The organism is Arthrobacter sp. NicSoilC5 (assembly GCF_019977395.1).
Lineage (GTDB): Bacteria > Actinomycetota > Actinomycetes > Actinomycetales > Micrococcaceae > Arthrobacter.
In genome coordinates, this window is sequence record NZ_AP024660.1 from 4266723 (window position 1) to 4324393 (window position 57671).

The 57671-nt window shown below is 66.2% G+C and carries 54 protein-coding genes, 1 tRNA gene and 2 pseudogenes (2 of these 57 cut by a window edge); 41 read left to right on the forward strand and 16 right to left on the reverse strand.

Features of this window, described 5'->3' with window-relative positions:
- Positions 1-301, forward strand: the 3' portion of a protein-coding gene (locus tag LDO22_RS19885) for a 2'-5' RNA ligase family protein (RefSeq protein WP_224027288.1). Its footprint begins 287 nt before the window's first position; only the last 301 of its 588 coding nucleotides appear in the window; the start codon falls outside the window, past its left edge; the stop codon is at positions 299-301.
- A 58-nt stretch (positions 302-359) separates the two neighbouring features.
- Positions 360-1334 carry a YihY/virulence factor BrkB family protein gene (locus tag LDO22_RS19890; protein WP_224025429.1) on the forward strand — a complete coding sequence of 325 codons (975 nt, stop codon included), beginning with the start codon at positions 360-362 and terminating at the stop codon, positions 1332-1334.
- A 51-nt stretch (positions 1335-1385) separates the two neighbouring features.
- On the opposite strand, the pseudogene LDO22_RS19895 reads toward LDO22_RS19890, so the two are convergent.
- Positions 1386-3494, reverse strand: a pseudogene (locus tag LDO22_RS19895) (hypothetical protein).
- A gap of 461 nt (positions 3495-3955) precedes the next feature.
- Here LDO22_RS19895 and LDO22_RS19900 point away from each other — a divergent pair.
- Positions 3956-5139 (forward strand): annotated as a pseudogene (locus LDO22_RS19900) (extracellular solute-binding protein).
- Between the two features lie 28 nt (positions 5140-5167).
- On the opposite strand, the gene LDO22_RS19905 reads toward LDO22_RS19900, so the two are convergent.
- The 5 genes from LDO22_RS19905 to sdhC form a co-directional block, all read right to left on the reverse strand.
- Positions 5168-5941, reverse strand: coding sequence for an alpha/beta hydrolase (locus tag LDO22_RS19905; protein WP_224025430.1), 774 nt, complete (start codon positions 5939-5941; stop codon positions 5168-5170).
- A gap of 105 nt (positions 5942-6046) precedes the next feature.
- Complete coding sequence (locus LDO22_RS19910) at positions 6047-6829, reverse strand: succinate dehydrogenase iron-sulfur subunit (protein WP_159632570.1); 783 nt, start codon at positions 6827-6829, stop codon at positions 6047-6049.
- A gap of 1 nt (position 6830) precedes the next feature.
- Entirely contained in the window at positions 6831-8630 is a 1800-nt protein-coding gene (gene sdhA, locus LDO22_RS19915; RefSeq protein WP_159632569.1) for a succinate dehydrogenase flavoprotein subunit, read from the reverse strand.
- Positions 8631-8738: 108 nt separating this feature from the next.
- Positions 8739-9200 (reverse strand): succinate dehydrogenase hydrophobic membrane anchor subunit, encoded by a 462-nt coding sequence (locus LDO22_RS19920; protein WP_224025431.1) that lies wholly within the window; start codon positions 9198-9200, stop codon positions 8739-8741.
- A gap of 3 nt (positions 9201-9203) precedes the next feature.
- Positions 9204-9584 (reverse strand): succinate dehydrogenase, cytochrome b556 subunit, encoded by a 381-nt coding sequence (gene sdhC / locus LDO22_RS19925; RefSeq protein ID WP_081620212.1) that lies wholly within the window; start codon positions 9582-9584, stop codon positions 9204-9206.
- Positions 9585-9859: 275 nt separating this feature from the next.
- Here sdhC and LDO22_RS19930 point away from each other — a divergent pair, with 275 nt between their 5' ends.
- From LDO22_RS19930 to LDO22_RS20065, 28 genes are all read left to right on the forward strand, one after another.
- Positions 9860-10993 carry a mannose-1-phosphate guanylyltransferase gene (locus LDO22_RS19930; protein ID WP_159632567.1) on the forward strand — a complete coding sequence of 378 codons (1134 nt, stop codon included), beginning with the start codon at positions 9860-9862 and terminating at the stop codon, positions 10991-10993.
- A 97-nt stretch (positions 10994-11090) separates the two neighbouring features.
- A complete protein-coding gene (locus LDO22_RS19935) occupies positions 11091-12308 on the forward strand; it encodes an amidohydrolase (RefSeq protein WP_159632566.1) in 1218 nt (405 codons plus the stop codon).
- 129 nt (positions 12309-12437) lie between these two features.
- Complete coding sequence (locus LDO22_RS19940; RefSeq protein ID WP_043450533.1) at positions 12438-12872, forward strand: MarR family transcriptional regulator; 435 nt, start codon at positions 12438-12440, stop codon at positions 12870-12872.
- Positions 12873-12915: 43 nt separating this feature from the next.
- Positions 12916-13347, forward strand: a complete 432-nt coding sequence (locus tag LDO22_RS19945; protein ID WP_275966911.1) for an organic hydroperoxide resistance protein — start codon at positions 12916-12918, stop codon at positions 13345-13347.
- Positions 13344-14360, forward strand: coding sequence for an NADP-dependent oxidoreductase (locus LDO22_RS19950; RefSeq protein ID WP_224025432.1), 1017 nt, complete (start codon positions 13344-13346; stop codon positions 14358-14360). Before LDO22_RS19945 ends, LDO22_RS19950 begins: the two co-directional genes overlap by 4 nt.
- A 266-nt stretch (positions 14361-14626) precedes the next feature.
- Complete coding sequence (locus LDO22_RS19955; protein ID WP_224025433.1) at positions 14627-15736, forward strand: BMP family ABC transporter substrate-binding protein; 1110 nt, start codon at positions 14627-14629, stop codon at positions 15734-15736.
- Positions 15737-15962: 226 nt separating this feature from the next.
- On the forward strand, positions 15963-17558 hold the full coding sequence (locus LDO22_RS19960; RefSeq protein ID WP_159632561.1) for an ABC transporter ATP-binding protein: 1596 nt from the start codon (positions 15963-15965) through the stop codon (positions 17556-17558).
- Positions 17551-18945 carry an ABC transporter permease gene (locus LDO22_RS19965; protein ID WP_224025434.1) on the forward strand — a complete coding sequence of 465 codons (1395 nt, stop codon included), beginning with the start codon at positions 17551-17553 and terminating at the stop codon, positions 18943-18945. Before LDO22_RS19960 ends, LDO22_RS19965 begins: the two co-directional genes overlap by 8 nt.
- Positions 18942-20462, forward strand: a complete 1521-nt coding sequence (locus LDO22_RS19970) for an ABC transporter permease (protein WP_159632559.1) — start codon at positions 18942-18944, stop codon at positions 20460-20462. The genes LDO22_RS19965 and LDO22_RS19970 overlap by 4 nt, the downstream gene beginning before the upstream one ends.
- Positions 20459-20875, forward strand: a complete 417-nt coding sequence (locus LDO22_RS19975; protein WP_224025435.1) for a cytidine deaminase — start codon at positions 20459-20461, stop codon at positions 20873-20875. Before LDO22_RS19970 ends, LDO22_RS19975 begins: the two co-directional genes overlap by 4 nt.
- A complete protein-coding gene (locus LDO22_RS19980; protein WP_224025436.1) occupies positions 20872-22188 on the forward strand; it encodes a thymidine phosphorylase in 1317 nt (438 codons plus the stop codon). Before LDO22_RS19975 ends, LDO22_RS19980 begins: the two co-directional genes overlap by 4 nt.
- 6 nt (positions 22189-22194) lie before the next feature.
- Positions 22195-22824, forward strand: coding sequence for a DedA family protein (locus tag LDO22_RS19985; RefSeq protein WP_159632556.1), 630 nt, complete (start codon positions 22195-22197; stop codon positions 22822-22824).
- Positions 22825-22957: 133 nt separating this feature from the next.
- Positions 22958-23683 carry a DedA family protein gene (locus tag LDO22_RS19990; protein ID WP_159632555.1) on the forward strand — a complete coding sequence of 242 codons (726 nt, stop codon included), beginning with the start codon at positions 22958-22960 and terminating at the stop codon, positions 23681-23683.
- A gap of 39 nt (positions 23684-23722) precedes the next feature.
- Positions 23723-24859: an adenosine deaminase gene (locus tag LDO22_RS19995; protein ID WP_159632554.1), complete on the forward strand. Its 1137-nt coding sequence runs from the start codon at positions 23723-23725 to the stop codon at positions 24857-24859.
- A 79-nt stretch (positions 24860-24938) separates the two neighbouring features.
- Positions 24939-25529, forward strand: coding sequence for a MazG nucleotide pyrophosphohydrolase domain-containing protein (locus tag LDO22_RS20000; RefSeq protein WP_159635675.1), 591 nt, complete (start codon positions 24939-24941; stop codon positions 25527-25529).
- A gap of 118 nt (positions 25530-25647) precedes the next feature.
- Positions 25648-26928: a phosphopyruvate hydratase gene (eno, locus tag LDO22_RS20005; protein WP_110542781.1), complete on the forward strand. Its 1281-nt coding sequence runs from the start codon at positions 25648-25650 to the stop codon at positions 26926-26928.
- A 136-nt stretch (positions 26929-27064) separates the two neighbouring features.
- A complete protein-coding gene (locus LDO22_RS20010; protein ID WP_224025437.1) occupies positions 27065-27745 on the forward strand; it encodes a septum formation initiator family protein in 681 nt (226 codons plus the stop codon).
- Positions 27746-27772: 27 nt separating this feature from the next.
- Complete coding sequence (locus tag LDO22_RS20015; RefSeq protein WP_224025438.1) at positions 27773-28444, forward strand: DUF501 domain-containing protein; 672 nt, start codon at positions 27773-27775, stop codon at positions 28442-28444.
- Entirely contained in the window at positions 28441-29388 is a 948-nt protein-coding gene (locus LDO22_RS20020; protein WP_224025439.1) for a Ppx/GppA phosphatase family protein, read from the forward strand. The genes LDO22_RS20015 and LDO22_RS20020 overlap by 4 nt, the downstream gene beginning before the upstream one ends.
- 3 nt (positions 29389-29391) lie before the next feature.
- Positions 29392-30774, forward strand: coding sequence for a S8 family serine peptidase (locus LDO22_RS20025; RefSeq protein ID WP_224025440.1), 1383 nt, complete (start codon positions 29392-29394; stop codon positions 30772-30774).
- A 58-nt stretch (positions 30775-30832) separates the two neighbouring features.
- Positions 30833-32296: an FAD-dependent oxidoreductase gene (locus tag LDO22_RS20030; RefSeq protein ID WP_159632550.1), complete on the forward strand. Its 1464-nt coding sequence runs from the start codon at positions 30833-30835 to the stop codon at positions 32294-32296.
- Between the two features lie 112 nt (positions 32297-32408).
- Positions 32409-32482, forward strand: a tRNA-Leu gene (locus tag LDO22_RS20035).
- Between the two features lie 247 nt (positions 32483-32729).
- Positions 32730-33962, forward strand: a complete 1233-nt coding sequence (locus tag LDO22_RS20040) for a branched-chain amino acid ABC transporter substrate-binding protein (protein WP_159632549.1) — start codon at positions 32730-32732, stop codon at positions 33960-33962.
- Positions 33963-34114: 152 nt separating this feature from the next.
- Positions 34115-35122, forward strand: a complete 1008-nt coding sequence (locus LDO22_RS20045; RefSeq protein ID WP_159632548.1) for a branched-chain amino acid ABC transporter permease — start codon at positions 34115-34117, stop codon at positions 35120-35122.
- On the forward strand, positions 35119-36366 hold the full coding sequence (locus LDO22_RS20050) for a branched-chain amino acid ABC transporter permease (RefSeq protein WP_224025441.1): 1248 nt from the start codon (positions 35119-35121) through the stop codon (positions 36364-36366). The genes LDO22_RS20045 and LDO22_RS20050 overlap by 4 nt, the downstream gene beginning before the upstream one ends.
- Positions 36363-37343 (forward strand): ABC transporter ATP-binding protein, encoded by a 981-nt coding sequence (locus LDO22_RS20055; RefSeq protein WP_159632546.1) that lies wholly within the window; start codon positions 36363-36365, stop codon positions 37341-37343. The genes LDO22_RS20050 and LDO22_RS20055 overlap by 4 nt, the downstream gene beginning before the upstream one ends.
- Positions 37330-38043 carry an ABC transporter ATP-binding protein gene (locus LDO22_RS20060; RefSeq protein ID WP_159632545.1) on the forward strand — a complete coding sequence of 238 codons (714 nt, stop codon included), beginning with the start codon at positions 37330-37332 and terminating at the stop codon, positions 38041-38043. Before LDO22_RS20055 ends, LDO22_RS20060 begins: the two co-directional genes overlap by 14 nt.
- A gap of 151 nt (positions 38044-38194) precedes the next feature.
- Positions 38195-39139 (forward strand): Bax inhibitor-1/YccA family protein, encoded by a 945-nt coding sequence (locus tag LDO22_RS20065; protein ID WP_224025442.1) that lies wholly within the window; start codon positions 38195-38197, stop codon positions 39137-39139.
- A 102-nt stretch (positions 39140-39241) separates the two neighbouring features.
- On the opposite strand, the gene galK is transcribed toward LDO22_RS20065, so the two are convergent.
- Together galK and galT are read right to left on the reverse strand one after the other, a co-directional pair.
- Positions 39242-40429, reverse strand: a complete 1188-nt coding sequence (galK, locus tag LDO22_RS20070; RefSeq protein ID WP_224025443.1) for a galactokinase — start codon at positions 40427-40429, stop codon at positions 39242-39244.
- The gene (gene galT / locus LDO22_RS20075; RefSeq protein WP_224025444.1) at positions 40426-41583 is read right to left on the reverse strand and encodes a galactose-1-phosphate uridylyltransferase; all 1158 of its coding nucleotides are present in this window, start codon (positions 41581-41583) and stop codon (positions 40426-40428) included. The genes galK and galT overlap by 4 nt, the downstream gene beginning before the upstream one ends.
- 101 nt (positions 41584-41684) lie before the next feature.
- Here galT and LDO22_RS20080 point away from each other — a divergent pair, with 101 nt between their 5' ends.
- From LDO22_RS20080 to LDO22_RS20095, 4 genes are read left to right on the forward strand one after another with little or no spacing between them, the layout of a single operon-like run.
- On the forward strand, positions 41685-42641 hold the full coding sequence (locus LDO22_RS20080; RefSeq protein WP_224025445.1) for an aldose 1-epimerase family protein: 957 nt from the start codon (positions 41685-41687) through the stop codon (positions 42639-42641).
- Between the two features lie 35 nt (positions 42642-42676).
- Positions 42677-44023: an AI-2E family transporter gene (locus LDO22_RS20085; protein WP_224025446.1), complete on the forward strand. Its 1347-nt coding sequence runs from the start codon at positions 42677-42679 to the stop codon at positions 44021-44023.
- Between the two features lie 3 nt (positions 44024-44026).
- Positions 44027-45265 (forward strand): threonine ammonia-lyase, encoded by a 1239-nt coding sequence (gene ilvA, locus LDO22_RS20090; RefSeq protein WP_159632540.1) that lies wholly within the window; start codon positions 44027-44029, stop codon positions 45263-45265.
- 8 nt (positions 45266-45273) lie between these two features.
- Positions 45274-45903 carry a rhomboid family intramembrane serine protease gene (locus LDO22_RS20095; protein WP_159632539.1) on the forward strand — a complete coding sequence of 210 codons (630 nt, stop codon included), beginning with the start codon at positions 45274-45276 and terminating at the stop codon, positions 45901-45903.
- Between the two features lie 120 nt (positions 45904-46023).
- Here the strand turns inward: LDO22_RS20095 and greA are convergent, their stop codons facing one another.
- Both greA and LDO22_RS20105 read right to left on the reverse strand, forming a co-directional pair.
- Positions 46024-46518, reverse strand: coding sequence for a transcription elongation factor GreA (gene greA, locus LDO22_RS20100; protein WP_159632538.1), 495 nt, complete (start codon positions 46516-46518; stop codon positions 46024-46026).
- A gap of 151 nt (positions 46519-46669) precedes the next feature.
- On the reverse strand, positions 46670-47128 hold the full coding sequence (locus LDO22_RS20105; RefSeq protein ID WP_159632537.1) for a DUF4307 domain-containing protein: 459 nt from the start codon (positions 47126-47128) through the stop codon (positions 46670-46672).
- Positions 47129-47260: 132 nt separating this feature from the next.
- Between LDO22_RS20105 and mca the strand changes: the two genes are divergently transcribed.
- The gene (gene mca / locus LDO22_RS20110) at positions 47261-48166 is read left to right on the forward strand and encodes a mycothiol conjugate amidase Mca (protein ID WP_159632536.1); all 906 of its coding nucleotides are present in this window, start codon (positions 47261-47263) and stop codon (positions 48164-48166) included.
- Between the two features lie 97 nt (positions 48167-48263).
- Positions 48264-48605: a hypothetical protein gene (locus tag LDO22_RS20115; protein ID WP_224025447.1), complete on the forward strand. Its 342-nt coding sequence runs from the start codon at positions 48264-48266 to the stop codon at positions 48603-48605.
- A 24-nt stretch (positions 48606-48629) separates the two neighbouring features.
- Here LDO22_RS20115 and LDO22_RS20120 read toward each other — a convergent pair whose 3' ends face one another.
- On the reverse strand, positions 48630-49271 hold the full coding sequence (locus tag LDO22_RS20120) for a hemolysin III family protein (RefSeq protein WP_224027290.1): 642 nt from the start codon (positions 49269-49271) through the stop codon (positions 48630-48632).
- A gap of 250 nt (positions 49272-49521) precedes the next feature.
- Between LDO22_RS20120 and LDO22_RS20125 the strand changes: the two genes are divergently transcribed.
- On the forward strand, positions 49522-50283 hold the full coding sequence (locus LDO22_RS20125) for an isoprenyl transferase (protein WP_275967234.1): 762 nt from the start codon (positions 49522-49524) through the stop codon (positions 50281-50283).
- A 239-nt stretch (positions 50284-50522) separates the two neighbouring features.
- Positions 50523-51941 carry a PhoH family protein gene (locus LDO22_RS20130; protein WP_224025449.1) on the forward strand — a complete coding sequence of 473 codons (1419 nt, stop codon included), beginning with the start codon at positions 50523-50525 and terminating at the stop codon, positions 51939-51941.
- Between the two features lie 199 nt (positions 51942-52140).
- Here LDO22_RS20130 and LDO22_RS20135 read toward each other — a convergent pair whose 3' ends face one another.
- Complete coding sequence (locus LDO22_RS20135; protein ID WP_224025450.1) at positions 52141-52788, reverse strand: GNAT family protein; 648 nt, start codon at positions 52786-52788, stop codon at positions 52141-52143.
- A 42-nt stretch (positions 52789-52830) separates the two neighbouring features.
- The gene (locus LDO22_RS20140; RefSeq protein ID WP_224025451.1) at positions 52831-53625 is read right to left on the reverse strand and encodes a hypothetical protein; all 795 of its coding nucleotides are present in this window, start codon (positions 53623-53625) and stop codon (positions 52831-52833) included.
- A gap of 60 nt (positions 53626-53685) precedes the next feature.
- On the opposite strand from LDO22_RS20140, the gene LDO22_RS20145 reads away from it, so the two are divergent.
- Together LDO22_RS20145 and LDO22_RS20150 are read left to right on the forward strand one after the other, a co-directional pair.
- Positions 53686-54231: an A24 family peptidase gene (locus LDO22_RS20145; protein WP_224025452.1), complete on the forward strand. Its 546-nt coding sequence runs from the start codon at positions 53686-53688 to the stop codon at positions 54229-54231.
- Positions 54232-54271: 40 nt separating this feature from the next.
- Entirely contained in the window at positions 54272-54742 is a 471-nt protein-coding gene (locus LDO22_RS20150; RefSeq protein ID WP_224025453.1) for an NUDIX domain-containing protein, read from the forward strand.
- Between the two features lie 18 nt (positions 54743-54760).
- On the opposite strand, the gene LDO22_RS20155 is transcribed toward LDO22_RS20150, so the two are convergent.
- The 3 genes from LDO22_RS20155 to LDO22_RS20165 form a co-directional block, all read right to left on the reverse strand.
- Complete coding sequence (locus tag LDO22_RS20155) at positions 54761-56446, reverse strand: MDR family MFS transporter (protein WP_224025454.1); 1686 nt, start codon at positions 56444-56446, stop codon at positions 54761-54763.
- Positions 56443-57111: a TetR/AcrR family transcriptional regulator gene (locus LDO22_RS20160; protein WP_224025455.1), complete on the reverse strand. Its 669-nt coding sequence runs from the start codon at positions 57109-57111 to the stop codon at positions 56443-56445. Before LDO22_RS20160 ends, LDO22_RS20155 begins: the two co-directional genes overlap by 4 nt.
- Positions 57112-57260: 149 nt before the next feature.
- A protein-coding gene (locus tag LDO22_RS20165; RefSeq protein ID WP_159632527.1) for a class II fumarate hydratase crosses the window boundary here: on the reverse strand, positions 57261-57671 show its 3' end. Its footprint extends 1017 nt past the window's final position; the window shows 411 of its 1428 coding nt (coding positions 1018-1428); its start codon lies off the right edge, out of view; the stop codon is at positions 57261-57263.

The window sequence follows — 57671 nt, forward strand, 5'->3', positions numbered from 1 at the left end:
GGAGTGCGTGGACCTGCACCGCAAGCTGCAGCAGGGTCCCCTTCACCGGGAACTGCCCTTTGCTTACCATCCCCACGTCACCATCGCCCATGATGTCGCCCCTGAAAGCCTGGATGAAGCCGAAACGGTGCTGAAGAACTACAGGGCCACCTTCCCCGTGGTTAGCATGGGACTCTATGAGCATGATGCCGACGGCATCTGGCAGCTACGGGAAGAGCTGGACTTTGGGACCGAAACTGACAACCACGCCGGCACCAGCTTCACGGACGCTGCCGCGGACACCACAACCGAAGGCGGCTGACCGGCCGCCGCTGCCCACGCAGCATGCCCAGCTGAAGCTGGCCGTCATCCAAAAGCGGATGGAATGGGGAAAAGCCAGGAGAGCGGGCGGCGGCGTGGTGCCGGGCCTGATGGCACTGATCCAGTGGCTGCTGGCCAAACTCAACACCTTGCGCCCCATGCGGGCCTTCCAGCACTACAACCTCCAGCACGGGCCCCTGCTGAGCGCCGGCATTGGCTTCCGGATGTTCTTCTCCATCACCGGCCTCCTCACCACCGGGTTTTCGATAGCCGGGCTTGTCCTCAGCGGACAGCCGGCCCTCCTCGACACCATTGTTGCCACGGTGGCGCACAGCGCCCCCGGCCTCCTGAAACTCGGCAACGGGGACGGACTGGTGGACCCGAAGGACCTCCTGAACCCGGGCGGCCTTGGCTGGACGGCGGTTATTGCCGCTGTGGTCACCATCATCACCTCGCTGGGCTGGATCAACGGGATGAGGGACGGGCTGCGCGGGGTGCTGCAACTTCCTCCGCTTGTGGTCAACCCCATCCTGGTGCGGCTGCGCGACGCCGGTACCCTGCTGCTGCTGGGGCTGGCCCTGGTGATCAGCGCGGGCGCCTCCCTTGTCTTCGGCACGGCGGCGGGTTGGGTGGTGGGTTTCCTGCATCTCAGCGACGCCGTGGCCGGTCCCCTCACCACGTCCGTCAAGATCGTGGTGCCTCTGGTCCTGAACTGGGTCACCGCGCTGATCATGTTCCGGCTCGCCGCCGGACTGAAACTGTCCCGGCAGGCGCTGCTCGAAGGCACCATCCTGGCCGCCGTAGGCACTACCGTTCTGCAGATCTTCAGCACTGAGCTGCTGGCAGGTGCCAGCCGGAACCCAATCCTGGCCTCATTCGCCATCATCATCGGACTGCTGATCTGGTTCAACCTGGTCAGCCAGGTCTACCTTGTCTCAGCCGGGTGGTCGGCGATCCGTGAGGCTGACCTGGAGTCCGGCGGCGCTCCGCGGAAAACCATCCTCGGCGCGCGGCGGGCCACGCCCCAGACCTGACCTGCCGTCCCGGGTGAGGCCGGCAGGGATATCGGGCCGTGGCCGGCTGTTCTACGGCGCCGGCACCAGCCCCTCCCACGCCACCGTCCAGCCCGCTGGAAAGCCGGGGGCGTGCCGGTCCGGGCCGTTGTCCCAGCCGGCTGCCATCAGGGCGACGGCGGCAAGCAGGCCGCCATTGCCCGGCAGGTACAGGGGCAGCGAGTCCGTCTGGCGGTTGTGCCCGTTGGACAGCACCGTATTCTTTCCGGCCTCCTGCAGGAGCGCGTTGACTGCGGCCTCGGGGCGGCCCAGGCGCGCAGCGGTCATGGCCATGACCGGATAGTCCCAGCCCCACGTGCTGTCCCAGTCCCAGTCCGCCAGGACATCCTCCAGCGTGGCGTTCATGATGCCTTCGTCGATCAGGTCCGTCAGCGGAAGGACGCCGAGCGCGCAAAGCATTGAGGGGTGGTCTGTCCTGATGGTGAAGGGTTCCACGTCCATGGCCGCGTAGACGCCGTTGAGCACGCGCGGGGGCACCAGGCCGTCCGCCACCGTGAGCCAGGACTGCACGGGTTCCAGCCCCAGCCGCTCCCGCCAGGCGGCGGCCGTGCGCAGGCCCCACTGCCAGTACGCGAGTTCAAAGGTGGGGTTGGTGACGGTCCCGCGGAGGGGACCGTAGCTTTCCTGCGCGGGAATGAGGGGCGGGCCCAGCTCAAAACCGCGCGGTGTGGGGTGGGCGAACCCGGCCATGAAGTGGGCGGATTCGAAGACGATGTCCGCAAATTCCTCCAGCACCTCCCGGCCCGGACGGCTCCGGTACACCAGTTCCGCCAAGTGGATGGGATGCGGCTGCTGCCAGATAAGGAAGGTGCCGATCGGGCTGGGGCTCTCCCTTCCGTCCGGACCTGTTTGCTTTGGCCAGCGGGCGCCGTCGAACCCTTGTCCCCGGGCCGTTTCCCGTGCGCCCTCCAGCACCGTGGCGTACCAGCGCAGGGACGGCAGGAGGAGCTACACCCGGTTCCAGTGCGCAAAGTGGGCGGCGTGCCACCAGTGCATCTCCAGGTGGAAACGTCCGCGCCACGAATTGCAGACCAGCCCGGTTTCCTGCGGCGGCAGGGACCCTGAACAGTTGACGGCCGTGAGGTATTGGGAGAGCACGATGCGCCGTTCAAGCTCAGCGGCCCGGGGATCCGCCGTGGCAGCCAGTTCCACGGCACCGCCGGATCCCCAGAAGCGTGGCCAGTGCGACGCCGACGCGGCGGCGACAGTGCTGCCAGGCAACGGAGGAGCCCCCATCGGATGCCCGGCGCCGGGAGGCAGCGGAGTGCTTGCGCCCGCCTTTCCGGCCACCCGGGAAAGGCCCGCGCCGCCGCGCGGAATACAGTCACCATCTCCGGCGGTAAGGAAGGCGATGGACAGGTCCAGGACGGCCGGATCCGCATCCACGCACGAACGTATCCTCACGTGGTGCGTCCCTGTTTGGTCCACGGTCAGGCCCTGCCCCGAAACCACCGCCTGGTACCGCGCGTTATCCAGTTCGCGGTGCACGATCCAGCTGGTGGATCCGGGGTGGAGCTCTGAGGGGTGTGGTTGGCCAAGGCGGGTTGTGTGGGCCTCGGGCTGCTCCCAACCGGCCGCGTTGTGCCACGCCTCTGAGCCGTACGGAAAGTCAATGCCGATCACCAGCCCGTCCCGGACCGCAGTCGACTCCACCCGGATGCCCAGTTCGTCGCGGTCCGGATGGCAGGCTGTGGTGACCTTGGCCGGATGGCCCGCAACCGTGAACGTACTGGTGACGGTGCCGGTCCACAGATCCAGGGTCTGGCTGGTGCCGGAGAGTTCGCCGCTGCTGAGCGGCCGGCCGGTGCCGCCCTGCAGCAGGTGGAAGCCGATGCGTCCGAGGTCCAGGCGGTGCGGGTTGGCGCGAAGCCATGTTTCTGCTGCTGAGGTGCCCGTTTCACGGTCATTGACGATGTCTCCCACCATGTCCACGTACGGCACCGGGCCGCGCGGTGAATCGTAGAGGACAGTGGACCCTGCCAGGGTGCAGTGTTCCCCGCCCGGCGTGGAGTGCCAGCCCCACGCGGACTGTGTCCCCAGCAGGGTTCCCGGCGGGAGTGCGTCCTCGCGCGGCCCCACAGGGTAATCGCGCGGAAGCGTCTGCAGCCCGGTGAGGTCCATGGTGAAAGCGAACTCGCCGTTGCCCACGGAGAGGGGACTGCGCGGATCAAGCGTCCGCTGCCGGACATTGTGGCGCCGCACCAGTGCTTCCCGGTCGATGGGGGCTGGACCGTCTGAAGGGACTCCTCCGGCTCTGTCCGGTCCTGCAGTGCTGCCGTGGCTGCGCAAAGTGCACGTCCTCCTGAGGGATGGCTGGTGACCGGGATGTCCGGCGCACGACGCGCCGTCCCGTCCACTGCGGACCAAGGTTCCCGGACGGTGAGAAAGCGGTTTCCGCGATCCATCATTGGCTGGTTCCAGGGCGGTGTCAAGGCCTTCCCGGGCGCGGAACGGCCCGAAAGTTTTCGGCGGCAACGCCGTGCGGACCAGGATACCCGCCGCCTATTGACGGCCTGCAAAACGTGTTGATACGTTTCACGAAACCGTTTTCCAGCCCCCTGATCCAGGAAGAAGTCTGCCCAATGACGCGCCACGGTATGCCCCGCATTCGTCAGTCCATTGCCATCCTGTCAGCAGCAGCCATGCTGGCCGTGACCGCGGGTTGTTCCAGCCCATCGTCCAACAAGGCCGAGGATGGGCCGGTGGAAATCCGGTTCTCCTGGTGGGGCAACGCCGGCCGCGCCGACCTGACCAACAAAGCCATCGCGGAATTCGAGGCAGCCAACCCCACCATCAAGGTCAAGCCGGAGTACGGGGACATCGGCGGTTACTTCGACAAGCTTGCCACCCAGATGGCCGCCAACGACGCCCCGGACGTGATCACCATGGGCGGCGCGTATCCCGCGGAATATGCCAACCGCGGGGCGTTGCTGGACCTGTCGAAGGTAGAGGGGTCACTCGACTTGTCCAAGCTGGACCAGGGTGCGCGGGAAAACGGCCAGGTCAAAGGAAAGCAGTACGGGGTCTCCACGGGAGCCAACGCACTGGCGATCGTGGTGAACCCCGCAGTCTTCACGGCTGCGGGCGTCCCCATGCCGGATGACAGCACCTGGAGCTGGGATGACTTTGCCAGGACGGCCAACTGGGACTGGGCAAGGAGACGGTGCGGGACTACTTCGATTACTCACTGAAGCTCAGCGAATCCGGCGCCGCCCCCAGTGCTTCCGAAACGGTGGAAAAGCTCAACGTCAGCACCGAGCAGACGCTCATGGGCATGGGCAAGGCCGGGATGATGCTGACCTGGAGCGACTCGCTGACTGCCCTCAGCAAGGCTTCAGGCGCAGACCTAAAGCTGCTCAAGCTTCCCGGCGAAAAACCCACTCCGGGAATCTGGCTCCAGTCCTCGCAGTTCTACACCATCTCCGCCCGCAGCAAGCACACCGACGCTGCGGCTAAGCTGGTGGACTTCCTGGTGAACAACCAGGCCGCCGCCAGGATCATCCAAAGCGACAGGGGCATCCCCGGCAACGCCGATATGCGGGCCGCTATCCAGGACGGCCTCACGCCGCAGGGGAAGGTCGAAGCCGGGTACATCGACCAGATCGGCAAAATGGACTTCGCTCCCACCTACATCGGCCCTACCGGTTCCACCGCGGTTTCCGAGATCACCGCCCGGATCAACACCGACGTCCTGTTCAAGCGGCTCACACCGGAGAAGGCGGCCGAACAGTGGATCAGCGAGAGCAAGGCAGCCATCGGCAAGTAGGCTTCCCGCCACAGGCGGCGCGGCCGGATCAGGCGGGGGTTGCGTCCAGGTACTGGTCAGCCCAGGCAGCGATAATCCGCGCGGCCCGTGCGGCCTGCCCCTTGCCGGTCAGGAGGTGGTCGCTTCCCTCGAGCGAGACGAAGTTCCGCGGGTGCCGTGCGGTCTGGAAGATGGTGCTGGCATTCTCAATCCCCACGGTGTTGTCGGTAGGGGAGTGGAGCACCATCAGCGGCTTGTGCAGCTGCCTGATGCAGTCCGTGAGGTCCGCGTTCTCCAGGTCCTCCACGAAATGCCGGCGGATTTCCACGCGTTTGCCGCCCAGGTCCACCTCGGCGCTGCCCTCACTCAGGATCCGGTCCAGTGCGGCATCGAACACATGGGCCACGTGTTTGGGGGAGAAGGGCGCTCCCACGGTGGCAACGGCGTCCAGTTCGGGAATTTCCCGGGCAGCGGCGAGGACCGCAGCGCCGCCGAACGAATGGCCCACCAGCAGCGAGATTTCCTTCCCCTCGCTGCGCATGAATTCCGCCGCCTTCACCGTGTCCGCAACCTTGTGGCTGAAGGATCCGGCAGACCATTCCCCGGCGGAGCCGCCCAGGCCCACGTTGTCGAAACGCAGCATGCCGATGCCGCTGTCAGCCAGGGCTTTGCACATCCGTGCCGCGGAGGGGCTGTCCTTGCCCAGCGTGAAGCCGTGCGAAAAGACGCCCCAGCCTTTGACGGGGCCCTCGGGAACATCGATGATGCCGGAGAGCAGCTCTCCGGTGGAGCCGGCGAAGGACACTTTTTCGGAGCGGGACATGCTGTCCCCTTTCTGTGCGGAAAGGCTGTGCGGAAACGAACGACGGCGCCCTCCACCACGTGTGGTGGGTGACGCCGTCGGCCGTTGTGTCTGTGTTGAACGCGCCTAGATCCTGCGGGCCAGGATGGCCTGCTTGACCTCCGCGATGGCCTGCGTGACCTGGATGCCGCGGGGGCATGCCTCCGAGCAGTTGAAGGTGGTGCGGCAGCGCCACACGCCTTCCTTGTCGTTGAGGATCTCCAGGCGCATGTCGCCGGCATCATCGCGGGAGTCGAAGATGAAGCGGTGCGCGTTCACGATGGCGGCGGGGCCGAAGTACTGCCCGTCGGTCCAGAACACGGGGCAGGAGGACGTGCACGCAGCACACAGGATGCACTTGGTGGTGTCATCAAAGCGCTCACGGTCCTCTGCGGACTGCAGGCGCTCCCGGGTGGGCTCGTGGCCCTTGTTGATCAGGAAGGGCATGACTTCGCGGTACGACTGGAAGAACGGCTCCATGTCCACGATCAGGTCCTTTTCCACCGGCAGGCCCTTGATGGGCTCCACCGTGATGGGCTTGGACGTGTCCAGGTCCTTCAGGAGGGTCTTGCAGGCAAGGCGGTTGCGGCCGTTGATGCGCATGGCGTCCGAGCCGCACACGCCGTGGGCGCAGGAGCGGCGGAACGACAGGGTGCCGTCCATCTCCCACTTCACCTTGTGCAGGGCGTCCAGGACACGGTCCGTGCCGTACATGGTCAGGTGGAAATCGTCCCAGGTTGATTCCCCGGAGACCTCCGGGTTGTACCGGCGGACCCGCAGGTGGACGTCGAACGTGGGGATTTCCCCGCCCCCGCCAACGCCGGCAGGAAGTTCAACCTTTGAGGCTGGCTCAGCGATTTCAGCGGTCATCTTAGTACTTCCTCACCATCGGCTCGTAGCGGGTAAAGACAACCGGCTTGGTGGCCAGGCGGATGCCGGCGATTGATTCCGCCGATCCGTCAGCCGGCGCATGGTCATCCTTGTACGCCATGGAGTGCTTCATGAATTTCTCGTCGTCACGCTCGGGGAAGTCCTCGCGGAAGTGTCCGCCGCGGGATTCCTCACGGTGCAGGGCGGCCACGGTCATGACCTTGGCCAGTTCCAGCAGGAAGCCGAGTTCCACGGCCTCGAGCAGGTCCAGGTTGAAGCGCTTGCCCTTGTCCTGGACGTTGATGCGCTTGTAGCGCTCCTCGAAGGATTCGATGTCGCGCAGCACCTGGTTCAGGGTGTCTGCCGTACGGAACACCTGCATGTTCGCGTCCATCGTGTCCTGCAGTTCCTTGCGGATCTGCGCCACTTTCTCGTCGCCGGTGCCGTTGCGGGCAATGTCCAGCAGCTCGGTGGTGTAGGCCAGCGGGTTCTCCGGCAGTTCCACGTAAGGCGCGGTCTTTGCGTACTCCGCGGCGGCGATGCCGGCGCGCTTACCGAAGACGTTGATGTCCAGCAGCGAGTTGGTGCCCAGGCGGTTGGAGCCGTGGACGGAGACGCAGGCAACTTCACCAGCGGCGTAGAGGCCGGGGATTACGGTGTCGTTGTCCTGCAGCACCTCGGTCTGGATGTTCGTGGGAATGCCGCCCATGGCGTAGTGCGCGGTGGGGAACACCGGCACCGGCTCGGTGTACGGTTCCACGCCCAGGTAGGTGCGGGCGAACTCGGTGATGTCCGGGAGCTTGGCGTCAATGTGCGCCGGCTCCAGGTGGGTCAGGTCCAGGAGGACGTAATCCTTGTTTGGGCCGCAGCCGCGGCCCTCGCGCACCTCGTTGGCCATGGAGCGGGCCACGATGTCACGCGGCGCCAGGTCCTTGATGGTGGGGGCGTAGCGCTCCATGAAGCGCTCACCCTCGGAGTTGCGGAGGATTGCACCTTCACCGCGGGCGGCCTCGGACAGCAGGATGCCCAGGCCGGCCAGGCCGGTGGGGTGGAACTGGAAGAATTCCATGTCTTCCAGCGGGATGCCGCGGCGGAAGGCGATGCCCATGCCGTCACCGGTCAGGGTGTGGGCGTTGGAGGTGGTCTTGAAGACCTTGCCGGCGCCACCGGAGGCGAACACCACGGACTTGGCCTGGAACACGTGCAGTTCACCGGAGGCGAGGTCGTATGAGACGACGCCGGCCACGCGCTTCTGCTTGTAGGCAGTGCCGTCTTCGCGGACTGCGTCCTCTTCAACCGTCAGCAGGTCCAGGACGTAGTACTCGTTATAGAACTCAACGTTGTGCTTGACGCAGTTTTGGTACAGGGTCTGCAGGATCATGTGGCCGGTACGGTCCGCGGCGTAGCATGCACGGCGGACGGGAGCCTTGCCGTGGTCACGGGTGTGGCCACCGAAGCGGCGCTGGTCGATGCGGCCCTCGGGCGTGCGGTTGAAGGGCAGGCCCATCTTTTCCAGGTCCAGCACGGCGTCGATGGCTTCCTTGGCCATGACCTCGGCGGCGTCCTGGTCAACCAGGTAGTCGCCGCCCTTGACGGTGTCGAAGGTGTGCCATTCCCAGTTGTCTTCCTCGACATTGGCAAGGGCTGCACACATGCCACCCTGTGCCGCACCCGTGTGCGAGCGGGTGGGGTAGAGCTTGGTCAGTACTGCTGTGCGCGCGCGCTGACCGGACTCGATCGCGGCGCGCATGCCAGCACCACCGGCACCGACGATGACGACGTCGTACTTATGGACCTGCATACCAGACGCTCTTTCTCTCAAAATTCGCTATAAAACAACGGGGCGGCTTTGCCTGCTCCGCAAAACAGGGCCCGCGGACAAGCCCGCGGGCCCAGGGTCGTGCCAGTGCTAGGCAGGGCAGAAGCCGCCCGGAAGGGCAACGCCGTTCACTACGGGGCACGGGTTGAAGGTGAAGATGACCAGGGTGCCCAGGAGGATGATGACCACAGCGGCCGCGTAGAGAACGGTCTTCAGCCAGCGGCGGGTGGACGTCTTCTCGGCGTAGTCGTTGATGATGGTCCGCACGCCGTTGCTGCCGTGCAGCATGGCCAGCCACAGCATGGCCAGGTCCCAGAACTGCCAGAACGGGTCGGCCCACTTGCCGGCCACGAAGCCGAAGTCAATGGCGTGGATGCCTTCGCCGACCATCAGGTTCACGAACAGGTGGCCGAAGATCAGGACCACCAGCACCACGCCGGAAAGGCGCATGAACAGCCAGGCGATCATCTCGAAGTTGCCCTTGGACCCGCCGCTGCGGCGGTACTGGGGAGCGATCCGGCCGCTGCGGGGGCTCTCGATGGTTGCAGTCATGGCTTAGTGACCTCCGAGGGCGAGGGACAGGTGGCGGATGGAGAAGGCGACCATGGTCACGACCCAGAGGGCCAGGACTGCCCACAGCATCTGCCGCTGGTACTTGGCGCCCTTCTTCCAGAAGTCGACCGCGATGATCCGCAGGCCATTGAAGGCGTGGAAAACGATGGCAGCCACAAGGCCGGTCTCACCCAGCGCCATCAGCGGATTCTTGTAGGCGCCGATCACGGCGGTGTAGGCCTCCGGTGACACACGCACCAAGGAGGTGTCCAGGACGTGGACCAACAAGAAGAAAAAGATCACTACACCGGTAATACGGTGTCCTACCCAGGACCACATGCCTTCACGGCCGCGGTACAAGGTGCCAGCTGGTTTTGTCGGCACTGATAAACCTCCCTGCAACACAGCGGCGCTGGCATGAGATCCATGCGGGGGGAACGCCTGCTGCGAGAGCACTCGTAGCTCAGGCCTAAATCTAGGCTTCGCTAACAGCTTATTCAATTTAGGCGTTTGTTGGTGCCCAGTGCTGGAGCGGATTTTCCGGGGAAATGAGACAAACACCACATCCGTGCGGGCCCAAAGGCCGGGGCGGAGGCCAAAACGCGGGCCCATGCGCCGCCACAGGAGCCGCCCGCGGCCCTTCAGCTAAAGTAGCCGTGATGAGTACAGACAAAGTGACAAGCCCGGCTTCACCCCTTGACCGCTTCATTGCGGTGATTCCGGCAGGCGGAGTGGGGACCCGCCTCTGGCCTCTGTCACGAGCAGCAGCTCCCAAGTTCCTTCACGATCTCACCGGATCGGGCAGCACGTTGCTGCGCGCCACCTACGACCGGCTGCACCCCCTCGCGGGCAACCGGATGCTGGTGGTGACCGGCCAGGCGCACCGTGAAGCCGTGTGCCGCCAGCTTCCTGAGGTGCGCGACTCCGACCTTGTCCTGGAGTCCGAGCCCAAGGACTCCGGTGCGGCAATCGGCCTTGCAGCGGCAATCCTGCACGAACGCGATCCCGACACCATCATGGGTTCCTTCGCCGCCGACCAGGTGATCAGCCCGGACAACCTCTTCCAGGAGGCAGTCCGTGAAGCCATCCATACCGCTGCTGCCGGCAAGATCGTGACCATCGGCATCAAGCCCACCCACCCGTCCACCGGTTTCGGTTACATCCGTTCCGGCAAGGCCCTCCACATCGAAGGCGCCCCCAGCGCCCACGACGTCGTGGAATTCGTCGAAAAGCCGGACGAGACGGTGGCCCAGCAGTACGTGGACAGCGGCGACTACGTGTGGAACGCCGGCATGTTCGTGGCGCCCGTGTCGCTGATGCTCAAGCACCTCGAGGCCAACCAGCCCGAACTGTTCCAGGGCCTGCAGGAAATCGCCCGTGCCTGGGACACCCCCCAGCGTGATGAGGTCACTGCCCGCATCTGGCCCACCCTGCCCAAGATCGCCATCGATTACGCGGTGGCCGAACCCGCCGCCGAAGCCGGGGACGTCGCCGTCGTGCCCGGTTCCTTCCGCTGGGACGACGTCGGCGACTTCGCCTCGGTCGGCCGCCTCAACAGCGCCAAGGAAGTGGATGACGTCACCGTCCTCGGTGAGGGCGCCCGCGTGTTCACCGAGAACTCCAGCGGCGTCGTTGTCACCGACACCAAGCGTGTCATCGCCCTGATCGGAATCCAGGACGTCGTCATCGTGGATACGCCGGACGCCCTGTTGGTGACCACCATGGCCAATTCCCAGCGCGTGAAGGCTGCCGTGGACGCCCTCAAGGCGAGCGGGGACACGGACGTCCTCTGACCGGGAACCTGCCGGCACTCCGCGTGCCGGCAGGGCCGGGATGTAACGCGGCTCAGTGAATGGGCGCTAATGCCGCCACCCTCGCTAGAGTGAAACAGTGCGCAACTACACTACTGAAGCCGAGCCCACCGCCCTGGTGGCTCCCTGGCTCGAACCGCTCCTGCCGGAACTGATCGAATTCCGCCGGGACCTGCATGCGCACCCGGAACTGTCCTTCAAGGAGTTCCGCACCACGGACAAGCTCGCCGAACGGCTCGAAGCCGCAGGCCTGAGCCCCCGCCGCCTGGAAGGCACCGGCCTGACGGTGGACGTGGGCGAAGGCCCCATTGCCACGGCCCTGCGCGGTGACATCGACGCCCTGCCCATCATCGAGGAGACGGGCCTGCCGTTCGCGTCGAAAAACCACGGCGTGACCCACGCCTGCGGCCATGATGTGCACACCACCACCATGCTGGGCATTGCCCTGGTCCTGCACCGGATGCACCAGGAAGCACCCCTCGGCGCCACCGTCCGCATCATCTTCCAGCCTGCCGAGGAAACCATGCCCGGCGGCGCACATGCCTGCATCGAGCAGGGTGTCCTGGACGGTGTGCCCCGGATCCTTGCTCTGCACTGCGACCCGCGGATCGAAGTGGGCAAGGTGGGCACCAGGATCGGTGCCATCACATCGGCCTCGGACACCATCCGGATCGAACTGTCCGGGCGTGGCGGCCACACCTCCCGCCCGCACCTCACTGAGGACCTCGTGTTCGCGCTGGCGCAGATTGCTGTCAACGTGCCGGCCGTGCTGTCCCGCAGGGTGGACGTCCGCAGCGGCGTCTCCGTGGTGTGGGGCCAGATCACCGCAGGTTCGGCGCCCAACGCGATCCCCGGCAGCGGCTACATGGCGGGAACCATGCGCTGCCTGGACCGGGATGCCTGGCATGCCGCCGGTGAACTGCTCGACGAGGTGGTGCACCAGGTGGCCGCGCCCTACGGCGTGGACGTCCACCTTGAACACACCAGGGGAGTGCCGCCGGTGGTGAACTCCGAGCATGAGACGGCGATCATCGAGGCTGCTGCCCGCGCTGAGATCGGGGAAAGCGCCGTGGTGCTGACACCCCAGTCCATGGGCGGCGAGGACTTCGCCTGGTTCCTGGCCGAACTTCCGGGCGCGATGATGCGGCTGGGCACCAAAACGCCCGGCGGCGAGGACTACGACCTGCACCGCGGCGACTACATCCTGGACGAACGGTCCCTGGGCCTGGGCATCAGGGTGCTCACCGCGGCCGCCCTGCGCACCATCCGGGACCTGGAGCAGGCGCCCCTTTCCTAGCCCCGTCCCGCCGCAGGGCCGGCCGGGAGGTGCGGATCCGGCGGTGGGAACGCACGACGGCGTTTCAACCGGGGGCGGTCCGCGCTGCGGTAAGTTGTGCACAATTTAGTTGTGCGCTACGGTGGTTCTATGACCGAAGCACCCCGCCTGGACCGGCAAGTATGTTTTGCGCTCTATTCGGCGTCCCGGGCCGCCACCGCCGTCTACCGGCCGGTCCTGGATGAGCTGGGACTCACTTACCCGCAGTACCTGGTGATGCTGGTCCTGTGGGAAAGCGAACCCCGGGGCGTGAAGGAGCTTGGCGGGGAACTTGGCCTCGATTCCGGCACCCTGTCGCCCCTGCTCAAACGGCTGGAAACGCTGGGGCTGGTGGAACGGCGGCGGTCCGGCGAGGACGAGCGCCGCGTTGCGATCCACCTGACGCCCGCCGGACGGAACCTCAGCGGCCCGGCGAGTGCCATTCCGCAGCGGCTGGCCGATGCCGCCGGACTCTCCCTGGAAGAACTTGAACAACTGCGGACCACGCTCGGCAAGCTCACGGCGGCACTGCACGAATCACTGTGACCCCGAATACTGCACCATCCCAACAACAGGACGGATATCTTTCGTGAAGACTCTCTACACCGCAGAGGCCCTGGCCTCGGGCGAAGGCCGTGACGGCGCTGCCCGCAGCAACGACGGCCGGCTGGCCGTGGACCTGGCCAGCCCCCTGGAACTCGGTGGCAGCGGCCAGGGCACCAACCCTGAACAGCTCTTCGCCGCCGGCTACGCCGCCTGCTTCCACTCCGCACTGCGCCTGGTCGGCCGCAAGGCAGGCGCAGACCTCACGGACTCGGCCGTCGCGGCAAAAATCCACCTTGGGCAGCTGGACGGCGGCGCCGGCTTTGGGCTGGCCGCCGAACTGGAAATCGCCCTTCCCGCCCTGGACCTGGCCACCGCAGAGGACCTGGTGGCCAAGGCACACCAGGTCTGCCCCTATTCGAACGCCACCCGCGGCAACATCAACGTCGACCTCAAGATCCTGGAGTACGCAGCATGAGCACAGCCCTCGCAACCACCACCCGTGAAATCCGGCTCGCCTCCCGACCCGTGGGGCGCCCGTCCGGTGAGAATTTCGATCTCGCAGAGTCACCGCTGCCCGCACTTGAAGACGGCCAGATCCTGGTGCGCAACCTCTTCATGTCCGTGGACCCGTACATGCGGGGCCGCATGAACGACGTCAAGTCCTACTCCGCCCCCTTCGCCGTGGGCAAAGCGCTCGACGGCGGTGCGGTGGGTGAGGTGATCGCGTCCCGTTCGTCGGCACACAAGGAGGGGGACGTCGTCGTCCATTCCCTGGGTTGGCGGGAGTATGCGGTGGTGGACGGCGATGCTGCCACCCCTGCCCGCACTGACCTGGCACCGGCGTCGGCTTTCCTCGGCGCCCTGGGCATGACCGGGCTGACGGCCTACACCGGCCTGTTGAAGGTAGCGGAATTCAAGCCGGGGGACGCCGTGTTCGGCTCCGGCGCCGCAGGTGCGGTGGGCTCCCTGGTGGGCCAGATCGCCAAGGCCATGGGCGCCTCGCGGGTCATCGGCTCTGCAGGCTCGCCCGCCAAGGTGGCACGCCTCCTGGAGCTGGGCTTCGACGCCGCGTTCGACTACCACGATGGTCCCGTGGTGGAGCAGCTGCAGAAGGCAGCAGGCCCCGCCGGCATCGACGTCTACTTCGACAACGTGGGCGGCGAGCACCTGGAGGCCGCCCTGGCGGTCCTCAATGTGGGCGGCCGGGTGGCAATGTGCGGCGCGATCGCACAGTACAACTCCACCGAACCGACTCCCGCACCGCACAACCTCATGCAGGCAATCGGCAAGCAGCTGACCCTGCGCGGCTTCCTGGTGGGCGGCCAGCGGCAGCACGCCGCTGAGTTCGCGGAGAAGATGGCCGGCTGGCTTGCGGACGGCACCGTGCGCTACGACGAGACGATCGTGGACGGCCTGGAGAACGCGCCGCAGGCGTTCATGGACCTGCTGGACGGGGCAAACACCGGCAAGATGCTGGTCCGGCTGTAGCCCAAGCACTGATCAAACCGAAGAACCATAAGCAGTAGGGGCGCCTCCTTTGGAGGCGCCCCTACTGCTTGGTAACAACTTGTAAACAATATCCGGGGTCAGCTCCCACCGTGCTATGGGGACGTGGCGCAGGCCACTAAAGTGATTGCCATCAGTGCGCTCCGGCGCAGTGCTGCGTGCCTTCAGTGAAAACAGAATTTCAGCGCCGAAACGGACACTCATTGAATTCCGCCCGTAGTGCCACTCGCATCATCCCTGGAGGAAAATTGAAGAAATCACTGCGTGCCGGCTTCAAGCGCGGTTCAATGGCCGGTGTGGCCACCCTCGGTGCGTCCGCCTTGCTGCTCACCGGTTGCGGAGCCGCCCCGTCTGCGTCCCCCTCCGGTTCAGCGACCGCCTCGGACTACACCGCATGCATGGTGTCAGACTCCGGAGGATTCGACGACAAGTCGTTCAACCAGTCCGGCTACGAGGGCCTGCAGAGCGCCGTGAAGGACCTCGGCATCAAGGAAAAGCACGTCCAGTCCAAGGCTGACACGGACTACGATCCCAACCTCCGCTCCATGGTCCAGCAGGGCTGCAAGCTGACCGTTACTGTCGGCTTCCTGCTCGGCGACGCCACCAAGTCCATCGCGACGGCCAACCCGAACAGCCACTTCGCCATCATTGACTACAACGACCCCACGTTCCCCAAGAACGTCAAGCCGATCGTCTATGACACTGCCCAGGCCGCGTTCCTGGCCGGCTACCTGGCAGCAGGCACCTCCAAGACGGGGAAGGTCGCAACCTTCGGCGGCATCAACATTCCCACCGTCACCATCTTCATGGACGGCTTTGCCGATGGCGTGAAGTACTACAACGAGAAGAAGGGCAAGAGCGTCCAGCTCATCGGCTGGGACAAGGACAAGCAGGACGGCACCTTCGTTGGTGACTTCAAGCAGGTGGACAAGGGCAAGGTCCTGACCCAGGGGTTCCTTGACCAGGGCGCAGACATTGTTCTTCCGGTGGCCGGACCCGTTGGCGGCGGCGCGGGCAGCGCGATCCTCGATGCCAAGTCCAAAGGCAAGGACGCCAAGCTCATCTGGGTCGACTCCGATGGCTACCTGACTGCCCCGGATTACAAGTCCGTGATCCTCTCCTCCGTCCAGAAGACCATGTCCACCGCTGTGGAGACAGTCATCAAGGACGACAAGGACGGCAAGTTCGACGCGTCGCCCTACATTGGAACCCTGGCAAACGGCGGCGTGGCCCTGGCGCCGTTCCACGATCTGGATTCCGCCGTGCCGGCAGACCTGAAGAGCGACCTGGACCAGCTCAAGAAGGACATCATCTCCGGCACCGTCAAGGTCGAGTCGAAGTCCAGCCCCACCAAGTAAGCACCGAACCGCGGGGCGCGCTGCCCTTCCGCCGTTACCCCGGCCGAAGGGCAGCGCGTTCTGCTTTGCTGGCAACAGACGGTCGCCGGCACCATGCAGGCGGTGCCCATTGCCGCCTTCCTGCCCTGCCCAGGAACCACCCGTGACACTAGGCTGGGACTACCCGCTGCCTCGCCGCCGACAGCGCGCCGGAGCAGATCCATACACACACAGATTGGTTAGGGTCTTGAAACTCGAACTGAAAGGGATCACGAAGAGATTCGGGTCCCTGGTAGCCAATGACCACATTGATTTGGTCGTTGAACCCGGGCAGGTGCACTGCCTCCTGGGCGAGAACGGCGCAGGGAAATCCACCCTGATGAACGTGCTCTACGGCCTGTACGATCCGACCGAAGGTGAAATCCTGGTCGATGGCAAGCCCGTCGTCTTCAAAGACCCCGGCGAGGCCATGGCGGCCGGCATCGGGATGGTCCACCAGCACTTCATGCTCATCCCGGTCTTCACCGTGGCCGAGAATGTGGCGCTGGGCAATGAGGCCACCAAAGCCGCCGGCCTGCTCAACCTGGAAGCCACGCGCGAAAAGATCCGCCGCATCTCGGACCAGTACGGGTTCGACGTCGACCCCGACGCCATGGTGGAGGACCTGCCCGTCGGCGTCCAGCAGCGGGTCGAGATCATCAAGGCGCTGGTGCGTGATGCCGAGGTACTCATTCTCGATGAACCCACCGCCGTGCTGACGCCGCAGGAAACCGATGAGCTCCTGGACATCATCCGGCAGCTGAAGCGCGACGGTAAGTCGATCGTCTTCATCTCCCACAAACTGCGTGAAGTCAAAGCCATCTCAGACACCATCACGGTCATCCGCCGCGGCAAGGTGGTGGGGCAGGCGGATCCCACGGCTTCCCCCACTGAACTGGCGTCCGCCATGGTTGGCCGCACGGTGAGCCTGACCCTCGACAAGGCGCCCGCCAAGCCCGGTGACGTGACCTTCAAGGTCCGCAACCTGACAGTGACGGACCACAACGGCCAGCACGTGGTCAATGACCTGTCCTTCGACATCGCCAAGGGCGAAGTGCTGGCCATCGCAGGAGTGCAAGGCAACGGCCAGACTGAACTGACCGAGGCGATTCTTGGCGTGCAGCCGCACGTAGCCGGGTCCATCACGCTCGACGGCGAGGAACTGCTGGGCAGGAGCGTCAAGCACGTCCTCGGTGCCGGTGTGGGCTTCGTCCCCGAGGACCGCACCATTGACGGTCTGGTGGGCACGTTCACCATCTCCGAAAACATGATCCTGGACCTCTACGACAAAGCGCCCTTCGCACGCGGCGTGGGGATGAAGCCGGGCGTGATCGCGGAGAACGCCGCCAGGAAGGTCGAGGAATTCGACGTTCGCACGCCCTCCGTGTCCGCGGCGGTGGGCACCCTTTCCGGCGGCAACCAGCAGAAGGTGGTCCTGGCCCGTGAGCTCTCCCGTCCGCTGCGGCTGTTCATCGCCTCGCAGCCCACACGTGGTCTCGACGTCGGCTCGATTGAGTTTGTGCACAAGCGGGTCATCGCCGAACGCGACCACGGGACGCCGGTCATGATCGTGTCCACAGAACTGGACGAAGTACTTCAGCTGGCCGACCGGATCGCCGTGCTCTACCGCGGCCGGCTGGTGGGAATCGTACCCGCCACCACGTCCCGCGACGTTCTGGGCCTGATGATGGCCGGTGTCCCGGCCACCGAAGCCGAAGCCAGCGCCGCCGCCCCTGTTTCCGGCGCCACCACCACAGCGGCGGTATCGGAGCCTGCCGGCCACGAAGGAGAATCCCATGTCTGAAAAGACAACCCCGGAACCGCGGACCGGCCGCAACGGCGCCCCGGAGCCCGTCGACACCCCGGAGCCCGGCGGCACCACCTCCGAGGCTGTGGCCTCCGACGTCGTCCTTGACACCGCCGGTGGCCAGATGCCGCCGTCTGCCGTTCCGGCAGCCACCCAGCGGCGCGGCCGGGACCATGACCGGGATGGAAGCGGTTCCGTCCTGCACCAGATCTTCACCGGCAACGCCATGGTCTCCTTCCTCTCCGTGCTGCTGGCGATCGTGCTCGGCGGCATCCTGATGGCAGTGACCAACCCCAAGGTCGCCGTCACGGCCGGTTACTTCTTTGCCCAGCCCGGGGACCTCCTGACCGAGGTCATCCGTCCCTACACTGCCCTGGTACAGGGGTCCATCTTCAACTGGGCGGGCGCCGACCTGGCAGCCCAGCTGTACCCGATCACCGAGACCCTCACCGTCGCAACCCCGCTGATCTGCGCCGGGCTCGGTGTCGCGCTGGCGTTCCGCGCCGGCCTGTTCAACATCGGCGCCCAAGGGCAGATCATCTTCGGCGCGCTCTTCGGCGCCTACGTAGGGTTCGCTTGGCACCTGCCCATCGGCCTGCACCTGCTGGTCGTTATCCTGGCCGGCCTCGTCGGGGGCGCGGTCTGGGGCGGCGTCGTGGGCCTGCTGAAGGCACGGACCGGCGCGCACGAGGTGATCGTGACCATCATGCTCAACTACATCGCCAACTTCCTGCTGCTGTTCCTGCTCACCACGCCGGCTTTCCAGCGCAAGGGTTCCACAAACCCGATCTCGCCATTCCTTGATTCCACCGCGTTGTTCCCCGAACTGCTCGGACCGCAATTCCGCCTGCACGCCGGCTTCCTGGCCGCGATAGCGGCCACCGCCTTCGTGTGGTGGCTGCTGAACCGCTCAACGATCGGTTTTGAGTTCCGCGCCGTCGGTGCGAACCCCAGCGCGGCCCGCACCGCTGGCATCAACGTAGCCCGCAGCACCATCCTGGTGATGGCGATCGCCGGTGCGCTGGCCGGCTTGGCCGGCGTGGCCCAGGTGTCCGGGACGGAAAAGTACCTCTCCGGCGGTGTCGCTGCCTCCATCGGTTTTGATGCCATCACGGTGGCGCTGCTGGGACGCTCGACGCCGTGGGGAACCTTCTTCGCCGGCCTGCTGTTCGGCGCCTTCCGCGCCGGCGGCGTGGCAATGCAGGCCCAGACGCAGACGCCGATCGACATTGTGCTCGTCATCCAGTCCCTGATTGTGCTGTTCATCGCAGCACCGCCGCTGGTCCGTGCGATATTCGGACTCAACCCCCGTAAGAAGAAGACCACTACGAGTGGGACCGCAGGTTCGCGTGCCGGCGGCGTCAAGAGCGGAGCGGCAGCATGAGCGCCACCACACAATCTCCTACCGGCAAACAGCCGGGCACCGGTAAGGGAACCAGCAGCACCAGCGGAGCCACCCGCGCCGGAGGCCGGACAGGCACAACCGAACTGGTGAGCTGGAAAGCCGGCGTTGGCCTTGGCCTGCTCGCCATCCTGGGAACCGTGCTGTTCGGTTTCCTGGCCAACCCAAAATCTGCCGGCTTCCGGATTGCCGAGGCCCGCGATCCGAACGCCTCCTCTACGGCGGCGTGGGTCACCCTGGCCGTGGCGCTGGCCGCCGCGGCCTACGTCGGTTACCGCTGGGTCAGCCAGCGGCGGGAGGGCGGGGGAGTAGACCGCTGGATACCCGCCACCACCATCGCTGCCGTCGCCGTCCTGGGCCTGGCCGCCCTCGGCGTCGCCCGGGTTGAAAAGATTACCGTGCCTTCGATGGCGCTGGGCTGGATCTGCTCCGTCGTGCTGCTCGCACTGGCAGGGTCCGCCTGTTTCCTGACCGTGCAGCGGCGGCGCACTCCCGGATGGCTGGGCGGCATTTTCGCAGTGGTCTTCCTCGTCGGCTTCATGATCTGGATCGTCGCCGGCGGCCGTGACCCCGAACCCTCCATCTCCCTCGGCGGCCTCATGGCCGGTGCCGTGACCCTGGCCGTACCGCTGGTGTTTGGCTCACTCTCGGGTGTGCTGTGCGAACGGGCCGGCGTGGTTAATATCGCCATCGAAGGCCAACTGCTGCTCGGGGCGTTCTCCGCCGCCGTCGTTGCCACCGTGACCGGCAACGTCTACGTTGGGCTCATCTCGGCCGCAGTCGCCGGTGCGCTCGTGTCCCTGGTCCTGGCCATCGTGAGCATCAAGTACCTCGTCAACCAGATCATCGTCGGCGTGGTCCTCAATGTCCTGATCAGCGGCCTCACCAGCTTCCTCTTCTCCACCCTGCTCACGGCGGACCCCGAACACCTCAACAAGCCCGGCCGGCTGCAGGCCGTGGATATTCCGTTCCTCGCCGACATCCCGATCATCGGCCCCATTCTGTTCCGCCAGTCCCTGGTGGGCTACCTCATGTACGTCGCCGTGATCGTGGTCTACGTGGGCCTTTTCCACACCAAGTGGGGCCTGCGCGTGCGCGCCGTCGGCGAACACCCCCAGGCGGCCGACACGGTGGGCATCAACGTCAACCGGACCCGCTTCATCAACGTCCTCATGGGCGGGGCCATCGCAGGAATCGGCGGCTCCTTCTTCACCCTGGTGTCGGTGGATGCGTTCAGCAAGGACATGTCCGGCGGCCGCGGCTACATTGCCCTGGCAGCCATGATCTTCGGGCGGTGGAATCCGATCGGCGCGTTCCTGGCGGCGTTGCTGTTTGGCTTCGCCGACAACCTGCAAAGCATCATCACCATCATCGGTTCTCCCGTCCCCAGCCAGTTCATGGCGATGCTGCCCTACGCCCTGACCGTCGTCGCGGTGGCGGGCCTGGTGGGACGGTCCAGGCCGCCCGCGGCCGACGGCATACCGTACGTCAAGGGATGACCGCCGTGGACAACACACAACAGGTGGACTGGGCAGCCCTGGAAGCTGCCGCCGCAGCCGCCATGAAGAATGCGTACGCCCCGTATTCAAAGTTTCCGGTGGGAGCCGCTGCCCTGACGGTGGACGGCCGGATCGTCAGCGGCTGCAACGTGGAAAATGCCAGTTACGGACTGACCCTCTGCGCGGAGTGCGTCCTGGTGGGGGAACTGCAGATGACCGGCGGGGGACTGCTGCGGGCGTTCTACTGCGTGGACGGTGCGGGCGCCGTCCTCATGCCCTGCGGCCGCTGCCGGCAGCTGCTGTACGAATTCAGCGCCCCCGGCATGCAGCTCATGACCAACCGCGGCATCAAGACCATGGACCAGGTGCTGCCTGACGCCTTTGGTCCCGAACACCTGGAGGAGACCCGGTGACCGACAGCAAAGCAGAGGCGTTCGACGCCGTAGACATCATCCGCACCAAGCGTGACAAGGGGACGCTGAGCCCCGAACAGATCGACTGGACCATCGACGCGTACACGCGTGGGGCCATCGCGGACGAACAGATGGCTGCCCTGAACATGGCCATCCTGCTCAACGGCATGGACCGCGCCGAAATCGCCCGGTGGACGGCCGCCATGATCGCCTCGGGGGAGCGGATGGATTTCTCCAGCCTCCGTCGACCAGACGGCGGCCTGAAATACACCTCCGACAAACATTCCACCGGTGGCGTGGGGGACAAGATCACCCTGCCGCTGGCCCCGCTGGTGGCGGTGTTCGGCGTGGCCGTCCCGCAGCTGTCCGGCCGCGGGCTGGGGCACACCGGCGGCACCCTGGACAAGCTGGAGTCCATTCCGGGATGGCGGGCCAACCTGGCAAACGACGAAATCCTGGCCCAGCTCCAGGACGTCGGGGCGGTCATCTGCGCCGCCGGTGCCGGCCTGGCCCCGGCCGACAAGAAGCTCTATGCGCTGCGCGACGTCACAGGAACGGTTGAGGCCATCCCGCTGATCGCCTCCTCCATCATGAGCAAGAAGATCGCCGAGGGCACCGGCTCCCTGGTCCTGGACGTCAAGGTGGGCAGCGGAGCCTTCATGAAGGATGAAGCCAAAGCCCGCGAACTGGCGGAGACCATGGTGGCGCTCGGCAAGGACGCGGGGGTCAACACCGTTGCGTTGCTGACCAACATGAACACCCCCCTGGGCCTCACCGCCGGCAATGCCATCGAAGTCGAGGAATCGGTGGAGGTGCTGGCGGGCGGCGGCCCGGAGGACGTGGTGGAACTGACCGTCCGGCTCGCCGAGGAGATGCTCGTCTGTGCAGGGGTCCACGACGCCGACCCCGCCGCCGCCCTCAAGGACGGCCGGGCCATGGACGTCTGGAACCGGATGATCACCGCCCAGGGCGGCGACCCCCGCGCGGCGCTCCCGGAGGCCCGGGAATCCGACGTCGTCTATGCCCCTGCCGACGGGGTGCTGGTGGAACTGGACGCGCTCGCTGTCGGTGTGGCTGCATGGCGGCTGGGTGCCGGCCGCGCCCGCAAGGAGGACGCCGTACAGGCGGGGGCCGGGGTGCGCATGCACGCCAAGCCCGGCGCCACCGTGCGGGCAGGGGAGCCCCTGATGACGCTGCTCACCGACACTCCGGAGCGGTTCGCCCGTGCCCGGGAAGCCCTGGAACACGCAGTGGTCATCGCTCCGGAAGGTTCGCGGCCAGCCCAGCAGCTCATCATCGACCGCATAGCATAGGGACCCATGCAGGCCATCAATGACTTCATCCTCGCCGCAGCCGGCCAGCCGTGGGTGCTGGTCCTGGTGCTGGCGTGCTGCATCATTGACGGCTTCTTCCCGCCCGTTCCCAGTGAGTCCGTGGTGGTGGGCCTCGCCGCCGTGGCCTCCACCGCGGATGTTCCCAACCCGCTGCTCCTGGTCCTTGTCGCGGCGGCGGGTGCATTCCTCGGGGACAACATCGCGTACCTGCTGGGCCGCCGGGTGGGCACCAGGCGCTGGGCGTGGATGCGCGGGCCGCGCATGCAAAGTGCGTTCCGCTGGGCGGGCCGGGAGCTGCACAAGCGGCCGGCATCGCTGATCCTGGTGGCCCGCTTCGTCCCGATCGGCCGGGTGGCGGTGAACCTGACCGCCGGGGTCACGCACTACCCGCACCTGCGGTTCGTGGGCCTGACCATCCTTTCGGCCAGCCTGTGGGCCGGCTACTCGGTGGCGATCGGGCTGTTTTTCGGCCAGTGGTTCGAGAACAACCACGTCCTGGGCGCAGCGATTGCCATTGTCTGCGCGGTAGCGCTGGGCATCGTGGTGGACCTGGTAATCAACAAATTCCGGGGCAAACCCAACGTGGTGGAACGGATCCGGGAACCCGGCGCCTGACCAGCGCGTTTAAGGGGTAATTCCGGGCATTGGGGCGTAGCGGACAGGGCCCGGAGCGTGGGACACTTAGGAACGATTTCCGCTTTGGCTGCGGCACTTTGGCTGTGTCATTTTTATACAGGAGCAACACCGCGTGGAGTTTATTAATGAGGCCGTGCTCCATGCAGCGGGCCAGTGGTGGATTTACCCGGTTCTGCTGGCGTTCTTCTTCGTGGACGGCTTCGCCATGGTGGTCCCCAGCGAGACCCTCATCGTGGCGCTCGCAGCCTTCTCGCGGCACAGCGGCGAACCCAATCTCTGGCTCCTAGGGCTCACTGCACTGGTCGGCGCCATTGCCGGTGACAATATGGCCTACATGCTCGGCCGCAAGATCGGCCTGGAGCGGTGGGGATGGATGCGCCGGCCCAAGGTCCGGAAAGTCTTCGCCTGGGCCCGCTATGAACTTGAGAAACGCGGCGCGGTACTGATCTTCACCGCCCGCTACATCCCGTGGGGCCGGGTGGCGGTCAACTACGTGGCCGGAAGCACCGGCTTCTCGCACCGCAGGTTCTTCGTCTTCGACGCCTTTGCCTGTGTGACCTGGGTGGGCTACTCCCTTGGCATCGGCCTGCTGGCCAGCTCGTTCCCGTGGCTGCACCACAACCCGCTGCTGAGCGCCGGCATCGCCGTCGTCTTCGCCATTGTCCTGGGTGTGCTCATCGACCACCTGCTCCGCTGGTGGCACAAACGGCTGGGCCGGCATGACGCCCCCGAGGCGGACGAGTGGGCCGAAGGGTCCTCCGGTTCCGGGCAGGAAGACCGGCCCGGCATGCAGGCCCTTGTGGTGCCCTCGGCAGAGGCCGGACCCGCGGCCAAGTAGCGGCTGGCTTTGAACTGCGGCCCACCCTAAGGTGGGAACGTGACTGAGCCCATTGTTGACGCTGCCCCTGCCATCGATTTTGACCTGAAGAGCCTGCCCAAGGTTTCCCTCCACGACCACCTGGACGGAGGACTCCGTCCGGCCACCATCATCGAACTGGCGGAGGCCGTTGGCCACACGCTTCCCTCAACGGACCCCGTGGCCCTGGGACAGTGGTTCCGCGAATCAGCCGATTCCGGATCCCTGGTCCGCTACCTGGAAACGTTCGACCACACGGTCGCCGTCATGCAGACCTACGACGGCCTGTTCCGCGTGGCCAAGGAGTTCGTCGAGGACCTCGCGGACGACGGCGTGGTGTACGGCGAAGTGCGCTGGGCGCCGGAACAGCACCTCCAGAAGGGACTCAGCCTTGACGAAGCCGTGGAGGCAGTCCAGGACGGACTGGAAGCCGGCGTCGAGGCCGTCTCCGAGACCGGACGCGAGATCCAGGTGGGCCAGCTGATCACCGCCATGCGCCACGCCGACCGCGGCCAGGAGATCGCCGAACTCGCCGTCCGACACCGCAACCAGGGTGCAGTGGGCTTCGACATTGCCGGTGCCGAGGACGGATTCCTGCCCAGCCGCTTCAGGGATGCCTTCACGTACCTCGCCCAGCACAATTTCCCCGCCACCGTGCACGCAGGCGAGGCTGCCGGGCTGGAGAGCATCCAGTCCGCGCTGGTGGACGGCCGCGCCCTCCGGCTGGGACACGGCGTCCGCATTGCCGAGGACATCATGGTGGAATTCGACGACGACGAGGAAGCCGGGGACACCGTTGGCCTGGTCACCCTGGGCGACCTCTCCAGCTGGGTCCGCGACCGCGGCATCGCCCTGGAGATCTGCCCTTCCTCCAACCTGCAGACCGGCGCCATCGCGGAGTTCGGCGAAGGCATCGAAAGCCACCCCCTGGACATGCTCTACCAGCTGGGCTTCAACGTCACCATCAACACCGATAACCGCCTGATGAGCGGCGTTACCCTCACCGACGAGTTCAACCTGCTGGTGGAAACCTTCGACTACGACCTCGATGACCTGCTGGAGCTGACCCTCAACGCCGCCGAGGCATCCTTCCTGCCCCTGGAGGAAAAGGAAGCGCTGGTGGAGTACATCAACGACGCCTACGCCAACCTTGGCTGATCCGGAATCCCGGCCCGGCAGTTCTGCAACAGCGGAACTGCTGGGCCTGATCGCCCAGCTGCGCGTGCACTGCCCCTGGATGGGCGCCCTGACGCACGCGTCGCTGGTGGAATACCTCCTGGAAGAGGCCTACGAAGTGGCCGAGACCATCGAGGAAGGCCACCCCGACGCCGAGCTGCAGGGCGAGCTCGGTGACGTGCTGCTCCAGGTGGTGCTGCATGCCCGCCTGGCTGAGGAGCGCGGCGCCTTCACGTTCGACGACGTGGCGCGCGGGCTGGGTGCCAAAATGATCCGCCGGAATCCCCACGTCTTCCGGCCTGACGGCTCCCTGCAGGACAGCTTCCCGGCCACCGTGGCGGAGATCGAGCAGAAGTGGGATGCCGTCAAGCGGGCCGAAAAGCCGGAACGGCAGGACCCCTTCGACGGCATCCCGCAGGCCCTCCCGGCGCTGGCCAGGGCACAGAAGTCCCTGGCCCGTGCAGCACGTGCGGGCCTTGGGCTCCCCGCGGGCTCTCCCGTCCCCGACAGCGAGGAGGAGCTCGGAAACCTGCTGCTCGCCGTCGTCCGTTCTGCGCGGGACAACGGCATGGACGCAGAGCGCGCCCTGCATGCCGCCGTCCGCCGCTACCAGCGTGACCAGAGTGACCAAAGCGACCAAGCGCCATCATGACGTCCGGGCCTTGACCGGTTTGAGTAACCCGGAGCACTCTCGACTAGGCTGGACCGTGACGAGTACGTCGAGTTTTCTGCCTGATTCCCCCCGTTAATCGCCCATAAGGAGCAAATTCATGGCGCTTATCGATGCCATCCACGCCCGCGAGATCCTCGATTCCCGCGGCAACCCCACCGTTGAAGTTGAAGTCCTGCTGTCGGACGGCCAGATTGGCCGCGCCGCGGTTCCCTCCGGCGCCTCCACCGGTGAGCACGAGGCCGTTGAACTGCGTGACGGCGACAAGGGCCGCTACCTGGGCAAGGGCGTGCAGAAGGCCGTCGACGCCGTGATCGACCAGATCGCCCCCGCCCTGACCGGGTTCGACGCCACCGACCAGCGCAGCATCGACCAGGCCATGCTGGACCTGGACGGCACCCCCAACAAGGGCAAGCTGGGCGCCAACGCCATCCTGGGCGTCTCCCTGGCCGTCGCCAACGCAGCCGCAGCCTCCGCCGACCTGCCGCTCTACAAGTACCTGGGCGGCCCGAACGCCCACGTCCTGCCCGTGCCGCTGATGAACATCCTCAATGGTGGCTCCCACGCCGACTCCGACGTCGACATCCAGGAATTCATGATCGCCCCCATCGGCGCAGAGACCTTCTCCGAAGGCCTGCGCTGGGGCGTTGAGGTCTACCACAACCTCAAGTCCGTGCTGCAGCAGAAGGGCCTCTCCACCGGCCTCGGCGACGAAGGCGGCTTCGCGCCCAACCTGCCGTCCAACCGCGCAGCCCTGGACCTCATCACCGAAGCCATCAAGAACGCCGGCTACACCCCGGGCAAGGACATCGCCCTGGCCCTGGACGTTGCCTCCTCCGAGTTCTACAAGGACGGCGCCTACCAGTTCGAAGGCAAGTCCCTGTCCGCCAGCGACATGAGCGCCTACTACGGCGAACTCGTTGCCGACTACCCGCTGGTCTCCATCGAGGACCCGCTGGACGAGAACGACTGGGACGGCTGGAAGACCCTCACCGACGCCATCGGCGACAAGGTCCAGCTGGTGGGTGACGACCTCTTCGTCACCAACCCCTCCATCCTGCAGCGTGGCATCGACACCAGGACCGCCAACTCCCTGCTGGTCAAGGTCAACCAGATCGGTTCGCTGACTGAGACCCTGGACGCCGTCAGCCTGGCCCAGCGAGCCGGCTACACCACCATCACCTCGCACCGCTCCGGCGAAACCGAGGACACCACCATCGCCGACATCGCCGTGGCCACCAACGCCGGCCAGATCAAGACCGGTGCACCGGCCCGCTCCGAGCGCGTAGCCAAGTACAACCAGCTGCTGCGCATCGAAGAAGAACTGGACGACGCCGCACGCTACGCCGGCCGCAGCGCCTTCCCGCGTTTCAAGGGCTAGTAACCGCCTAAACCCATCCGCGGTGGCTATGGTTGAAAGACCATAGCCACCGCTGTTGTTTCCAGCAGCATTTGTTCAGCAGTGAACGTCCAGCACAGATAGTGGCGGCCCCGGCAGGCTGCGTTTCAGGAGTGTCATGGCTACCCGCCGCCCCAAAGTTCCCAAGGTCGCCCCCGCCCGTCCAGCCAAGGCAACGGACGACGACGGATCCTCCGGCGGTGCCGAGGTCATTCGGGCGGATTTCCGGCCGGCCAAGGGCGTCCCCGCGGCAGGCGCCGCACCTGCGAAGGACAACCACGCGGGCGGAACTGCTGCAGGCCGGCCCGGGAAAGCGGGGGAGGCCAAGGCGGCCAGGCCAACCGCCGGGCGCAAAGGAAGCAGCCCCGTAGACGGCAAGGACGCCCGCAGCCCCGAAGAGGAGCAGCATCCTGTCCCCGCCAAGGCCTTTTCCGGCCGCATGCTCGCGCTGGCCGTGGTGATGATCGCCATCACCGTCATGCTGGCCCCCACGGTCAAGATCTTCTTCGACAAGAAGGCCGAAATAGACGCCCTGAACGCGGATATCGCCGCACGCCAGGCTGAAGGCGACGCCCTCCGCCAGCAGGTGTCGCGCTGGCAGGACCCCAACTACGTCAAGCAGCAGGCCCGCGACCGCATTAACATGGTTATGCCGGGCGAAACCGGCTACTGGGTTTTTGGCAGCGATGAGCCGGCCGGAGAAAGCAGTAGCCCCGCCGGCGCAGCAGCACAAGACCCCGCCGATCTGCCGTGGGTGGATTCCCTGTGGGAGTCCATCAGGCGCGCGGCCACAGACTGAACCGCACAGGAAGGACGGCCCGCGACAGTGGAACACAACACGGCAGCCGCCCGGGACGAATCCCGCCAACCAACAGCACACGACCTTGAAGTACTGAGCAGGCAGCTGGGACGACCCGTCCGCGACGTCGTGGAGATTCCGGCCCGCTGCGTCTGTGGCAACCCCCTCGTGGCCGCCACCGCGCCCCGGCTGAGCAACGGTACCCCGTTTCCCACCACCTTCTACCTGACGCACCCGGTGATCACGTCCGCGGTTTCCAGGCTTGAAGCCGCCGGGGTCATGAACAACATGAACGAGCAGCTGGCCGCGGACGCCGGGCTTGCCGCTGCCTACCGGGCGGCCCACGGGGAGTACCTTGCCGCCCGCGATGCCATCGGCCGGCGTTCCGGAATCGGTCCGGTCCCCGAAATTGACGGCGTGTCCGCGGGCGGGATGCCCACCCGCGTCAAATGCCTGCATGTCCTGGTGGGCCACTCCCTTGCAGCGGGCAGCGGCGTCAACCCCCTGGGTGACCAGGCCCTGGACATGATCAGCGAATGGTGGACTGCTGACAAGTGCTACTGCGACGGCGCCTGGGACACCACCGGTGAGGCACCATCCCGGGACCTCAGCCGGCACGGGCCCCAAGGGCTCCCGGACATCGTGGGCCGCCCCGCCCCGGTCCGGAAATCCGCCGGAACCACAGAGGCGTCCGAATGACCCGCGTCGCCGCCATCGACTGCGGCACCAACTCCATCCGGCTCCTCATCGCCGACATCGACCGCAGTAACGGCGGCACAAAGCTCACCGACGTGGTCCGGGAGATGCGCGTGGTCCGGCTGGGCCAGGGCGTGGACGCCACCGGCGAACTGGCTCCGGAGGCGCTGGAACGCACGCTTGGCGCCACGGCCGATTACGCCCGCCTGATCAAGGAGCATGGCGCAGAGCGGATCCGGTTTGTTGCCACCTCCGCGAGCCGCGATGCACGCAATCGGGACGTCTTCGTGGACGGCGTCAGGGAGCTGCTGGGAGTGGAACCTGAGGTCATTTCCGGGGACGAGGAAGCGGCGTTGTCCTTTGCCGGGGCCAGCAGCGTGCTGCCCGTCCTCGACGGCCAGCAGGTGCTCGTGGTGGACCTCGGCGGGGGAAGCACCGAATTCGTCCTGGGCACCGCGGCCGGCGTGACCGCTGCCAAGTCCGTGGACATCGGCTGCGTCCGGCTGACTGAACGCCACCTGCGCAACGATCCGCCCACTGCCGAACAGATTGCCGCCGCGGAGGCCGACGTGGACGACGCCATGGCCCGCGCCGGACGCGACGTGCCCCTGGAACGCGCCACCGCCGTCGTCGGTGTTGCCGGGTCCGTCACCACCATCACCGCGCACGCGCTCCGCCTGCCCGAATACTTGCCCGACGCCATCCACGGGGCCTCGCTGCCCATCGGGGACATCCGCGACGCCGCCACCGACCTGCTGGGGATGACCCGGGCCGGGCGGGCTGCGCTGCCGTACATGCATCCGGGCCGCGTGGACGTCATCGGCGCCGGGGGACTGGTGTGGCGCCGCATCCTGGAACGGATGGGGGAGCTGACCGGCGGGAAAGTCGCCGCGGCCACCGCAAGCGAGCACGACATCCTTGACGGCATCGCGCTGAGCATCGGGTAGCCCATGCATCCCACCCCAGCTTCAACCCCGCTCGTGTCCCGTGCCGCGGCTGCCGCAATGGCCGTCCTGCTGGCCTCGTGCTGCCTGTTCGCCGGCCTGTTCACGGCCCCCGCCGCACACGCCGACGAGTGGCGCGACAAGGAGTACTGGCTCGCGGACTCGGGCATTACCAAGGCCTGGGAAGTGTCAAAGGGCGCCGGCGTCAAGGTGGCCGTCATCGACAGCGGCATCGATGCCCAGCACCCGGACCTCAAAGGCGCCGTTGTCGGCGGTTACGATGCCTCCGGCTCAGGCCAGCCGGACGGCCAGAAAAGCGTCGGCTCCAAGCCTGAACACGGCACCCTGGTAGCCACCATGCTCGCAGGCCGCGGACACCAGCCCGCCAGCGCGAGCCCCAGCCCCAGCCCCGGGCCGGCTGTTCCCCCGGACGGCATCATCGGCGTCGCGCCCGAAGCGCAGCTCCTCTCCGTCTCCACCTGGCTGGGCTCGGCCAATCCGTCGGGCAAAAGCGACCAGGACCAGATTCCCGAGGCGGTCCGCTGGGCGGTGGACAACGGCGCCAAGGTCATCAACATCTCGCTCGGCAGCACCACTCCGCAGTGGCCGCAGAGCTGGGACGCCGCCTTCCTGTACGCCGAACAGAAGGACGTGGTCATCGTCGCCGCCGCCGGGAACCGGGTGGGAGGCAATACCCAGGTGGGCGCCCCTGCAACCATCCCGGGCGTGCTCACCGTCGCCGGCCTGGACCGCAAGAACGTGGCCAGCGTGGACGCTTCCTCGCAGGGCATCAGCATTGGGGTGGCTGCACCGGCCGAGAACCTCCTGGGCGGCCTTCCGGCCGGAGGCTATGCCGAATGGGCCGGAACCTCCGGGTCCACGCCCATCGTCGCAGGCGTTGCCGCCCTGATCCGGTCCAAGTGGCCGGACATGAGCGCCGAACAGGTGATCAACAGGATCGTCTCCACGGCGAAGGACGCCGGAGCCCCGGGCAAGGATCCGCTGTACGGCTACGGCATCCTCAACGCCGAGGCAGCGCTCAAGGCTGACGTCCCGGAGGTTTCAGTCAATCCGCTGGGCACCATCGCCGAGTGGATCCGCGTTCACAGGCGCGGCAATGCCGCCCCGGCAACGCCGCTGCCCACCGCAACCTCAGTGCCAAGTGCGGCACCCACGCTGCCCGAAGCCACCGTTCCCGCCGCGAAGGCGCCGTCCCAGCGCGACAGTGCCATCGGCGCCGCCGTCGTCATCGGTTTTGCCGCCCTGTTCGTGGCCATCATCGCCGCCGCTGCCGTCCAGCTCCGACGGGCTGCCCGCAACCCTTCCCTTGCCGTGGAAGAACCCGACACGGGCGTGATGGAAAGGGTCAAATCCCGCCCGGATTCCTAGGTTACGGGGGCTCCGTACGGCTAGTGAAGATTTTCACAAACTCCTGTATCCTTGAACAATGGCAACCACCCCACAGCTCCAGGACCGTCCCAGGGTACTCGTCGTCGGCGGCGGGTACGTCGGCCTGTACGTAGCACTGAAACTGCAGAAGAAGATCGCGAATGCCGGTGGCATCGTCACCGTCGTCGATCCCCTGCCCTACATGACTTACCAGCCCTTCCTCCCCGAGGTGGCAGGTGGCAACATCGAAGCCCGCCACGCAGTGGTCTCCCACCGCCAGCACCTCAAGCAGACGGAACTCATCCAGGGCCGCGTCACGTCGATCGACCACGTCAACCGGACGGCCGTGGTGGCTCCTGCCGACGGCGGCGAGAACTTTGAGGTTCCCTACTTCGACGTCGTGCTCGCAGCCGGCGCCATCACCCGCACCTTCCCCATCAAGGGCCTGGCGGACAAGGGTATCGGCCTGAAGACCATCGAGGAAGCCGTTGCCCTGCGCAACAAGCTCCTGGAGCGCATCGAGGTTGCCTCCACCATGACGGACCCCGCAGCCCGCGCCAAGGCCCTCACCTTCGTGGTGGTCGGCGGCGGCTTCGCCGGCATCGAGTGCATAACCGAAATGGAAGACCTCGCCCGCGCCGCCGTGCGCAACAACCCCCGCATCAAGCAGGAGGAAGTCCGCTTCGTCCTGGTCGAAGCCATGGGCCGCATCATGCCCGAGGTCACGGCCAAGCAGGCTGACTGGGTGGTTGAGCACCTGCGCAGCCGCGGCATCGAGGTCCTGCTGAACACCTCGCTGGACAGCGCCGAAGGCACCCTGAAGCTCATCAACCTCCCGGACAAGACACCTGCCCAGGAGTTCGAGGCAGACACCCTGGTGTGGACGGCCGGCGTGCAGGCGAACCCGATGGTCCGCTCCACCGACTTCCCGCTCGAACCCCGTGGCCGCGTCCGCGTCCTGCCGGACCTGCGCATCGCAGGCGACGAAGGCATCGTGGAGAACGCCTGGGCCGCCGGCGACATCGCCGCTGTTCCGGACCTCACCGGCAAGGGCCTCCCGGACGGCACCTGCGTCCCCAACGCCCAGCACGCCCTGCGCCAGGCCAAGCGCCTGGCCAAGAACCTGTGGGCTTCCCGCTGGGACAAGCCGCTGGCCGACTACAAGCACAAGAACCTTGGTGCCGTAGCAGGCTTCGGCGAATGGAAGGGCGTTGCCAACATCAACCTCCTGGGCCGCATCGGCCTCAAGGGCGGACTCGCCTGGCTGGCCCACCGCGGCTACCACGGCATGGCCATGCCCACGGTGGAGCGCAAGTTCCGCGTCATCCTGAACTGGATCATCGGCTTCTTCGCCGGACGCGACACCACGCAGCTGATGGACCTGGACAACCCCCGCGGCGCCTTCGTCTCAGCAGCCACCCCGGCACCGAAGCCTGCCGCCGCTCCCGCAGCGGTGCCGGCTGCCGGCTCCAGCGCCACCGCCGCCGCTCCCAAGGAAACGGTAGCGGCCAACGCCAAGTAGCGCGCCTGTTCCACCACGCTTCACAGCGTCCGACGGCGGCTGTCCCCTTTGCGGGGCGGCCGCCGTCGGCGTTTCCAGCCAACGCGTCCCGGGCAGGTACCATTGACCCGGCGCCCCAGTAGCCCAATTGGCAGAGGCAGCGGACTTAAAATCCGCGTGTTGTGGGTTCGAGTCCCACCTGGGGTACAACTGTCTCTTCCGGCGCCCGCCGGGGTCTGGACATCAGGAAGCCGCCTGCACAGCAGGCGGCTTCCGGCGTTTAATTCCGCATATGCAACGACTGTTATAAGGCTGTGACCTCAGTCACTTAGTTTCGCTGCTGTCTATGCACTAGCTTGAACCTAAATCAGGAATACCTGGTCCCATTCCGGGCGCCGAAGCGCCCCATTGATCCGCACGCGCATCGCATGGCCCTGTTTCGGAAGGCAGACAAATGTACCGAAAGAAAGTCCTCACCTCGTTGGCAGCGGCAGCCACATTCAGCATGCTGCTGTCGGCCTGTGCCAACCAGGCAGGCCCCGGCACCACCGAAAGCTCGGGATCGTCCAGCAAGGTGAACATCCCCGCCATTTCGAAAGTCGACGTCCCTGCCGGCGCGGTAAAGCCCGCCGGCGACGGCAAGGCGACCTGCCCCGCGACCACCACGCTCGCCTACGCAGGCGCGCAGACCGGCCCCAACGCCCAGCTTGGCGTCAACATCTTCAACGGCATCCAGCTGGCCATTGACCAGCACAACAAGTCCAACCCGGGCTGCCAGGTCCAGTTCAAGAAGTTCGACACTGAAGGCGACCCCAACAAGGCCACCGGCCCCGTCACCCAGCTGGTGAGCGAGTCGGACATCGTGGGCGTGATCGGCCTGCCGTTCTCCGGCGAATCCAAGGCCACGGGCAACATCTTCGAGCAGAAGGGCCTCGTCCACATCACCCCGTCGGCCACCAACCCCACGCTGACCGAAAACGGCTGGACCACCTTCTTCCGCGGCCTCGGCAATGACGCCGTCCAGGGCCCCGCAGCCGCCAAGTTCCTCACCGGCAAGCTCGGCGCCAAGAAGGTGTACCTGGTCCAGGATGACTCCGACTACGGCATTGGCCTGGGAACCTCCACCTCCGCGGGCCTGGGCAGTGCCCTGGCCGGAACGGAGAAGGTGACCACAGGGCAGAAGGACTTCTCCGCCGTGATCTCCAAGATCATGAACGCCAAGGCCGACGCCGTGTTCTACGCCGGCTACTACGCCGAAGGCGCACCGTTCGACCAGCAGCTGGTTGGCAAGGGATTCACCGGAACGTTCGTGGCACCTGACGGTGTCAAGGACGACCAGTTCATCAAGCAGGCAGGCGACGCTTCCAACAACGCCTACTTCACCTGCCCCTGCCTGCCGGGCGAACTCATCCCCGACTTCGCCTCGGCCTACAAGGACGTCTCCAAAGGAGCGGAACCCGGAACGTACTCCATCGAGGGCTACGACGCCGCAACCGTCCTCCTCTCCGGCATTGACGCAGGCAAGCAGAGCCGTGCGGACCTGCTGGCCTGGGTCAAGGCCTACGACAAGGACGGCCTGAGCAAGCACTACAAGTGGGATGCCAAGGGCGAGCTCCAGGCCCCGACCGTCTACGGCTACAAGGTGGAAAACGGAAAGATCGTTCCCATCGGCCCCATCGGGGAGTAGCAACCAGCACGAACCGGCTGTGGGGGCCAGCATCAGCGGGCCCCCACAGCCTTTTCTTCGCTTGGCAGCAGCCCAGGACCAAGCAACGTCAATAGACACAAGTCCCACGGCCGGGCCCACAAGGCCGCGTGCAACTGGATCAGGATGTTCCCATGCTTCCCTCTCTTGTCCCACTACTCCCGATGGAAAACGACTGGATCACCTTCGACATACCGTCCCTGGCCCAGAACTTCTGGAGTGCCACGTTTGACGGCCTCACGTTCGGGGCCATCTATGCGCTCGTAGCGCTGGGCTACACCCTGGTTTACGGCGTCCTGAACCTGATCAACTTCGCCCACTCGGAAGTGTTCATCGTTGGCTGCTACGCAGTCTTCTTTACCCTCAGCAGCCTTGGCTTCGGCCCCTCAGCTCCCCGGCTCGACATCTGGGCCATCATCCTGAACCTGCTGCTGGCGCTGGTCCTGGCCATGGTGGCGTCAGCCGTGACAGCGTTCCTGCTGGAGCGGATCGCCTACAAACCCCTGCGGCAACGGAACGCGCCCCGCCTGGTCTTCCTGATCACCGCCATTGGTGCTTCCTTCACCATCCAGTACCTCATTTACCTGTGGCGCGGTCCCAGCCCCGAACTGGCCCTGACCATGTTCCGGCCCACCCCCATTTTCGACGTCTTCGGCACCATCATCGATTCGCAGCAGCTGGTGATCATCATCGCCGCCGTGATCATGATGGTGGGCATCGACAGGTTCATCAGCAAGTCGCGCACAGGCCGCGGCATCCGGGCGGTCGCCCAGGATCCCGACACCGCCACGTTGATGGGCGTCAACAAAGAGCGCATCATTATTACCACCTTCGTCATCGGAGGCCTGCTCGCAGGAGCCGCCGCCTTGTTCTACGTCATGAAAATCCCGTCCGGTGTCCAGTACAGCGGTGGTTTCGTCCTGGGCATCAAGGCGTTTGCTGCCGCGGTGCTTGGCGGCATCGGCAACGTGCGCGGGGCCCTTCTGGGCGGACTGCTCCTCGGCCTGATCGGCAACTACGGCCAGATCCTGCTGGGCAATTCGCAGTGGACCGACGTCGTGGCGTTCGTGGTGCTGGTGCTCGTGCTGCTGCTGCGGCCCGAGGGCATCCTGGGAACCTCCCTTGGAAGGAGCAAAGCATGAGTATGACGGACGGCCCCACGCCGCTGCACACAGCGGCCGCCCAGCAGGCAGCTGAGGAACGCGAAGCTTCCGAGAAAGCCGCGGGAAAGAGCGACCTTCGCCAGCGGGGCAAACGCAAGCCCGGCTACTTCTCCGACCGCTGGCACGCCCTGTCCCGCCAGCAGCAGTGGGCCTTCCTGGTCATCGTGGTGGTCCTGGCCTACCTGCTGCCGCTGCTCAACCCGCCGATCATCACCACCGAACCCGGCAACAACTTCGCCCTGGCATGTTTCGACATGGCACGCTTTGCGCTGATCGCCGTTGGCCTCAACATCGTGGTGGGGTACGCCGGCCTGCTGGACCTTGGCTACGTTGCCTTCTTTGCGGTGGGTTCGTACGTGGCCGCCATGCTGACCAGCCCGGATTCGCCCTACCTGCACATCCCTTACCTGTGGACGCTTCCGGTGGCCATGGCAGTCACCATGTTCTTCGGCGTCATGCTGGGCGTGCCCACACTCCGGCTCCGGGGCGACTATCTCGCCATCGTGACGCTCGGCTTCGGCGAGATCATCCGTATCCTGGCCACCATCATTCCTGCCATGAAGGGCCAGGTGGGCTTCCAGAACGTCGGCCACCCGCCGGGTGACGGGGCTGACGGGACGCCGATCTTCTCCAACTCAAACGGGGTGCCCTGGTACTGGCTGACCCTGACCATCATCATCATCGTCACCCTCCTGGTGGGCAACCTGGAACGCAGCCGGGTGGGCCGTGCCTGGATTGCCATCCGCGAAGATGAGGATGCCGCGGAAATCATGGGTGTTCCCACCTTCAAGTACAAGGTGTGGGCCTTCGCCATCGGCGCTGCCGTCGGCGGGCTTTCCGGTGCACTCTTCGCCGGGCAGGTGGGGTTCGTCAACAACCAGAAGTTCGACGTCACCACATCCATCCTGTTCCTCGCCGCAGTGGTGCTGGGAGGTGCCGGCAACAAAGTGGGTGCCATCCTGGGTGGGGCCCTGGTCAGCTACATCCCGTTGAGATTCACGGCCATCGCCGAATACAAGTACCTGATCTTCGGGATTGCGCTGGTGCTGATCATGATCTTCCGTTCCCAGGGACTCCTGCCCGCACGGCAGCGGCTGCTGGCGTACGGCAGGACGGCACTCAACAAGGTCACCAGCCGCGATGGCACGGAGCCGAAAGACTCGAACAATCCACCAGCCGGCCCCGGGACGCATGCGGCCGGACAGAGAGGAGCGGAGGCATGAGCTCCGAGGAAAGGCACGCGGGCTCCAGCAGTGTGGAGGAGCAGCCGGCCCAGGACAGCACTGCCCAGGACAGCACGGTCCAGGACGGCTCGGCGGCTCCCGTCGCGCCGGAGCTGGACATGGAGGCCCTCGCTGAAGCTGGAGTGGACCAGGAACTGGCCGAGAAGGTGGCCCCGGACCGCGATATTGCGGTCAAGGTGGGCGACAACATTGTCGAGGTGCAAAACCTGACCATTAAGTTCGGCGGCCTGGTGGCACTGGACAACATCAGCTTCAACATCAAGCGCGGCGAGATCCTTGGCCTCATCGGGCCCAACGGCGCCGGGAAGACCACGTGCTTCAATGCGATGACCGGCGTGTACAAGCCCACCAGCGGAAAAGTGGTGCTGGAGGGGCAGGTTCTGAACGGCATCAAGCAGCACAAGATCACCCGGCTGGGCCTGTCCCGCACGTTCCAGAACATCCGCCTGTTCGGTGAGATGACCGCCCTGGAGAACGTGGTGGTGGGCCTGGACGCGCGGCACCGGACCAGCGTCGGCGGGGCGCTGCTGCGCCTGCCCACCCATATCAAGGAGGAAAAGTCGGCCATCGAGCGCGGCATGGCCCTGCTGGACTTCGTGGGGATCGGCAGCCATGCCCATGTCCTGTCCCGGCAGCTGCCGTACGGCTACCAGCGCCGGCTCGAGATAGCGCGCGCCTTGGCCACTGATCCAAAGGTCCTCTGCCTGGACGAACCGGCAGCCGGCTTCAACCCGGCCGAAAAGGAGGAACTGATGGCGCTGATCCGCACCATCAGGGATGAGGGCTACACCGTGCTGCTGATCGAGCACGACATGAAGCTGGTCATGGGTGTGACAGACCGGATTGTCGTACTGGAATTCGGTAAGAAGATCGCGGACGGACTGCCGCGGGAGATCCGCGAAGACCCGCGTGTTATTGCTGCTTACCTAGGGGAGCCTGAAGATGACGTTGCTTGAACTTGAGGGAGTGTCCGTCCACTACGGCCGAATCCAGGCCCTGCGGGACATCTCCTTTACCGTGGACGAAGGCGAAGTGGTGGCGCTGATCGGGGCCAACGGTGCCGGCAAGACCACCACCATGCGGACCATCTCCGGCCTGCTGAACTGCTCCGAGGGCAGGATTACCTTCGAGGGCCAGGACATCACCAAGATGAAGGCCCACATCCGCGTGGTGCACGGAATCTCCCAGGCCCCCGAAGGGCGCGGCATCTTCCCTGGCATGACCGTGATGGAGAACCTCGACATGGGAACGTTCGGGCGCAAGGACAGAAGCGGTGTGGGCAAGGACCTGGACCGCGTCTTTGACTTGTTTCCCCGGTTGAAGGAGCGGGAAAAGCAGTTTGGGGGAACCATGTCCGGCGGTGAGCAGCAGATGCTGGCGATCGGACGTGCGCTGATGTCCAATCCGAGACTGCTGCTGCTCGACGAGCCCTCCATGGGCCTCGCCCCACAGTTCATCCGCCAGATTTTCAAGATCATCAAGGAAATCAACAACCAGGGCACCACGGTCCTGGTGGTGGAGCAGAACGCCAACCAGGCCCTGGCCGGAGCGCACCGCGCCTTCGTTCTGGAGACGGGGGCGATCACCCACAGCGGCACCGGCAAGCAGCTGCTGGAAGATCCCTCGATCAAGGAGGCCTACCTGGGCGTGGGCTAATTCGCCTGATGGGGCCCGGTGCCGGACCGGCGGCAACGGTCACGGTTCGGTTGCAACCGGGCCCCTTGGGAACTTTCGCGGCGGCCCCCACGTGGGAATTGGTAGCGTAACCACAAGCTCATCACCCACACCCACATGGAGGAATCCCGCAATGGCACTTGGCGGCAACCCGATCTTCAACGGAAAGAATTTCCGTGGAGCCACCCAGGCACCGCCTGTCCCGCAGGCTCCCTACGGCGCTCCCTACGGCCAGGCGTCGTACGGTCAGCAGCCTTACGGCCAGCAGCCTTACGGCCAGCAGCCCTACGGCCAGCAACCGTACGGTCAGCAGGGCTGGGGCACGCAGCCCCAGAGCATGACCGACGAACAGCTGCGGCAGATGTACAGCCAGCCCTCGGCGGGCCCCGCGGATACTGGCCGGATGACGTTCGACGACGTCATCATGAAGACCGCTGCCTGCCTCGCCGCGGTGATTGCCGGCGCAGCAGTCACCTTGGTGGTGGCGCAGGGCCTGGCTTCCATGCTGATGATCGTCGGCGCCCTGGGCGGCTTCGTCCTGGCATTGGTGAACACCTTCAAGAAGCAGCCGTCGCCGGCGCTGATCCTGGCCTACGCCGCATTGGAAGGTCTCTTCCTCGGCGGCCTGACCCGGATCCTGGATGGCATGTTCCCCGGCGTCGGGCTGCAGGCAGTTGTCGGCACGCTTTCGGTGTTCGCCGTGACCCTGCTGCTGTTCAAGAGCGGGAAGGTCCGCGCCACCCCGAAGGCCATGCGGTTCTTTATGATCGCCATCATCGGCTATGCCGTGTTCTCCCTGGTCAACATGGTGATGATGTGGACAGGCGTCCTGCAGCAACCCTTCGGCATGCGCAGCATTGAGATCTTCGGCATCCCGCTGGGCGTCTTCATCGGACTGCTCGCCATCGGCCTCGCAGCCTTCTCGCTGATCATGGACTTCACCAGCATCGAAGAGGGCGTCCGCAACGGTGCCCCGCAGCGCTTCTCCTGGACGGCGGCCTTCGGCCTGACCGTCACGCTGGTCTGGCTGTACGTGGAGATCATCCGCCTGCTGGCCATCCTGCGCGGCGACGACTAGGCACTCCGGCAACCTCCCGCCGTCGTACGTTAACCAACTGTGGGCCCCACCAAACTGGTGGGGCCCACAGCCGTTAAAGCGCTCCAGACGGACCGCGCCTGCCTAGGCGATCCGCATGGCGCCGGCGGCAGGGGAGACGGTGAAGATGTCCGGCGCCGCGAAGCCGGCGTCTGCGAAAGCCTTGACGACGGCGTCACGCACCTTCTGTTCGGCGTCCAGCGGCGTCAGCGCAATAGCCGCCCCGCCGAAGCCGCCCCCCGTCATGCGTGCGCCGATTGCCCCATTGGCACGGGAGGTGTCCACGGCAAGGTCCAGTTCCGGGCACGAGATTTCGAAGTCGTCGCGCATGGAGGCGTGGCTGGCGTCCAGCAGGGGGCCGATGGCGGCGGGGCCCGGGCCGCCCAGCAGATCCACGGTCTGGAGCACCCGGTCGTTCTCGGTGACGACGTGCCGGACGCGACGGAATGTGACCTCGTCCAGCAGCCCGCTGGCTTCCTCAAGGTCCGCCACCTTCAGGTCCCGCAAGGCCTGCACCCCCATGACCTCCGCGCCCAGCTCGCAGGATGCGCGCCGCGAGGCGTAGCCCCCGTCGGCGTGGGAGTGCGACACCTTGGTGTCGATCACCAGGAGCACCAGGCCGGCGGGCCCGGTCTCAAACGGGACCAGGCGCGCCGTCTGGTCCCGGCAGTCCAGGAACACTGCGTGGCCTTGTGAACCGCGCAGGGACGCGGACTGGTCCATGATGCCGGTGGGTGCCCCGACGAAGTCATTTTCGGCCCGCTGGGTGGCCAGCACCATGTCCTCGGCCTCCAGTCCGGCGCCCGTGAGGTCGTTCAGTGCGGTGATGACGGCACATTCAATGGCGTGCGACGACGACAGGCCGGCGCCGAGCGGAACGTTTGAGTCCAGGAGCAGGTCCAGTCCGGGGACGTCGATGCCCTGTTGCCGCAGCGCCCACACGACGCCCAGGGGGTACTTGGTCCAGCCCTTTGCCGTTCCCGGCTGCAGGGTCTCGAGATTGGTGCTGACCACCCCCTGGTCGCCATACGTGGACAGCAGCCGCATGGTGGCGTCCTGGCGCACGGCGACGGCCACCCGCGCGGTGCGGTCGATGGCGAAGGGCAGAACGAAGCCTTCGTTGTAGTCCGTGTGTTCGCCGATGAGGTTGACCCGCCCGGGCGCCTGCCACACGCCGTCGGGAGCGCGGCCGAATTCCTGCTCAAAGCGGGCGCCAAGGTCCTGCGGTGTGGCACCTGCGGCCTGGCTGTTGTCCTGGTTCCGGGTGCTCACGCGGAGGCTCCTTCCGGGGTGGCCGCGAGGGCGGCAGCAGGCGTGGACGACGGTGGGACGGCAACATTGCGGAGCCGTTCCGCCACGCTTTCGGGAGTGGTGTCATTGATGAAAGCGCCCATGGCTGCCTCCGACCCTGCCAGGTACTTCAGCTTGTCGGCTGCCCTGCGCGGGGAGGTCAGCTGCAGGTGGAGGTATCCCGCCGGCCGCAGGACGTCATCCAGCGGGGCCTGGTGCCACGCGGAGATGTAGGGAGTGGGCGTGGGGTACAGGGCGTCAACCCGCTTGAGCAGGTCCAGGTAGACATGCGCCAACTCATCCTTCTCCTCCCCGTCCAAGGCCGCGAGGTCGGCGACCTGGCGGTGCGGCACCAGGTGGATTTCCAGGGGCCACCGGGCTGCGAAGGGCACGTAGGCGCTGAAGTGCGTTCCTTCCAACACCATCCTGCTGCCGTCCTCCCGCTCGGCCCGCAGCAGCGAACCGGTCAGGGTTTCCCTGCCGTCCGTTGCGTCGTAATACTTCCGGGCCGCCGCACCCAGGACGCCGGCGCGGGGCGTGACGTATGGGTAGGCGTAGATCTGGCCGTGCGGGTGGTGCAGCGTGACGCCGATGTCGGCGCCGCGGTTTTCGAACGGGAAGACCTGCTTGATCCCCGTCATGGCACTGAGGGCAGCCGTGCGGTGCGACCAGGCTTCGATCACGGTCCGGGACCGCTCCTGGCTCAGCCCGCTGAAGGATTCGGTGTGGTCCGGGGTGAACGACACCACCTCGCAGCGGCCGTATGCGGGGCCCTTCGTTCCCCATCCGGCATGCTCGGGGACCGGCCCGAGCGCCGGTCCCAGGGAGGGGAACCGGTTCTCGAAGACCACCACGTCATAGTCCGCGGCAGGAATCTCCGAAGCATTCCCGGGAGTGGTGGGACAGATGGGGCACTGGTCTGCCGGCGGAAGGTGGGTACGGGCCTGGCGGTGCGCGGCAACGGCCACCCATTCATCCGTCAGCGCATCGAAGCGGACCTCGCCCGGTTCGCCCCGCGGCGGCAGGCCGCGATGATCGGTGGTGAGGTGCCCGGCGCGGGAGGTGCTGGTGCCGGCGTCGTCGAAATACATCAGCTCCCGGCCGTCGGAGAGTCTGGTGCTGGTAATCCCTGTCATGCAAAAAGTTTGGCACAAGCGATCAGAAAAGAATAGTTAACAACAAAAAGTAACAAAGTTCGGGATGGAGGTGAGGCACCGCCCGTTGTACGGTAATCCCCATGACTGCCTCTTCCCCACAGGAAACCTCCGTTGCATCCACCCGGACCTGCGCCACCGGCCGGCAATACGAACTGCGCCGGGGCGATGCCGTGGCCGTAGTCACCGAGCTCGCCGCGGGGCTGCGCTCGTTCAGCCGTGGCGGGGTCCTGCTGACCGAGACTTATGGGGACGACGAGATCTCCCCGGGCGGCGCCGGCATCACGCTGGCCCCCTGGGCCAACAGGGTGGAGGACGGGCAATGGTTCCTCGACGGCAGGAAACAGCAGCTGGACATCACCGAAGTGTCCCGCAACAACGCCAGCCACGGCCTGCTTCGAAACGCCGGCTATGCCCTGGTGGGGGAGTCCCCGCACGCCGTGGCGCTGGAAGCGGTCGTCTTCCCGCAGCACGGCTATCCCTTTCTGGTGCGGCACCGGGTGGACTACCAGCTTTCCGAGGACCTCGGGCTGCGCGTCCGGCAGACCCTCACCAATGACGGTACGGCGGCAGCGCCTTTCGTCCTCGGCGCGCACCCCTACCTGCGGGTCGGTGACACTCCGGTCGAGGAACTGAAGCTGACCGTTGCCGCCGACACCCGTCTGGTGACCGATGAGCGCTTGATTCCGCGCGGTTCGGCCCCTGTCGAGGGGGACGTTGACTTCCGTTCCGGCCGGCATGTCGCGGACCTGGCAGTGGACGTGGCCCTGACGGACCTCCGGTTTGAGGGCGGCGTGGCCCGGCACACCCTTGCGGCCGGTGACGGCAGCGCGGTGTCGCTCTGGCAGGACGAATCGTGCCGGTACGTCCACATCTTCGTGAGCACCGTGTATCCGGGCCGGACCCGGGCCGTGGCGGTGGAGCCAATGACGGGGCCGGCCAATGCGTTCAACTCCGGTGACGGCCTCCGGTGGCTGCCTGCAGGGGAGTCCTTCAGCATGGAATGGGGGATCGACTACGCACCCGGCGCGGCACGGTAGTTTGCATTGGGCCACCGCTGGGGAAGTATGGGGATATGACGCCAAAAGAGGACGACGTTACCCTTGCCCACCCAGCACCGGTCCAACCGGCTCCCGCGCCGGCAGCGGCCGCGGCCGCACCCCTGAGGGTCCTGACGGACCGTGAGCTGGACAAGGACATCCCGTACGGCATCCGCATTGCGGCTTCCTGGTCATGGCGGCTCGGCCTGATCCTCCTGATGGCGGGAACGCTGGTGTGGCTGCTTAGCCACATCACCCTCCTGATCATTCCGATCATGGTGGCCGCGCTCCTCGCCGGACTGCTCAGCCCGGTCACGGCATGGCTGAAGAGGCGGGGGCTTCCCGCGGGACTGGCCGTCGCAGTGACAGTCCTTGGCTTCATCGGCGTCATCGCCGGTGCACTGGCCCTGGTGGGCAGGCAACTGGTGGTCGGTTTCGGCGAACTGTATTCCCAGGCGCTTGAGGGCGTCCGGCAGGTCCAGGACTGGCTGTCCGCCGGGCCCCTGCACCTGACCGCCACCCAGATTGACCAGTACGTCAAGGAAGCCACCGACGCCCTCCAGAACAACAGCAGCAGCATCCTCAGCGGCGCCCTGTCCTTCGGGAGCACCGCCGGACACTTCGCAGCCGGGATGCTCCTCTCGCTGTTCATCCTCATCTTCTTCCTCCTGGAGGGAGACCGGATCTGGGCTTTCCTGGTCAGGATGCTTCCCCGCAAAGCCCGGGCCGCCACGTTCGGCGCCGGCCACAAAGGCTGGGCATCGATGGTCAGCTACGCGCGCATCCAGATGTTCGTCGCCGCTGTCGATGCGCTGGGCATCGGCGTCGGCGCGGCCATCATTGGGGTACCGCTCGCGCTTCCCCTGGGCGTGCTGGTCTTCCTCGGCTCCTTCATCCCGGTGGTGGGCGCCCTGGTGACCGGCGTCGTTGCCGTCCTGCTGGCACTGGTGGCCAACGGTCCCGTGAACGCCCTGATCATGCTGGGCATCGTCCTGCTGGTCCAGCAGCTCGAGGGCCACATCCTGCAGCCCCTGGTCATGGGCAAGGCAGTCTCGCTCCACCCGGTGGCAGTAATCCTCAGCGTCGCGGCCGGTTCCTACCTCGCCGGCATCCCCGGGGCGCTGTTCTCGGTACCCATCCTGGCCGTAGCAAACTCGGCCGTTCGCTACATTGCGGCCAGAACGTGGGAACATGAACAGGTGCCGGTTATTGCCGGAAGGCCCATCACAGCCGGAGCGGGCGGGGACAACACCATCGAGGACGTTGAGCCGCCGTCTGCATCCGACGCCGGGAACGGCCGGGCGGCAGGCACTTCATCCGAACACCGTGATGCCCGCACCGCCTCTCCGGAGGGCGGCGGGGCAGAACCCAAAGGAGAGTAGTCCGTGAAGATCCTTGAAACCCTTCCCGTCACACTGGACGATGTCCTTGAGGCGCAGAAGCTGCTTGACGGGATCATTGCGCGCACGCCCGTGGAATCGTCCCGGGCGCTGGGGGGCATGGTGGGCGGCGACGTCCATTTCAAATGCGAAAACCTGCAGCGCGCCGGCTCGTTCAAGGTCCGCGGTGCCTACGTACGGATGGCCCGGCTCTCGCCGGAAGAGAAAAAGCGGGGCGTGGTGGCGGCGTCGGCCGGCAACCACGCACAGGGCGTTGCCGTTGCCGCCAAAAGCCTTGGCATCAAGGCCCGGATCTACATGCCGCTGGGCGTAGCACTGCCCAAGCTTGCCGCCACCCGCAGCCATGGTGCCGAAGTCATCCTGCACGGGCACAACGTGGACGAGGCGCTCGCTGAAGCCCAGCGCTACAGCGATGAAACCGGCATGGTCTTCGTCCATCCGTTCGACAATGTGGACGTTGTGGCGGGCCAGGGGACCGTAGGCCTGGAAATCCTTGAGCAGGTCCCCAACGTCGACACCGTCCTCATGGGCGTGGGCGGCGGCGGGCTCCTGGCGGGAGTCGCCGTCGCCATCAAGGCCCGCGCACGGGAACTCGGCCGGGAGATCCGCATCATCGGTGTCCAGGCGGAGAACGCCGCCGCGTACCCGCCCTCGCTTGCCGCTGACGCCCTGGTACCGCTGAAGCGGGTCTCCACCATGGCGGACGGCATTGCCGTGGGACGCCCGGGACAGCTGCCTTTCAGCATCATCCGCGAGCTGGTGGATGACGTGGTCACCGTCAGCGAGGACTCTCTGGCCCGCGCGCTGATCTTCCTGCTCGAGCGGGCCAAGATGGTGGTGGAACCCGCCGGCGCAGTGGGCGTGGCCGCCCTCATGGACGGCAAGATCGAGAACCCGGGCTCCACGGTGGTGGTCCTCTCCGGCGGAAACATCGACCCCATGCTGATGCTCAAGGTCATCCAGCGCGGCCTCTCCGCCGCAGGGCGCTACATGACCGTTCGGATGATGCTTGATGACCGCCCCGGCTCCCTGGCAACCATTGCCCGCATCATCGCCGAAAATGATGCCAACGTCACCGGCCTGGACCACACCCGGGTGGGTGGATCCATCAGCATGGGCGATGTCTCGATCACCGTGAACCTGGAGACCAAGGGCCACCAGCACGGTGAGCAGGTCCTCAGTGCCCTCCGTGCCGAGGGCTTCCAGCCCATCGTTGTGCACTAGGAGCGGCCATGGCCGGACTGGGCAGCGGACTGACGGGTAACGGAGGCGGCCCGGCGCGGCAAACCATCGCCGCGCGCGCCAAGGGCGGCCTGGTGGTTCTGGGCGGCTTCGTGGCCCTGCTGTTCGCCATCGAGGTGGTCAACACGCTGATGATGGGCGCCCTCACGCGGACCTTCGGCCTGCGGCCCAGGAGCGCTGACGGGCTGCTGGACATCTTCACCTTCCCGCTCCTGCATGCCAACCTGAACCATCTGCTGTCCAACAGCCTGCCCCTGGTCATCTTCGGCTTCCTCGTGTTCCTCTCGGGGCTCCGCGTGTTCCTCACTGCGCTGGCCTTCAGTTGGCTCGGCAGCGGGGTCACCGTCTGGCTTATCGGCAACGGCGTCACGGTGGGCGCGTCCGGCCTGGTCTTCGGGCTCTTCGCGTTCCTTCTGGTGCGTGGCTTCTTCAACCGCAGCTGGCGGCAGATCCTGCTCGCGGTGGTCCTCTTCATGGGGTACGGGAGCATCCTGCTCGGTGCCTTGCCCTTCGTGGCAGGCTACGTCAGCTGGCAGGCGCACCTGGGCGGCGCCGCGGGCGGGGTAGTGGCGGCCCTGCTGCTTCGTCCGCGCCTCCCTGCGCTCCCGCGCCAGTCCTGACCGCCGGTCCTCCCCGGCGGCGCGCCCGGGCAGTCCTTGCGGCGCAGACAGAAAAGCGGCGGCCGTCCCCGTGGGGACGGCCGCCGCTTTGGCCGGACCGGCCTGCTGCTTGTCCTGGCGTTACCCGGCGTAGGGCTTGGCGGAGAGGATCTCCACCTTGATGTCCTTGCCGTTCGGCGCAACGTAGCTGAGGGTCTCGCCCTCCTTGTGCCCCAGGATGGCCGCACCCAGGGGCGACTTCTCGCTGAAGACATCCAGGTCCGAGTCGCCGGCGATTTCGCGCGATCCCAGCAGGAAGGTCTCCTCATCCCCGGCGATCCTGGCAACCACGAGCATGCCGGGCTCAACGATGCCGTCATCGGCAGGCGCTTCACCCACATGGGCGTCCCGCAGCAGGACGGTCAGCTGGCGGATGCGGGCTTCAATCTTGCCCTGCTCCTCCTTGGCCGCGTGGTAGCCCCCGTTTTCCTTGAGGTCCCCCTCTTGCCGCGCTGCTTCAATCTTCTGGACGATCTCCGCCCGGCCTGCGCCGGAAAGGTGGTCCAGCTCTGCCTTCAGGCGGTCAAAAGCTTCCTGGGTAAGCCAGGCTGCAGATGCGCTGTTGGTGGTAGACACGGACTTCTCCTCTAGTGGTCTTACATGCAAAAGACCCCGCCACGGTGGCCACTTGTGGAACAGTAACCAGCTCAGCGGGGTAAAGGTATCTCTCCATTGTAGTCAATCCCTTGGAGATAACCCAACAATCAAGCGTCGCGCATCACATCCCTTAGGACTCCCCGCCGGGAATCCAGCAGCTGTCCACCACTCCGGACACGGACGCCGACTCCGTGCGCAACGTGACGCGCTGGGCAACTGTCCTGCCGCCGTCGGGCGTTGAGTCCGCCGCCGACGGCGGGATGTCCACCACCTTCCAGCCCACCACGGCAAACTTGGCGTCCAGCGCCTTCACGGCGCACTTGACGGGCTTGGCCGGTTCCCGGGTCACCTGGAAATCGACCTCGGCGAGGGTGGCATCGGTGGTGCTGTAACCCACGTCCTTGAACGTCACCCCGGAGAGCGAATTGGACGTGGTCACCCAGGCCAGGAACCCGATCCCCACGGCCAGCGCGACGCCGATGGCCAGCCGGGCGGCCCTGGGGGAGAGCCGGCGCTTTTTAGCACCATACCGATTGGCTAGGCTAGTGTCTGCGGGCGCGGATTGGGCCGGCTGGTCCGGGGAAGTCACCAGACCAGTTTAGTGCCCTTTCCGCCGGCGCTTTCGCGGTGGCAACAGCTGCCGGCAAGGCGCTGCGCCCGCCGCACCACCCGTATGCTGCCCCAGAGCGGCGATAGACAAAATTAAGGAGCCGTCCCCTCCATGACAGCGCCCAGCAAATCCCAGGTGCCGCTCCGGCTGCTCGCGGTCCACGCCCACCCGGATGACGAATCCAGCAAGGGTGCTGCGACCATGGCCATGTATGCATCCACCGGCGTGGACGTCCTGGTGGCAACCTGCACGGACGGCTCCCGCGGCGACATCCAGAACCCGGCAGTTGAAGGTGAGCCGCATCCCAAGCGGGACATGGCCGGCGCGCGAAGGCTGGAGATGCAGCGGGCCGCCGCCATCCTGGGCATCCGCCAGCGCTGGCTGGGCTTTGTTGACTCCGGCCTCCCCGAGGGCGACCCGCTCCCGCCCCTTCCGGCCGGCTCCTTCGCCACACTGCCCCTGCAGCAGGCGGCCGCGCCCCTGGTCCGGCTGGTCCGGTCCTTTAAACCGCACGTCATCCTCAGTTATGACGAGAACGGCGGCTACCCCCACCCGGACCACATCATGGCCCATCGGGTAGCCGTGGAAGCGTTCGAGGCAGCGGGGGATCCGGAACGTTACCCGGACGCGGGGGACGCCTGGGAGCCCAGCAAGCTCTATTACGACCGTGCCTTCAGCCCGGAGAGGTTCCGGGCACTGCACTTTGCGCTCGAAGAGGCGGGTCTGCAGTCCCCGTATGCCGAGCGCCTGGCCGCGTGGCTGGAGTCCGATGCGGAGGGGCACACGCCACCTCCTGCCGCGCATCCCACCACCACCCAGGTGGACTGCGGCGACTTCTTCGAAATGCGCGACGACGCACTGCGCGCCCACCGCACGCAGGTGGACCCGCTGGGGTTCTTCTTCGCGGTTTCCCCGGACATGCAGCGCCGGGTCTGGCCCTGGGAGGACTACTCCCTGATCCACTCCCGGGTGCCGTCCGAACTCCCCGAGAAGGACCTGTTCGCCGGGCTAAGATAGACAGGCAGGCCATTTCTATCTTGCGTAGAAGACAGGTGCGGCGACGGGCCGTTCCGTCCGCATCCTGCTGCATCCGTTCCACCAGAAGGTATTAACCGTGCATTCTCTGCTCCTCAGCCTCGCCACCACGCCGAGCCCGCTGCCCACTCCGACGCTCCGGGACGGAATATCCGAGGACCAGGTAACGCCGGGCCTTCTGGGGTTCATCATGACGGCCTTCTTCGTTGTGGCCACCGCCCTGCTCATTGTGGACATGGTGCGGCGGATCCGCAGGGTCCGCTACCGCGCCCAGGTGGAGGAGGAACGCCTGGCCGCCGCTGCCGCGGCAGACGTGGACGCCGCAGACGCCCAGGACGGGCTCGACGACGGCACCCGCCAGGCAGCGCCGGACGCCAACGGAAACGGCCCGGCAGACGGGCTTCCGCGGCCCCGCGAATAAGAGGGTCCCGCCGCCGGGGCGGCTTTAGGCAAGGACCGCCAGCGCGATCGCCACGAAGTGGGCCGCGAAGGCAAACACGGTGAACGCGTGGAACAGTTCGTGGAAACCGAAGTGGTGGTAGCTGAAGTTGGGCTTCTTGAGGGCGTAGAAGACAGCGCCCGTGATGTAGAGGACGCCACCCACGCAGATCAGCACAGCTGCCGGAATGCTGGCCTGGAAGAACTGCGGCAGGTAGAACAGCGCGCCGCAGCCCAGCGCGATGTAGATCGGCACGTAGAGCCAGCGCGGCGCATCAGTCCAGAGCAGCCGGAACAGCACTCCGAGGATGGCCCCGGCCCAGATGACCCACAGGAGCACCACTGCCTGCTGTCGTTCCAACAGGGTCCATGCCAGCGGTGTGTACGTGCCGGCGATCACCAGCATGATGTTCGTATGGTCCAGCCGCTTCAGGACGAGCTTGACCCGCGGGGACCAGTTGCCGCGATGGTAGACGGCGCTGACACCGAACAGCAGAACGCCGGTGGCAGCGTAGATGGCAGAGGTGACCCGGCGGTCAAGCGTGGGTGCGAGGACAACCAGGATGATCCCTGCGGCAAGGGCCAGCGGGGCCGTGACGGTGTGGATCCAGCCGCGCCACTTGGGCTTGATCATCAGTAGTTCCGCCAGGCGGACCGCGGCATCATCCACCGCGCTGGGCTCCGGATCCGGGCCGGGGTTTCGGTCCTCGGGCCGGGGTGCCGGGGAGGCCTGCGGGGAGTCGCTGTTCATGGCACCAGAATAACTTACGGGCCGGTAAGTTACCGCTCAGTAACATCCCTTTGGGTCCGGTCCTGAGGTCCTGCCCGTCCCGGGGCGTCCCGGGCGGTAGCCTAGGATGTGGATGTACGTACGGCAGGAAAGTCAGGTGAGTGGACGCGTGGAGTTGCCCGGGTTCCTCTATGGCTATTACGAGCGCCGGCTGCTCAAGGACCTCCCGCGCGACCGCATTCCCCGGCACATTGGTGTCATGGTGGACGGAAACCGGCGCTGGGCCAAGCAGTTCAATGCCCCCACTGCCCAGGGCCACCAGGCGGGAGCGGACAAGATCCACGAATTCCTGGGCTGGTGCCAGGAGCTCGGCGTCAAGGTGGTGACGCTGTACATGCTCTCCACCGACAACATGAACCGCTCCAGCGAGGAACTGGACCTCCTGATGGGGATCATCGCCAACACCCTGGACCGGCTGGATGAAGACGCGAACATCTCCGTGCATGCCATGGGTGCCCCTGAAGTGCTTCCGGACTACCTGGCTGAGCGGCTGAACAAACTCACGGCCAGGACTCCTGTGCGGGAAAAGATCCACGTCAATGTGGCGGTGGGGTACGGGGGCCGCAGGGAGATTGTCGACGCCGTCCGTGAACTCCTGCATGACGCCGTCGCCAAGGGCATGGATATTTCCAAGCTTGCCGATGACCTGTGCGTCGACGACATCTCCCGGTACCTGTACACGCGGGGCCAGCCGGATCCGGACCTGGTGATCAGGACGTCGGGGGAGCAGCGCCTCTCCGGCTTCCTGATGTGGCAGAGCGCCTATAGTGAGTTCTACTTTTGCGAGGCCCTGTGGCCCGCCTTCCGGAAGGTCGACTTCCTCCGCGCCCTGCGGGACTACGCCGGGCGGCAGCGGCGCTTCGGCACCTGAAACCCGCGGTTCATCACGAGTTCATACATCCGCCGGAGAAATCGCCGCTAAATAGTTGCGGAAATCACCCGGAGTGGATTTACGTTATATCCATCAGCAGGCAAAACCGCCGGCTGATCGGGGAGGCCAGTACATGGAGCGAAACATCGCACCGGGTGTATGGGAGGCCGGATCCGGCCTCGTGGCCGAGCCGCCTCACCACTAACAATTCCGGGCTGGCGCCCGGGGCTGGAGTCGATGTGGCTACTTCTGAACAACTGCCCGAGGTCCTGGTTGGACAAGGCGGAAAAGCTACCTCTCGCGCCGAGCGAGCCACCTCTGTGACCGGCGCAGCAACTGATGCTGCGGCCGGTTTTGCTGTCTCCGGAAGGGAAGCCGACATCCACACCTTCGTCATCGACACCTCCGTCCTGCTCTCCGACCCGCGGGCACTCCTGCGGTTCGCCGAACATGAGGTGGTGGTCCCCGTCGTGGTCATCACCGAACTCGAAGCCAAACGGCACGATCCGGAACTGGGTTATTTCGCCCGGAATGCCCTGCGGCTCCTTGACGACCTCCGGGTCAAGCATGGCGGCCTGAACCAGCCCATTCCCATCGGGGATGAGGGCGGCACCCTCATGGTGGAACTGAACCACATCTCCGCAGAGGTGCTCCCGCTGGGCTTCCGCAGCGGGGACAATGACAGCCGCATCCTCGCCGTCGCCAAGAACCTGGCCAACGAGGGGCGCAACGTCACGGTGGTCTCCAAGGACCTGCCCATGCGCGTCAAAGCCTCCGCCATGGGGCTTACCGCCGACGAGTACCGCAACGAACTGGTCAAGGACTCCGGCTGGACCGGTGTTGCCGAAGTCGAGGCGGACGAACAGGACATCGCCACCCTCTACGGCCACGAACCGGTCTTCATCCCCGCCGCCGCCGAACTGCCCGTCAACACCGGGCTGGTGCTGCTCTCCAACCGTGGTTCCGCACTGGGCCGGGTGGGCGCCGACAAGCAGGTCCGCCTGGTCAAGGGCGACCGTGACGTGTTCGGCCTCCACGGCCGTTCCGCCGAACAGCGGCTGGCCATCGACATGCTGATGGACCCGGGCGTGGGCATCGTATCCATCGGTGGCCGCGCCGGCACCGGCAAGTCGGCACTGGCCCTCTGCGCGGGCCTTGAGGCTGTGCTGGAACGCCGCGAACACCGCAAAGTGATCGTCTTCCGGCCCCTCTTCGCGGTGGGCGGCCAGGAACTCGGCTACCTGCCGGGTTCGGAGTCCGAGAAGATGAATCCGTGGGCGCAGGCAGTCTTTGACACCCTGGGCGCCCTGGTCAGCCAGGAAGTAGTGGAAGAGGTCATGGACCGGGGCATGCTCGAGGTCATGCCCCTCACCCACATCCGCGGACGTTCCCTCCACGATGCCTTCGTGATCGTCGACGAGGCCCAGTCCCTCGAAAAGAACGTCCTCCTCACCGTTATGAGCCGCATGGGCCAGAACTCCAAGATCGTGCTCACCCACGACGTCGCCCAGCGTGACAACCTCCGCGTGGGGCGCCACGACGGAATCGCCGCCGTCGTCGAAACCCTGAAAGGACACCCGCTCTTCGGCCACATCACCCTGACCCGCTCGGAACGTTCACCTATCGCGGCCCTGGTGACGGAACTCCTGGAGGGCTGACCTCACCTAAGCAAGGGCCGTGGCCGGGTTCGCCGGGCCACGGCCCTTCGTGCGTTTCGGTGGCTGGGTACGTCCGCCCCAAGCCCTTCGCCGTCGCTTAGACACCTCCCGGCGCGCTGCTTCGGTCGCTGGGCGACCTGCGCAACGCTCTGGTCGGCGATGCGCTCCTACGCGAAGGACTTGGGCCGGCCTTGTGCAGTCAAGCGACCTTAAGTAACTTTGCCACCGCCTCGTGGCCCTCGACCTGCAGGGACCACTCGGGGCGTTTGAACGTGTCCGGGGTGAGGCGGACGTGCTGGAGTGTTTCGACCTTGGTGCCCCAGGCTTTGCGGCTGGTGCCGTTCAGTTCGTAGCCGAGGGAACTGGAGACGCCCAGGGAGGCGCTGTTCCAGGCCGCGGCTTCGGATTCGGCCACTTCGGCGCCCAGCCAGTCGAAGGCCCACAGGACGACGGCGGCCCGCATCTCCCTGCCCAGTCCCCGGCCCTGAACTGACTTTTTGAGCCAGGAGCCGGTGGTGACAGTCTTCAGCACCGCGAAGTCCTTGGCACCAACGTCCTGGCACCCGATGAACTGCCCTTCATGCCAGATCCCCAGGAGCAGCGTCCAGTGCTCCGGCGTGAACTCCCCGCGGCAGCGCCAGTACCAGCGGGCCATGTTGGGGCCCAGCTCGTCGCCGGGCAGCTCGGTCCACGGCGTGCTGAACGGGTTCCTGGTGGGCTCGTGAATTCCGCTGCGGGCGGCGTCGACAGCCGCCGGGATGTCCTGGTCGGTGATGGGCCGGAGCTCCAGCCGGGGCGTGGTGAGCCTGAGGTCGAACAGGGGCCAGATGGAGCTCATCGTCGTCATCCGCGAAGCCTAGCCGACCGGGACCGGGAGGACCTGTCACGCTCAGGCCGGAATGTCCCAGCTGATGTGCCGGCGGACGTCGGTGAGGTTCATGGACTGGGCCAGGAACAGGTCATCCAGCATGTACTCGTCCACGGCGATGATCCGGATCCAGTGGCCATACCCTTCCGTTTCCGGTTCCAGCGACTGGCTGGACACACAGACGCCGGTGTTCACGTCTACGCGCAGCAGGGACCGGCCGGGCAGGCACAGGGGAGCGGCAGGATCGGCGGGGCGGTAGGCGGCGTTGGGGACCACCACGGCTTCAAGGACTGTCCGGCCCTCGTGGTCGGAATACCCCACCTTCCGGATGTCCAGCGCGTTGCTGCCGGGAAACTCGATGGGCACGGGTGCATTGCCCGCGAGCTCCACGGGGTCCAGCGCCGCCGAGAAGCGGCCGTTGCCGAATCCGGGCTCGCCGTAGGCGGCCTCGGGGCGGCGGCGTACCAGTCCGGCGTCGTCATAGACGGGGGTGACCAGGTGCGGGGGGAGGAGCCAGGACTTGCGCGTGGCGCTCACATAGAAGACGTCCCGGGAATCGTTGATCCCCGTAGTGCTGTGCAGGACCAGGCGCTCGGGGCTCTCTAGCCGGAGCGCCCCCGGACGGCGCAGCCAGGCGCGGACGAACGGGGCGCCCGGGGCGGGGGCCGACGCAAAGGCCTGGTCCCAGTACTCAAACCGCATTGACTGCCACTTCCAAGGGGAGGAGCGGCAGAGGTTCCGGAACACGGCGGCCAGGTCCGCCGGGGAGGCAGGTGATTCCGGAACCGGGCTGCGCCGGGAGTCCCAGGTCGACATATACACATTTTACGCGGGGGCGCTACGGCGGGAATGGGTGGATCCAGTAGCATCCGAGGGGTGATCGGACGACTCGGTGAACTTTGGCAGCACACCCCGCTTGCCTTCTGGCTGGTGCTGGCGGCCTGCCTCTACTTTGCGGTGATGGCGGTGCGGCTGACCATCATCGACGTCCGGCACCACCTTTTGCCCAACCGGATCGTCTTTCCGTCCTATGCGGTGGCCGGCGTGCTTCTTCTGGCGGCAGCCGCCGTTGCCTGGGCCAGCCCACTTTCGGCCGCCGGTGACACCACTGGGATCCTGTCGGCCCCTGCCCTCCGCGTGGTGGCCGGGGCCGGGATCCTGTGGCTGTTCTACTTCGTCCTCCGGTTTGTGTACCCGCCGGGCATGGGGTTCGGCGACGTCAAACTCGCAGGAGTGCTGGGCATGTACCTTGGCTATCTCAGCTGGGGACACCTGTTCGCTGGGACCTTCCTGGCCTTCCTGCTGGGCGGCCTGTGGTCCGTAGCCCTTCTTGCAGCCCGGCGGGGGACTTTGAAATCCTCCATCCCGTTCGGGCCGTTCATGCTCGCCGGGGCCGCAGCCGCCATGCTGCTTCCCGCCTGAGCGGCGGGGCGTCCGCTTGGTGATTGGATAGGCTGGCGCTATGCCTGCACCCGAATACGTCCTGAAGCTCCGCAAGAAGATCGGCAACGATCCCATCTGGGTTCCCGGTGTGCGGGGCGTGGTGGTGGATGACGCCGGCCGGATCCTGCTGGCCCAGCGGGCTGACAACGGCCAATGGGCGCTGGTCAGCGGCATGCTGGACCCCGGCGAGCAGCCGGCCCGCGGGCTGATCCGTGAGATCTTCGAGGAAACGGCTGTGGTGGCCGAGGCAGAGCGCGTGGTGTCGGTTGGCGCTGTGGGGCCGGTCACGTATCCCAACGGGGACGTCTGCGAATTCCTGGACGTCGTGTTCCTGTGCCGCTACGTCTCCGGCGAAGCCAGGGTCAATGACGATGAATCCCTGGCTGTCGGCTGGTTTACCTTTGATGACCTTCCCGACCTGATGCCCGGGCACCTCACCAGCATCCGCCAGGCGCTGGCGCCCTCCGCAGCCGTCCACTTCGAGCCCTAGAGGCTGCCGCGACGGCCGTCAGCGGCCTTGGGAAACCAGCTCGCCGTCGTCGTCCTTCACACTGGCCACGCCACGTCCGGCTTCTGCGTCCCCGGCAGTGGCGGCGGGAAGCCCGGCGGCGAGCCGTTCTGCCTCCTCGCCGCCCACAGCCTCACCGCGGGCCACCATACCGGCGGTGTCGGACAACGGGATCTGCTTCAGCGTGAGGGCCAGCAGCAGCGCGACGGCGATGAAGGGGAGCAGGTACCAGAACACGGGCGCCAGGGAGTCGGCGTAGGCGTTCACGATGGCGTCGCGCAGCTGTTCCGGGAGTTGGTTCAGTGCCTGCGGATCCAGGGTCCGGGTGGACTGCCCGGCCTGCTCGGCGGAGGCGCCGGCGCCGGTGAAGGCGCTGGTGAGGGCCTCGGACAACCGGGTGGTGAAGATCGAGCCGAACACGGCCACGCCCATGGCGGCTCCCACTTCGCGGAAGTAGTTGTTGGTGCTGGTGGCGGTGCCGATCTGGTCTGCCGGTACGGAGTTCTGGACCACCAGGACCACCACTTGCATGATCAGGCCCAGGCCGGCGCCGAAGACGAACAGCTGCAGGCAGATGACCCAGATGGGGGTGCTGGCGGCAAGGGTGGTCATCCAGAGCATGGCTGCCATGGTGAAGACGGCGCCCAGGATGGGGAACATCCTGTACTTGCCTGTTTTGGAGATCCGGATGCCGGAGTAGATGGAGGTGCCCATGAGGCCGGCCATCATGGGGAGCATGAGGAGCCCGGATTCTGCGGCGGACGTGCCGGAGGACATCTGCAGGAACGTGGGGACGAATGCGATGGCGGAGAACATGCCCAGGCCCAGGGTGAAGCCGATGGCCGTGGCGTTGATGAAGATCCGGTTCCGGAACAGGCTCAGCGGGATGATGGGGTCCTCGGCGCGCCGCTCAACCAGGATGAAGGCGGCCGCGGACACGAGCAGGCCCACTCCAAAGGCCCAGGTGAGGGGCGAATCCCAGCCCTGGTCCTTCTTGCCGCCAAAGTCGGTGAAGAAGATCAGGCACGTGGTGGCGGCGGACAGCAGGACAACGCCCAGGACGTCGATCCGCTTTTCCGCCTTCTTGTTGGGCAGGGTCAGGGCGAACCAGGCGATGGCGAAGGCGGCCAGGCCAACCGGGATGTTGATGTAGAAGGCCCATTCCCAGGTGAGGTGGTCCACGAAGAAGCCGCCCAGCAGCGGGCCGGCCACGGCCGAGAGGCCGAAGATGGCACCGAGCGGACCCATGTACTTGCCGCGCTCCTTGGCGGGAACGATGTCGGCGATGATGGCCTGGGAGAGGATCATGAGCCCGCCGCCGCCCAGGCCCTGGATGGCGCGGAAGATGACGAATCCCCAGAAATCGGTGGCCAGGGCGCAGCCCACCGACGCGAGCGTGAAGAGCGCGATGGCCACCAGGAAGAGGTTGCGGCGGCCCAGGATGTCGCCGAACTTGCCGTAGATCGGCATCACGATGGTGGTGGCCAGCAGGTAGGCGGTGGTGATCCAGGCCTGGTGCTCCACCCCGCCAAGCTTGCCCACGATGGTGGGCATGGCCGTGGAGACAATGGTCTGGTCCAGGCTGGACAGCAGCATTCCGGCGATCAGCGCCGAGAAGATGATCCAGATGCGTTTTTGCGTCAACAGCAGGGGCCCTGCCGGCGCCTTGGTGGTGGCGGTACTCATGATTGTCCTTCTGCTGCGGTGGTGTCAGTGGTGTTGAACGGTTGTGAAAACAGGATGCTGGCGGCGGAAATGTTCTCCAGCAGCAGGTCCGGGTAGCTGCGGGTGTTGCCGTCGGAGAAGTAGGCCATGCTGCTTTTGCGGGCGATGGTGCTGAGCAGGACCACGGCCATCTGCACCACCGGGTGGTCGGCGGCTACTCCTTCGCGCCGGGCAACGTCCCGGGCGAACTGGGCCTCGCGCTGCTCCGTGACGCCGATGATCCTGAGGATGAGCTGCGGTTCCTTGCGGACCACCCCGATGAGCTGCCGGGTGTCTTCCTCCGAGGCCGACATGTCTTCGGCCAGGCGCAGGGAGAGTGTCACCAGGTCCCGGAAGAGGGTGGGGGAGATCTGTCCTGCCGGTGATCCGGCTCCGCCGGCAACGAACTCCTCGATGACGTCGGACGGGATGTCGTCGTCCGCGTGGCCGATGATGGCGTCTTCCTTGGTGGGGAAGTAGTTGAAGAAGGTCCGGCGGGAGATGCCCGCGGCCTCGCACACTTCCTCCACGGTATATCCGTTGAGTCCGCGTTCAGCCGTCAGGGTCCGGGCAGCCGAGGTGATGGCGCTGCGGGTGGCCGCGCGCTTGCGCTCACGCAGGCCGTCAGAAGGTGCACTATCAGTCACAAAGTAAATTTTTGCACTAAAACATCTGGAGTGCAAACTTCAGTTGCCGACCTGCAGTTGCCTTAAAGTACGACGGCGGCCGGCGCCTTTCGTGCGAAAGGTGCCGGCCGCCGTTGGAGGTTTTGGCCTGTTGGGCCTTGTTTGGCTTGTCAGGCCTTGTGGGCCGGGGCCGTCATGGTGGTAACGTCCAGGGCTTTGTCGAGATCGGCTTCGGAGACCTTGCCGTCGCCCTCGCCGACGAAGCCGAGCTTCTCGGTGGCCTGGCGGATGGTCAGGCCCTCCTTGACGGCGGTCTTGGCGATCTTGGCGGCGTTCTCGTAGCCGATGTACTTGTTCAGCGGGGTGACGATGGACGGGGAAGCCTCAGCCAGGAAGCGAGCGCGCTCCACGTTCGCGGTGATGCCGTCGATCATCTTGTCCGCCATGACGCGGCTGGTGTTGGCCAGCAGGCGAATGGACTCCAGCAGGTTGGCGGCCATGACCGGGATGCCCACGTTGAGTTCGAAGGCGCCGTTGGTGCCGGACCAGGCGATGGCGGTGTCGTTGCCGATGACCTGGGC

Excerpts from the sequence above, each read along its gene's own strand:
- LDO22_RS19905 (WP_224025430.1), bottom strand. The coding sequence starts at position 5,941 with ATGTCCCGCTCCGAAAAAGTGTCCTTCGCCGGCTCCACCGGAGAGCTG.
- LDO22_RS20010 (WP_224025437.1), top strand. The coding sequence starts at position 27,065 with ATGGCTACCCGCCGCCCCAAAGTTCCCAAGGTCGCCCCCGCCCGTCCA.
- LDO22_RS19985 (WP_159632556.1), top strand. The coding sequence starts at position 22,195 with ATGCAGGCCATCAATGACTTCATCCTCGCCGCAGCCGGCCAGCCGTGG.
- LDO22_RS20135 (WP_224025450.1), bottom strand. The coding sequence starts at position 52,788 with ATGACGACGATGAGCTCCATCTGGCCCCTGTTCGACCTCAGGCTCACC.
- eno (WP_110542781.1), top strand. The coding sequence starts at position 25,648 with ATGGCGCTTATCGATGCCATCCACGCCCGCGAGATCCTCGATTCCCGC.
- LDO22_RS20050 (WP_224025441.1), top strand. The coding sequence starts at position 35,119 with ATGAGTATGACGGACGGCCCCACGCCGCTGCACACAGCGGCCGCCCAG.
- LDO22_RS19930 (WP_159632567.1), top strand. The coding sequence starts at position 9,860 with ATGAGTACAGACAAAGTGACAAGCCCGGCTTCACCCCTTGACCGCTTC.
- galT (WP_224025444.1), bottom strand. The coding sequence starts at position 41,583 with ATGACAGGGATTACCAGCACCAGACTCTCCGACGGCCGGGAGCTGATG.
- LDO22_RS19975 (WP_224025435.1), top strand. The coding sequence starts at position 20,459 with ATGACCGCCGTGGACAACACACAACAGGTGGACTGGGCAGCCCTGGAA.
- LDO22_RS19970 (WP_159632559.1), top strand. The coding sequence starts at position 18,942 with ATGAGCGCCACCACACAATCTCCTACCGGCAAACAGCCGGGCACCGGT.
- LDO22_RS20065 (WP_224025442.1), top strand. The coding sequence starts at position 38,195 with ATGGCACTTGGCGGCAACCCGATCTTCAACGGAAAGAATTTCCGTGGA.
- LDO22_RS20040 (WP_159632549.1), top strand. The coding sequence starts at position 32,730 with ATGTACCGAAAGAAAGTCCTCACCTCGTTGGCAGCGGCAGCCACATTC.
- LDO22_RS19920 (WP_224025431.1), bottom strand. The coding sequence starts at position 9,200 with ATGACTGCAACCATCGAGAGCCCCCGCAGCGGCCGGATCGCTCCCCAG.
- LDO22_RS20000 (WP_159635675.1), top strand. The coding sequence starts at position 24,939 with ATGGGCGCCCTGACGCACGCGTCGCTGGTGGAATACCTCCTGGAAGAG.
- LDO22_RS20155 (WP_224025454.1), bottom strand. The coding sequence starts at position 56,446 with ATGAGTACCGCCACCACCAAGGCGCCGGCAGGGCCCCTGCTGTTGACG.
- LDO22_RS20140 (WP_224025451.1), bottom strand. The coding sequence starts at position 53,625 with ATGTCGACCTGGGACTCCCGGCGCAGCCCGGTTCCGGAATCACCTGCC.
- LDO22_RS20060 (WP_159632545.1), top strand. The coding sequence starts at position 37,330 with ATGACGTTGCTTGAACTTGAGGGAGTGTCCGTCCACTACGGCCGAATC.
- LDO22_RS20085 (WP_224025446.1), top strand. The coding sequence starts at position 42,677 with ATGACGCCAAAAGAGGACGACGTTACCCTTGCCCACCCAGCACCGGTC.
- LDO22_RS19950 (WP_224025432.1), top strand. The coding sequence starts at position 13,344 with ATGAGCACAGCCCTCGCAACCACCACCCGTGAAATCCGGCTCGCCTCC.
- LDO22_RS20020 (WP_224025439.1), top strand. The coding sequence starts at position 28,441 with ATGACCCGCGTCGCCGCCATCGACTGCGGCACCAACTCCATCCGGCTC.
- LDO22_RS20045 (WP_159632548.1), top strand. The coding sequence starts at position 34,115 with ATGCTTCCCTCTCTTGTCCCACTACTCCCGATGGAAAACGACTGGATC.
- LDO22_RS19910 (WP_159632570.1), bottom strand. The coding sequence starts at position 6,829 with ATGACCGCTGAAATCGCTGAGCCAGCCTCAAAGGTTGAACTTCCTGCC.
- LDO22_RS19965 (WP_224025434.1), top strand. The coding sequence starts at position 17,551 with ATGTCTGAAAAGACAACCCCGGAACCGCGGACCGGCCGCAACGGCGCC.
- sdhA (WP_159632569.1), bottom strand. The coding sequence starts at position 8,630 with ATGCAGGTCCATAAGTACGACGTCGTCATCGTCGGTGCCGGTGGTGCT.
- LDO22_RS19940 (WP_043450533.1), top strand. The coding sequence starts at position 12,438 with ATGACCGAAGCACCCCGCCTGGACCGGCAAGTATGTTTTGCGCTCTAT.
- LDO22_RS20055 (WP_159632546.1), top strand. The coding sequence starts at position 36,363 with ATGAGCTCCGAGGAAAGGCACGCGGGCTCCAGCAGTGTGGAGGAGCAG.
- LDO22_RS20030 (WP_159632550.1), top strand. The coding sequence starts at position 30,833 with ATGGCAACCACCCCACAGCTCCAGGACCGTCCCAGGGTACTCGTCGTC.
- LDO22_RS20150 (WP_224025453.1), top strand. The coding sequence starts at position 54,272 with ATGCCTGCACCCGAATACGTCCTGAAGCTCCGCAAGAAGATCGGCAAC.
- mca (WP_159632536.1), top strand. The coding sequence starts at position 47,261 with ATGACAGCGCCCAGCAAATCCCAGGTGCCGCTCCGGCTGCTCGCGGTC.
- LDO22_RS20095 (WP_159632539.1), top strand. The coding sequence starts at position 45,274 with ATGGCCGGACTGGGCAGCGGACTGACGGGTAACGGAGGCGGCCCGGCG.
- LDO22_RS20080 (WP_224025445.1), top strand. The coding sequence starts at position 41,685 with ATGACTGCCTCTTCCCCACAGGAAACCTCCGTTGCATCCACCCGGACC.
- LDO22_RS19890 (WP_224025429.1), top strand. The coding sequence starts at position 360 with ATGGAATGGGGAAAAGCCAGGAGAGCGGGCGGCGGCGTGGTGCCGGGC.
- LDO22_RS20025 (WP_224025440.1), top strand. The coding sequence starts at position 29,392 with ATGCATCCCACCCCAGCTTCAACCCCGCTCGTGTCCCGTGCCGCGGCT.